General features: G+C 56.9%; 54 protein-coding genes (2 of these 54 only partly in view). 30 read left to right on the plus strand and 24 right to left on the minus strand.

Translation table 11 applies throughout. The features are described 5' to 3' along the window. The 7 genes from NK667_RS27275 to dnaA all read right to left on the minus strand — a co-directional run. Positions 1-439, minus strand: partial view of a hypothetical protein gene (locus NK667_RS27275; protein WP_054048125.1) — the 5' portion only. The gene continues 176 nt to the left of window position 1, outside the view; only the first 439 of its 615 coding nucleotides appear in the window; its start codon is at positions 437-439; the stop codon falls past the left edge of the window. Continuing rightward, positions 432-3,185, minus strand: a complete 2,754-nt coding sequence (locus NK667_RS27280; RefSeq protein WP_054048127.1) for a type VI secretion system Vgr family protein — start codon at positions 3,183-3,185, stop codon at positions 432-434. Before NK667_RS27280 ends, NK667_RS27275 begins: the two co-directional genes overlap by 8 nt. A gap of 108 nt (positions 3,186-3,293) precedes the next feature. Continuing rightward, positions 3,294-3,809 carry an Hcp family type VI secretion system effector gene (locus NK667_RS27285; protein ID WP_054048129.1) on the minus strand — a complete coding sequence of 172 codons (516 nt, stop codon included), beginning with the start codon at positions 3,807-3,809 and terminating at the stop codon, positions 3,294-3,296. A 624-nt stretch (positions 3,810-4,433) separates the two neighbouring features. After that, complete coding sequence (gene gyrB / locus NK667_RS27290) at positions 4,434-6,857, minus strand: DNA topoisomerase (ATP-hydrolyzing) subunit B (RefSeq protein WP_054048733.1); 2,424 nt, start codon at positions 6,855-6,857, stop codon at positions 4,434-4,436. Positions 6,858-6,862: 5 nt separating this feature from the next. Continuing rightward, positions 6,863-7,966: a DNA replication/repair protein RecF gene (recF, locus tag NK667_RS27295; protein ID WP_054048131.1), complete on the minus strand. Its 1,104-nt coding sequence runs from the start codon at positions 7,964-7,966 to the stop codon at positions 6,863-6,865. A 20-nt stretch (positions 7,967-7,986) separates the two neighbouring features. Beyond that, a complete protein-coding gene (dnaN, locus tag NK667_RS27300) occupies positions 7,987-9,090 on the minus strand; it encodes a DNA polymerase III subunit beta (protein ID WP_054048133.1) in 1,104 nt (367 codons plus the stop codon). A 39-nt stretch (positions 9,091-9,129) separates the two neighbouring features. After that, entirely contained in the window at positions 9,130-10,650 is a 1,521-nt protein-coding gene (gene dnaA / locus NK667_RS27305; RefSeq protein ID WP_054048135.1) for a chromosomal replication initiator protein DnaA, read from the minus strand. A 567-nt stretch (positions 10,651-11,217) separates the two neighbouring features. Between dnaA and rpmH the strand changes: the two genes are divergently transcribed. The 5 genes from rpmH (at position 11,218) to mnmE (ending at position 15,149) form a co-directional block, all read left to right on the plus strand. After that, complete coding sequence (rpmH, locus tag NK667_RS27310; protein WP_003213577.1) at positions 11,218-11,352, plus strand: 50S ribosomal protein L34; 135 nt, start codon at positions 11,218-11,220, stop codon at positions 11,350-11,352. Positions 11,353-11,368: 16 nt separating this feature from the next. Further along, positions 11,369-11,770 carry a ribonuclease P protein component gene (gene rnpA / locus NK667_RS27315; protein WP_054048735.1) on the plus strand — a complete coding sequence of 134 codons (402 nt, stop codon included), beginning with the start codon at positions 11,369-11,371 and terminating at the stop codon, positions 11,768-11,770. Beyond that, positions 11,763-12,008 (plus strand): membrane protein insertion efficiency factor YidD, encoded by a 246-nt coding sequence (yidD, locus tag NK667_RS27320; protein ID WP_080761984.1) that lies wholly within the window; start codon positions 11,763-11,765, stop codon positions 12,006-12,008. The genes rnpA and yidD overlap by 8 nt, the downstream gene beginning before the upstream one ends. 2 nt (positions 12,009-12,010) lie before the next feature. Continuing rightward, positions 12,011-13,699 (plus strand): membrane protein insertase YidC, encoded by a 1,689-nt coding sequence (gene yidC, locus NK667_RS27325; protein ID WP_054617149.1) that lies wholly within the window; start codon positions 12,011-12,013, stop codon positions 13,697-13,699. Between the two features lie 79 nt (positions 13,700-13,778). Further along, complete coding sequence (gene mnmE / locus NK667_RS27330; RefSeq protein ID WP_054617148.1) at positions 13,779-15,149, plus strand: tRNA uridine-5-carboxymethylaminomethyl(34) synthesis GTPase MnmE; 1,371 nt, start codon at positions 13,779-13,781, stop codon at positions 15,147-15,149. Between the two features lie 42 nt (positions 15,150-15,191). Here mnmE and NK667_RS27335 read toward each other — a convergent pair whose 3' ends face one another. From NK667_RS27335 to NK667_RS27345, 3 genes are all read right to left on the minus strand, one after another. Continuing rightward, positions 15,192-17,627, minus strand: a complete 2,436-nt coding sequence (locus NK667_RS27335; protein WP_054617147.1) for a TonB-dependent siderophore receptor — start codon at positions 17,625-17,627, stop codon at positions 15,192-15,194. Positions 17,628-17,736: 109 nt separating this feature from the next. Beyond that, positions 17,737-18,684, minus strand: coding sequence for a FecR domain-containing protein (locus tag NK667_RS27340; RefSeq protein WP_054617146.1), 948 nt, complete (start codon positions 18,682-18,684; stop codon positions 17,737-17,739). Then, a complete protein-coding gene (locus tag NK667_RS27345) occupies positions 18,684-19,190 on the minus strand; it encodes a sigma-70 family RNA polymerase sigma factor (RefSeq protein ID WP_054617145.1) in 507 nt (168 codons plus the stop codon). Before NK667_RS27345 ends, NK667_RS27340 begins: the two co-directional genes overlap by 1 nt. Positions 19,191-19,781: 591 nt before the next feature. On the opposite strand from NK667_RS27345, the gene mnmG reads away from it, so the two are divergent. The 14 genes from mnmG (at position 19,782) to glmU (ending at position 32,769) form a co-directional block, all read left to right on the plus strand. Beyond that, on the plus strand, positions 19,782-21,680 hold the full coding sequence (gene mnmG, locus NK667_RS27350; protein WP_054048147.1) for a tRNA uridine-5-carboxymethylaminomethyl(34) synthesis enzyme MnmG: 1,899 nt from the start codon (positions 19,782-19,784) through the stop codon (positions 21,678-21,680). Then, on the plus strand, positions 21,677-22,321 hold the full coding sequence (gene rsmG, locus NK667_RS27355; protein ID WP_054048149.1) for a 16S rRNA (guanine(527)-N(7))-methyltransferase RsmG: 645 nt from the start codon (positions 21,677-21,679) through the stop codon (positions 22,319-22,321). Before mnmG ends, rsmG begins: the two co-directional genes overlap by 4 nt. A gap of 18 nt (positions 22,322-22,339) precedes the next feature. After that, complete coding sequence (locus NK667_RS27360; RefSeq protein WP_054048151.1) at positions 22,340-23,137, plus strand: ParA family protein; 798 nt, start codon at positions 22,340-22,342, stop codon at positions 23,135-23,137. 9 nt (positions 23,138-23,146) lie between these two features. Beyond that, positions 23,147-24,019 carry a ParB/RepB/Spo0J family partition protein gene (locus tag NK667_RS27365; RefSeq protein WP_054048153.1) on the plus strand — a complete coding sequence of 291 codons (873 nt, stop codon included), beginning with the start codon at positions 23,147-23,149 and terminating at the stop codon, positions 24,017-24,019. 148 nt (positions 24,020-24,167) lie between these two features. Next, the gene (locus tag NK667_RS27370; RefSeq protein ID WP_054048155.1) at positions 24,168-24,575 is read left to right on the plus strand and encodes a F0F1 ATP synthase subunit I; all 408 of its coding nucleotides are present in this window, start codon (positions 24,168-24,170) and stop codon (positions 24,573-24,575) included. A gap of 16 nt (positions 24,576-24,591) precedes the next feature. After that, complete coding sequence (gene atpB / locus NK667_RS27375) at positions 24,592-25,461, plus strand: F0F1 ATP synthase subunit A (protein WP_054048157.1); 870 nt, start codon at positions 24,592-24,594, stop codon at positions 25,459-25,461. Positions 25,462-25,595: 134 nt separating this feature from the next. Next, positions 25,596-25,853: a F0F1 ATP synthase subunit C gene (gene atpE / locus NK667_RS27380; RefSeq protein WP_002555987.1), complete on the plus strand. Its 258-nt coding sequence runs from the start codon at positions 25,596-25,598 to the stop codon at positions 25,851-25,853. Positions 25,854-25,909: 56 nt separating this feature from the next. Then, positions 25,910-26,380 (plus strand): F0F1 ATP synthase subunit B, encoded by a 471-nt coding sequence (locus tag NK667_RS27385; RefSeq protein WP_007948090.1) that lies wholly within the window; start codon positions 25,910-25,912, stop codon positions 26,378-26,380. A 12-nt stretch (positions 26,381-26,392) separates the two neighbouring features. Further along, positions 26,393-26,929, plus strand: a complete 537-nt coding sequence (locus tag NK667_RS27390) for a F0F1 ATP synthase subunit delta (RefSeq protein WP_054048159.1) — start codon at positions 26,393-26,395, stop codon at positions 26,927-26,929. Positions 26,930-26,950: 21 nt separating this feature from the next. Beyond that, the gene (atpA, locus tag NK667_RS27395) at positions 26,951-28,495 is read left to right on the plus strand and encodes a F0F1 ATP synthase subunit alpha (protein WP_054048162.1); all 1,545 of its coding nucleotides are present in this window, start codon (positions 26,951-26,953) and stop codon (positions 28,493-28,495) included. 50 nt (positions 28,496-28,545) lie between these two features. Next, entirely contained in the window at positions 28,546-29,406 is an 861-nt protein-coding gene (gene atpG, locus NK667_RS27400; RefSeq protein ID WP_054048164.1) for a F0F1 ATP synthase subunit gamma, read from the plus strand. 27 nt (positions 29,407-29,433) lie between these two features. After that, complete coding sequence (gene atpD / locus NK667_RS27405; RefSeq protein ID WP_008155715.1) at positions 29,434-30,813, plus strand: F0F1 ATP synthase subunit beta; 1,380 nt, start codon at positions 29,434-29,436, stop codon at positions 30,811-30,813. Positions 30,814-30,858: 45 nt separating this feature from the next. Next, on the plus strand, positions 30,859-31,284 hold the full coding sequence (locus tag NK667_RS27410; RefSeq protein WP_054048166.1) for a F0F1 ATP synthase subunit epsilon: 426 nt from the start codon (positions 30,859-30,861) through the stop codon (positions 31,282-31,284). A gap of 117 nt (positions 31,285-31,401) precedes the next feature. Further along, entirely contained in the window at positions 31,402-32,769 is a 1,368-nt protein-coding gene (gene glmU, locus NK667_RS27415; protein WP_054617144.1) for a bifunctional UDP-N-acetylglucosamine diphosphorylase/glucosamine-1-phosphate N-acetyltransferase GlmU, read from the plus strand. A 132-nt stretch (positions 32,770-32,901) separates the two neighbouring features. Here glmU and NK667_RS27420 read toward each other — a convergent pair whose 3' ends face one another. Next, on the minus strand, positions 32,902-34,029 hold the full coding sequence (locus NK667_RS27420) for a phytoene/squalene synthase family protein (protein WP_054617143.1): 1,128 nt from the start codon (positions 34,027-34,029) through the stop codon (positions 32,902-32,904). A 263-nt stretch (positions 34,030-34,292) separates the two neighbouring features. Between NK667_RS27420 and NK667_RS27425 the strand changes: the two genes are divergently transcribed. After that, positions 34,293-35,069: a DeoR/GlpR family DNA-binding transcription regulator gene (locus NK667_RS27425; RefSeq protein WP_054617142.1), complete on the plus strand. Its 777-nt coding sequence runs from the start codon at positions 34,293-34,295 to the stop codon at positions 35,067-35,069. 1 nt (position 35,070) lies between these two features. Beyond that, positions 35,071-36,906: a glutamine--fructose-6-phosphate transaminase (isomerizing) gene (gene glmS, locus NK667_RS27430; RefSeq protein ID WP_054617141.1), complete on the plus strand. Its 1,836-nt coding sequence runs from the start codon at positions 35,071-35,073 to the stop codon at positions 36,904-36,906. 418 nt (positions 36,907-37,324) lie between these two features. On the opposite strand, the gene NK667_RS27435 is transcribed toward glmS, so the two are convergent. The 6 genes from NK667_RS27435 to arsQ form a co-directional block, all read right to left on the minus strand. Beyond that, complete coding sequence (locus NK667_RS27435) at positions 37,325-37,858, minus strand: arsinothricin resistance N-acetyltransferase ArsN1 family B (protein ID WP_054617140.1); 534 nt, start codon at positions 37,856-37,858, stop codon at positions 37,325-37,327. Positions 37,859-37,996: 138 nt separating this feature from the next. Beyond that, positions 37,997-38,707, minus strand: a complete 711-nt coding sequence (locus NK667_RS27440; protein ID WP_054617139.1) for an aquaporin — start codon at positions 38,705-38,707, stop codon at positions 37,997-37,999. A 68-nt stretch (positions 38,708-38,775) separates the two neighbouring features. After that, positions 38,776-39,825: an arsinothricin biosynthesis methyltransferase ArsM gene (gene arsM / locus NK667_RS27445; RefSeq protein WP_054617138.1), complete on the minus strand. Its 1,050-nt coding sequence runs from the start codon at positions 39,823-39,825 to the stop codon at positions 38,776-38,778. Between the two features lie 16 nt (positions 39,826-39,841). Further along, positions 39,842-40,723: a hypothetical protein gene (locus NK667_RS27450; RefSeq protein ID WP_054617137.1), complete on the minus strand. Its 882-nt coding sequence runs from the start codon at positions 40,721-40,723 to the stop codon at positions 39,842-39,844. 11 nt (positions 40,724-40,734) lie between these two features. Beyond that, the gene (arsL, locus tag NK667_RS27455; protein WP_054617136.1) at positions 40,735-42,009 is read right to left on the minus strand and encodes an arsinothricin biosynthesis radical SAM protein ArsL; all 1,275 of its coding nucleotides are present in this window, start codon (positions 42,007-42,009) and stop codon (positions 40,735-40,737) included. Between the two features lie 72 nt (positions 42,010-42,081). Continuing rightward, the gene (arsQ, locus tag NK667_RS27460) at positions 42,082-43,287 is read right to left on the minus strand and encodes an arsinothricin export permease ArsQ (RefSeq protein ID WP_054617135.1); all 1,206 of its coding nucleotides are present in this window, start codon (positions 43,285-43,287) and stop codon (positions 42,082-42,084) included. A 195-nt stretch (positions 43,288-43,482) separates the two neighbouring features. Between arsQ and NK667_RS27465 the strand changes: the two genes are divergently transcribed. The 8 genes from NK667_RS27465 to NK667_RS27500 all read left to right on the plus strand — a co-directional run bounded on the left by NK667_RS27465 (position 43,483) and on the right by NK667_RS27500 (position 49,091). Beyond that, complete coding sequence (locus tag NK667_RS27465; protein ID WP_054617134.1) at positions 43,483-43,980, plus strand: MarR family winged helix-turn-helix transcriptional regulator; 498 nt, start codon at positions 43,483-43,485, stop codon at positions 43,978-43,980. 192 nt (positions 43,981-44,172) lie between these two features. Beyond that, on the plus strand, positions 44,173-44,595 hold the full coding sequence (locus NK667_RS27470) for an arsenate reductase ArsC (RefSeq protein ID WP_054617133.1): 423 nt from the start codon (positions 44,173-44,175) through the stop codon (positions 44,593-44,595). Then, positions 44,592-44,948, plus strand: coding sequence for a metalloregulator ArsR/SmtB family transcription factor (locus NK667_RS27475; protein WP_054617132.1), 357 nt, complete (start codon positions 44,592-44,594; stop codon positions 44,946-44,948). Before NK667_RS27470 ends, NK667_RS27475 begins: the two co-directional genes overlap by 4 nt. Positions 44,949-44,975: 27 nt before the next feature. Then, positions 44,976-46,259 (plus strand): arsenic transporter, encoded by a 1,284-nt coding sequence (locus tag NK667_RS27480; protein ID WP_054617131.1) that lies wholly within the window; start codon positions 44,976-44,978, stop codon positions 46,257-46,259. A gap of 15 nt (positions 46,260-46,274) precedes the next feature. After that, the gene (locus NK667_RS27485) at positions 46,275-46,745 is read left to right on the plus strand and encodes an arsenate reductase ArsC (RefSeq protein ID WP_054617130.1); all 471 of its coding nucleotides are present in this window, start codon (positions 46,275-46,277) and stop codon (positions 46,743-46,745) included. Positions 46,746-46,774: 29 nt separating this feature from the next. Beyond that, positions 46,775-47,488, plus strand: a complete 714-nt coding sequence (gene arsH / locus NK667_RS27490) for an arsenical resistance protein ArsH (RefSeq protein ID WP_019817006.1) — start codon at positions 46,775-46,777, stop codon at positions 47,486-47,488. A gap of 10 nt (positions 47,489-47,498) precedes the next feature. Further along, positions 47,499-47,987, plus strand: coding sequence for a cyclin-dependent kinase inhibitor 3 family protein (locus NK667_RS27495; protein ID WP_054617129.1), 489 nt, complete (start codon positions 47,499-47,501; stop codon positions 47,985-47,987). A 30-nt stretch (positions 47,988-48,017) separates the two neighbouring features. After that, positions 48,018-49,091 (plus strand): ArsO family NAD(P)H-dependent flavin-containing monooxygenase, encoded by a 1,074-nt coding sequence (locus NK667_RS27500; RefSeq protein WP_054617128.1) that lies wholly within the window; start codon positions 48,018-48,020, stop codon positions 49,089-49,091. A 64-nt stretch (positions 49,092-49,155) separates the two neighbouring features. Here NK667_RS27500 and NK667_RS27505 read toward each other — a convergent pair whose 3' ends face one another. The 7 genes from NK667_RS27505 to NK667_RS27535 all read right to left on the minus strand — a co-directional run bounded on the left by NK667_RS27505 (position 49,156) and on the right by NK667_RS27535 (position 56,214). Next, positions 49,156-50,133, minus strand: a complete 978-nt coding sequence (locus NK667_RS27505; RefSeq protein WP_054617127.1) for a toll/interleukin-1 receptor domain-containing protein — start codon at positions 50,131-50,133, stop codon at positions 49,156-49,158. Positions 50,134-50,471: 338 nt separating this feature from the next. Then, entirely contained in the window at positions 50,472-51,404 is a 933-nt protein-coding gene (locus NK667_RS27510) for a phosphatidate cytidylyltransferase (protein WP_054617126.1), read from the minus strand. Position 51,405: 1 nt separating this feature from the next. After that, positions 51,406-52,026, minus strand: coding sequence for a lysophospholipid acyltransferase family protein (locus NK667_RS27515; RefSeq protein WP_054617125.1), 621 nt, complete (start codon positions 52,024-52,026; stop codon positions 51,406-51,408). Between the two features lie 11 nt (positions 52,027-52,037). After that, positions 52,038-52,493: a hypothetical protein gene (locus NK667_RS27520; RefSeq protein ID WP_054617124.1), complete on the minus strand. Its 456-nt coding sequence runs from the start codon at positions 52,491-52,493 to the stop codon at positions 52,038-52,040. Beyond that, the gene (locus NK667_RS27525) at positions 52,483-53,793 is read right to left on the minus strand and encodes a phosphatase PAP2/dual specificity phosphatase family protein (RefSeq protein ID WP_054617123.1); all 1,311 of its coding nucleotides are present in this window, start codon (positions 53,791-53,793) and stop codon (positions 52,483-52,485) included. Before NK667_RS27525 ends, NK667_RS27520 begins: the two co-directional genes overlap by 11 nt. After that, positions 53,790-55,547 (minus strand): bifunctional alpha/beta hydrolase/class I SAM-dependent methyltransferase, encoded by a 1,758-nt coding sequence (locus NK667_RS27530; protein ID WP_054617122.1) that lies wholly within the window; start codon positions 55,545-55,547, stop codon positions 53,790-53,792. Before NK667_RS27530 ends, NK667_RS27525 begins: the two co-directional genes overlap by 4 nt. 43 nt (positions 55,548-55,590) lie before the next feature. Beyond that, positions 55,591-56,214 (minus strand): CDP-alcohol phosphatidyltransferase family protein, encoded by a 624-nt coding sequence (locus NK667_RS27535; RefSeq protein WP_054048184.1) that lies wholly within the window; start codon positions 56,212-56,214, stop codon positions 55,591-55,593. 147 nt (positions 56,215-56,361) lie between these two features. On the opposite strand from NK667_RS27535, the gene NK667_RS27540 reads away from it, so the two are divergent. After that, positions 56,362-57,079, plus strand: partial view of a LysR family transcriptional regulator gene (locus NK667_RS27540; protein WP_054617121.1) — the 5' portion only. It continues 182 nt past the right edge of the window; only the first 718 of its 900 coding nucleotides appear in the window; its start codon is at positions 56,362-56,364; its stop codon lies beyond the right edge, outside the window.

A 57,079-nucleotide genomic window follows, 5' to 3' on the forward strand; every position in this document is an offset into this window, starting at 1 on the left:
GCTTCGAGACTTGCGCAACACCGAAGATGTTGTGCGAAGGGGAACCGTAGTGGAACCCGGATGAGTGTCGGGGGTTGGTCGACTTCTTGATATCGATGCCATCCCACCAGTAAGCGCCATTGGAGGGATCATTGCCGCGCTGGGCGAGAGCATCCTGCGCACTCTCCACTGCCGAGCGCATGTTCGGATCGGCATTGATGGCCGCTTCCGAAGCCGCCATCAGTTGGTTGTAACGGACATTGTTGCCCTGCATTGCAACGACGTAACTGTCCCCTGCCGCCTTGAGCAGGCTGGCGACGTCGGCCAGCCCCCACGCGCGCATACGGTTGGTCACCGTAAAGCATATGGCGCGGACTTCCTGCGGGTTATTGTCCGTCGAGGCTTCGCCGTATCCGATGGCCGCGAGCTTGCGCATCTGTGGCGTGATGAGATCAGGCATTTTGTTTCTCCTTTACCGGCCATGACTCCAGCTCCAGTTCCATGTCAGCAGGGAATTCCGGCGTGCGCTCACCGGAGCCCTCGGCCACGACTTCACCGGCGGACATCACCTTGAAGTGGTGCGGCGCGGGTCCACCTTTGTCATCCTTGAATTCAAAGAACTGCACAATTTCCTCCGCCTCATCATCGGCACTGGCGACACTGGCAGCAGTCCCCGCACCGCCTGCCGAGACACCCGCGGCTGCGGGGGAGGGCGGCTTGAGCATGGCCACATTGGCAATGCTCATCACATCTTTCTGCAACAACTGCGTGGCGCCCTGAGCATCAGTCACCCCTTCGACCACTTCGCCACTGGACAGGGTGATTTTGTACGGCATGTTGGGCATCGCCGACGTCCCGTCAATCTGCTTGAGCATAAAGCGTCGCTGGGTATCGCCGACTTTGAATTTGGGCAGTTCCGCTTCCAGGCTGGTGGCGCCGAGCAGGCTGTGTTTGGCCGCTTTGACAATCAGGTTGCCGGGCATGCCCAGTTCGATATTGCCGCCCTTGATAGTGATGTAGGCCCCGCCACACATCAGCGTGATGTGCTCTTTGGCCGACACCAGCACATGCTGGTTGCTCGCGCTGACCTCCACACTCTGATCCGCCTCCAGGCGGATGTTGTTTTTCTGCGCCTGCAACAGCATCGGGCCCTGGTGGGTGATCTGGCGCATTTCGCCGCTGTGGGCAAACATCCCCAGGTCGGTCCCGGCATTGAGCACAAACTTCTGCCCCGAGGTCTGTTGCTGATTCTGCTGGGCAACGGTGTCGATGTGCTCACCCGCCGCCACCGTGATGCTCTTGGGGGACGCCGCGGCGATACCGGCTTCACCGCTCACGGCAATTGCCGGATTACCTCCATTGCCCTTGCCCGATTCATCGTTCGCGCCGTTGCCCAGGTCGCGAACCGCATCGCTGAGCGTCTTCTGCGGCGCCTTGTCATGGCCTACACCCTGGTTGTCCTGGGCGTAATCGCCCAAATCCTTGGCTAGCTTCAACGCTGCTTCCAGGACCTGAACGACAGAGGCGCGATTGAGGTGACCGCCGCTGGCGTTCATTTGCTCCTCGGTACTCAGCAGCAGGCCTTTGGCTGCTCGCAACGCGCCGTGTTCATCAGTACGCAACTCGAAACCTTCGCCGCGCGGTTCACCGCCGCTCGGCCGTGGATGCGTCAGGTAACCCAGATGCAATGCGGTGCTGCCGTGATCACTCATCAACGCGGCACTGATCTGCTTGGTGGTGTCGTCAATGCGCAGTTCGTTGGCCCGAGTGCCCTTGTATTCCTTGCTTTTGATGGTACTGAGAATTTTGTGATTGGGCAGTTGGTAAGGCGGCATGTTCGTCGCCCGGTACGTGCGGCCGGTGATGATCGGCTGATCGCAATCGCCGTCGAGGTAATCGACGATGACCTCCTGACCAATGCGCGGGATCGCCATATGGCCCCAGTCGGCGCCCGCCCAATTCTGTGCCACGCGCACCCAGCAGGAACTGAATTCGTTGTTCTTGCCTTCCCTATCCCATGGGAACTGGACCTTTACCCTGCCAAATTCATCCGTGTAAATCTCTTCCCCGTCCGGCCCGGTCACCGTCGCGATCTGTGGTCCGTCAACAATCGGTTTAGGCCGTGGCGGGGTACGCCATTCGGTTTCTTCTGAAACAATCTCAGCGACAAAGTCATAACTCACGCCGACATCGGCACCGGCGGACTCCTCTTCCTGACTGGCGTGCTGGATGCCCTTGTGAGTGATCCGCAGCGGGCGCCACCAGCGATTGAAATCTTCCCGGGGGTGGCCGGTGAGCTGGAAAGAGAAGCCCGGGATCAGGCGCGGATCGTCGCCTTCGACTACGGCGATTCGCGCGTCGCCACGGTGCCCCAGCAAGCGATTCTGGGTGAAGGGTTTACCGGCAGAGGTGGCCTTGTAGCGGCCCGGATAGTCGTAGCGTTCGTAGTTCGGCGTCTGATGTTGCAAGTCATCGCCGGCGAAGTTCTGCTGCTGGTCGAAGGTCGGGCGTTTGAAGGTGTAATCGCGTTGCGTCTGCTCGGCCGTGCGGACGTTCTCGGTGTAACTGAACGCATAGAGCACAGGCTGCGTGGCATCCGCAGCCGGTTCAGTGGTGTAGAGCACCGGAGCGCCTTGAATACGCTCCTGCACATAGAGTTTGTCACCCTGGATCAGCGTGTGAGTGCTTTCGTTGCATTTGAAGAAGTAGAACAAGCCTTCTTCACTGGACAGCCGATCGAACAGGTACAAGTCAGTGTCGCCGACCTGCGTACAGTATTCGCGCGGCAAATGTTCGCTGTTGATGTGTTGCTGATAGTCGAGGATGCCGTGTTCGCTCAACACGGACTTGATGATGTCCGGCACGTTTTTCTGCTGAAAAATGCGCCAGTTGGAACTCAAGGCCAGTCGAGCGAGTTGCGGTTCGACCACCGCCCGATAACGTGTCCGGCGGAAGCCGGTTTTACGTTGAGTGAAACTGGACACCAGCCCGTGGACATGACGCACAGCCGTGCCGCCTTGCCAGATCGTGAGCAATGAGGGCTGATCGAGCACCTTGCCGAAATCAATGTTCGGGTTGCGGCTGGCCAACTCGATCGTGAGTCGAAAAGGCTCACAGACGGCCTCCTCCAGCGTGAACTCTACGACTTCGAACTCCATCTGCCCTGACAACACGGAAAACGTGAACTTCAAATCCCTTTGTCGCATTTAGCTGTTCCTTGGTCAGGTGAGAAAGAGAGTCCGCACATCAACTCTGCAAGGCATAAATCACATCGACCAGCAGAGCTGGCCGATGCTTGAAGCGGTCAGCCGCGATTAAGCGACTGGCTGACGCCAGTCATCGGAACCCGAAGTACCGGATACTTCGTGGGTCCAGGTGATTTTACGGTAGGTGAACTGCACTTCTTCCAGGTGGGTGAAGTGGGAGTTCGACGGGTCCTGGCAGTTGTGCATTTTGTTGTTGATGGCGACGATGATCGCGTCTTCCAGTTTGGTGGTGTAGTAGTGCTCTTGGGTCCCTTGAGCCGAAGTGCGGAACCACTGGATGACGATTTCGCTCATACGCTCGCCGGAGGTCAGAGCCGCTTGCAGCAGAGGCGAAGCCTTGTCGTAGACCTTGGTGATCACAACTGGCTTGTGAACGCGCTGACCGGTTGGCTGACCGGATTGCGGATCACGCGGGATGATCACGTCGTGGCTGAAAGCCTGAACCATGACTTGGTCTTCGTGACCTTCTTGATAAGTGTTGCCAACGGAGTCGGCAGTGAAGGCGCCGGCAGTGATCAGGCCTTGTTTTTCGCCGGTAACCGACATGTACGCTGGTGTTGCCATGGGATGCTCTCCTTGCGGATAAATTTAGGGTGCCCCGGAGGCGAAATCGCCCGATGGGTGCCTAACATTTATCAAGGCCCGTGCCAGAAAAGTCGAAGACCAATCAAACCGGGGGGATGGCTGAGGTTTTTCAATGCTCTGGTGAGTTTGGAGGTAAATCACCCCCTAAAGTGCGCAAGAAGTTGCGCAGTACTGCGCAACTTCTTGCGCACTCGGCTGGAGGCCACGGCGGGGTTGGCGTTTAGCGATATTTAAGGGCGTTTTCGAGAAAAAAGTGCGCAACTTCTTGCGCATAATGGCGATGAGACACTCATAGACGATAACGATGCAACCGGGCCCTATGGAGTGATGCGAGCTGCTTGTTGGCGCCGACGCCAAATTGACCCAGTTGCCGAGATTTCACTGAACCAGCCTGATTCCTTGCGAATTATAGTCCGAGCTGACTCCGTCTTTTTGCTGATTCCATTACGCCCTCCTGAAAATAGATCAGAAGGTGTAAAACTTATTCAGGACGGGACACATACCCCAAAAAAAGGCCAACCCGCACGGGTTGGCCTTTTTTCCTAGCGCAGCGAAAGCAGCATATTGTGAAATACAGCAGCTTCTCCGGGATCCGACACTGGATCAGAAGTCCAGGTTGGAAACCGCCAAGGCATTGCTTTCGATGAAGTCACGGCGGGGTTCGACCGCATCACCCATCAGGGTGTTGAAGATCTGATCCGCGCCAATAGCGTCTTCGATGGTCACTTTGAGCATCCGGCGCTGAGCTGGGTCCATGGTGGTTTCCCACAGCTGATCCGGGTTCATCTCGCCCAGACCTTTGTATCGCTGGATGGTGTGGCGCTTGGTGCTTTCCGCCATCAGCCATTCAAGGGCTTCCTTGAACTCGGTCACTGGCTTCTTGCGCTCGCCGCGCTGGATGTACGCGCCGTCGTCCAGCAAGGTGCTCAGTTGAGCGCCCAAGGAAACAACGGTTTTGTAATCGTTGCTGCCGAAGAAGTCGCGGTTGAAGGTGATGTAGTTCGACAGGCCGTGGGAGATCAGTTCGACCTCTGGCAGCCAGACGTTACGTTCACGGTCTTCACGCAGGCTGGCTTTGTAGACCAGGCCAGACTTCTCGACGGTGCGCAGGCGCACTTCGAACCGAGCCATCCAATCTTGCATCGCTGCGTGATCGGACAGTTGCTCCATGCTCACCGCTGGCAGGTAGATGAAGTGCTCGGTCAGTTCCTGTGGGTACAGGCGCGACAGACGCTTGAGGGTCTTCATCACCAGGCGGAAGTCATTCACCAGACGCTCAAGCGCTTCACCGGAGATGCCCGGGGCTTCTTCGTTCAGGTGCAGGCTCGCATCTTCCAGGGCCGACTGCGTCATGTACTCTTCCATGGCGTCGTCGTCTTTGATGTATTGCTCTTGCTTGCCTTTCTTGACCTTGTACAGCGGCGGCTGAGCGATGTAGATGTAGCCGCGCTCGATCAGCTCCGGCAACTGACGGAAGAAGAAGGTCAGCAGCAAGGTACGGATGTGCGAACCGTCGACGTCAGCATCGGTCATGATGATGATGTTGTGGTAACGCAGCTTGTCGATGTTGTACTCGTCGCGGCCGATGCCGCAGCCCAGCGCGGTGATTAAGGTGCCCACTTCTTGCGAAGAGATCATCTTGTCGAAACGCGCCTTCTCGACGTTCAGGATCTTGCCTTTCAACGGCAGGATGGCCTGGGTGCGACGGTTGCGACCCTGCTTGGCGGAACCGCCAGCAGAGTCACCTTCCACGAGGTACAGTTCGGAAAGAGCAGGGTCTTTTTCCTGGCAGTCAGCCAGTTTGCCCGGCAGGCCGGCGATATCCAGCGCGCCTTTACGACGGGTCATCTCACGAGCTTTGCGCGCCGCTTCACGCGCGCGAGCCGCGTCGATCATCTTGCCGACGACCAGTTTGGCTTCGTTCGGGTTTTCCAGCAGGAAGTCGGAGAAGTACTTGCCCATTTCCTGTTCGACGGCGGTCTTCACTTCGGAAGAAACCAGCTTGTCTTTAGTCTGGGAGCTGAACTTCGGATCCGGCACCTTCACCGAAATAATCGCGGTCAGGCCTTCACGGGCATCGTCACCGGTGGTGGCGACTTTGTGCTTCTTCGCCAGGCCTTCCGCTTCGATGTAGGTGTTCAGGTTACGCGTCAGCGCGGAACGGAAACCCACCAGGTGAGTACCGCCGTCGCGCTGAGGAATGTTGTTGGTGAAGCACAACAGGTTCTCGTTGAAGCTGTCGTTCCACTGCAAGGCGATTTCCACGCCGATGCCGTCTTCACGCTGGATGTTGAAGTGGAACACCTGGTTGACCGGAGTCTTGTTGGTGTTCAGGTATTCAACGAACGCACGCAGACCGCCTTCATACTTGAACAGCTCTTCCTTGCCGCTGCGCTCATCCTTGAGGACGATGCCAACACCGGAGTTGAGGAAGGACAGTTCACGAATCCGCTTGGCCAGGATGTCCCAGCTGAAGTGGATGTTCTTGAAGGTCAGATCGGACGGTTTGAAGTGAATCTGGGTACCGGTGGTTTCGCTCTCGCCAACGATTTTCATCGGCTCTTTCGGAACACCGTGGATGTAAGTCTGTTCCCAGATCTTGCCGCTGCGGCGCACCGTTAGAACAAGCTCTTCGGACAGGGCGTTCACTACCGACACACCTACGCCGTGCAGGCCGCCGGATACTTTGTAGGAGTTGTCATCGAACTTACCGCCGGCGTGCAGCACGGTCATGATGACCTCGGCTGCGGAAACGCCTTCTTCTTTGTGCACGTCCACCGGGATGCCACGACCGTTGTCACGCACGGTGATGGATTCGTCCGGATGGATGATGATGCTGATGTCGTCGCAGTGGCCAGCGAGCGCTTCATCGATGGAGTTGTCGACTACCTCGAAGACCATGTGGTGCAGACCGCTACCATCGTCGGTGTCACCAATGTACATACCGGGACGTTTACGGACGGCATCCAGGCCTTTCAGCACCTTAATGCTCGTTGAGTCGTAGGTATTCGTATTTTCTTCGCTCAATGCCTTCACTCCCGATGGTCGTGGGTCTGGGTGATACGGCCCTGTTCCACGTGGAACAAAGCGACTGGCGTTTCCGTCTGCCAGCCTTCCCTCAATAATTCGTGATCTACACAGGTAATAAACACCTGGCAGCGTAAGTCTTCCAGCAAGCGGCAAAGCGCACGGCGGTGTTGCTCGTCCAGTTCAGACGGCAAGTCATCCACCAGATAAATACACTGGCCGCGTCGGGCCTGGCTAACCAGGTGCCCCTGGGCAATCCGCAATGCACAGACCACCAACTTCTGCTGACCCCGGGACAAAATGTCCGCGGCGTTATGGGCGCCCAATCGAAGACGCAAATCAGCGCGTTGTGGCCCGGCCTGGGTATGACCCATTTGCTGATCCCGCTGTAGGGACCCGGCAAGCACGGCACTTAGTTCGCGCTCTTTGTCCCAACCTCGGTAATAGCTCAGCGTTAAGCCTTCGAGCTCAACCAGTTCGCTCAAGGTCTGTTCAAAGACTGGTTTCAAGGCTTTGATATAGGCGCGGCGGTATTCATCAATTTCTGCGCTGGCCTGGCACAGTTCCCTGTCCCAAACCGCTTGCGAAACGGCGTCAAGTGTACCATGCCGCAGCCAAGAGTTTCTCTGGCGCAGGGCCTTCTGCAAGCGCTGCCAAGTGGACATGAATCGCGGTTCCACGTGGAACACACCCCAGTCGAGAAACTGCCTCCGAATCTTCGGCGCACCTTCTAACAGCCGGAAGCTGTCGGGGTTGATCAACTGCAAAGGCAGGATTTCCGCCAGTTGCGCCGCGCTGCGGGCGTTCTGCCCGTCGATGCGGATCTGGAACTCACCCTGGCGGTCCCGAGATATCCCCAAGGCGCTGTGCCCGCCTTCGGCCAATTCCACCTGACCAAACACCGTGCACGCCAGTTGCTCGTACTGAATCACAGGTAAAAGACGGCTGCTACGAAACGAACGGGCAAGCCCCAGCAGATGAATGGCTTCCAGAACACTGGTTTTGCCGCTGCCATTGGCGCCGTAAAGAATGTTGATTCGGGGAGAGGGGGAGAAGGTCACCGGGTGCAGATTGCGCACCGCGGTGACCGAGACGCGACTTAAGGACATCTAGCTTCTGCTGAACATGATTACAGACGCATCGGCATGACAACGTAGGCCGAGTCGTCGTTGTCGGACTCTTGCACCAGCGCACTGCTGTTAGAGTCGGACAGGATCAGGCGAACCTGCTCGGTGGTCATCACGCCCAGCACGTCGAGCAGATAGCTCACGTTGAAGCCGATTTCCAGATTGCCGCCGTTGTATTCAACGCCCACTTCTTCTTCCGCTTCTTCCTGCTCCGGGTTGTTCGCCTGGATCTTCAGCTGACCGTTGGCCAGTTGCAGACGGATGCCACGGTACTTCTCGTTGGACAGAATCGCGGTACGGCTGAACGCTTCACGCAGCGCTTGACGGTCACCCAGCACAAGCTTGTCGCCACCTTTAGGCAGAACACGCTCGTAGTCCGGGAACTTGCCATCGACCAGTTTGGAGGTGAAGGTGAACTCGCCGGTAGTCGCACGGATGTGGTGCTGACCCAGGACAATGCTGACAAGGCCATCCGGCTCGGTCAGCAGACGCGCCAGCTCAAGGATACCCTTGCGTGGCACGATCACCTGGTGACGATCCGGCTGACCGATATCGGCCTTCATCGAGCACATGGCCAGACGGTGACCGTCGGTGGCTACGGCGCGGATGATGCCTTCGGAAACTTCCAGCAGCATGCCGTTGAGGTAGTAACGCACGTCCTGCTGGGCCATGGCGAAGCTGGTGCGTTCAATCAGACGACGCAGTTTGCTTTGCTCCAGGCTGCAGGTCAGCGAACCCGGGCCTTCTTCAACCGTCGGGAAATCGTTGGCCGGCAGGGTCGACAAGGTGAAGCGGCTACGGCCGGCCTTCACCACGAGCTTCTGCTCATCGACCTTGATGTCGATCAGCGCATCGTTCGGCAGGCTCTTGCAGATGTCCATCAGCTTGCGCGCAGGCACAGTGATAGAACCTGGATCAGCCGGCTCTTCGAGTTGCACACGACCAACCAGCTCGACTTCCAGGTCGGTACCGGTCAGCGACAGTTGCTGGCCTTCGACAACCAGCAGCACGTTGGAGAGCACCGGCAAGGTCTGTCGGCGCTCGACGACGCCTGCGACCAGTTGCAGGGGTTTCAACAGGGCTTCGCGTTGAATGGTGAAATGCATGGTCTAGTCCCTTGCCTTAATAAGCTGCGCTGGTGTTCATCAAGTGGTCAGTGTACGCAGCAGGTTCTTGTAGTCCTCGCGGATGTCCGCGTCGGATTCCTTAAGTTCGTTGATCTTGCGGCAGGCGTGCAAAACGGTCGTGTGGTCGCGGCCGCCAAACACATCGCCGATTTCCGGCAGGCTGTGGTTAGTCAACTCTTTGGAGAGGGCCATTGCAACCTGACGCGGACGTGCGACCGAGCGCGAACGACGCTTGGACAGCAGGTCGGAGATCTTGATCTTGTAGTACTCGGCGACGGTGCGCTGAATGTTATCCACAGAGACCAGTTTGTCTTGCAGCGCCAACAAGTCTTTCAGGGATTCGCGAATCAGCTCGATGGTGATGTCGCGGCCCATGAAGTGCGAGTGGGCGATCACGCGTTTGAGCGCGCCTTCCAGCTCACGGACGTTGGAGCGAATACGCTGGGCAATGAAGAACGCCGCGTCGTGGGGCAGATCGACTTTGGCCTGGTCGGCCTTTTTCATCAGGATCGCCACACGGGTTTCCAGCTCCGGCGGCTCGACGGCAACCGTCAGGCCCCAGCCGAAGCGGGATTTGAGGCGCTCTTCAAGGCCTTCGATTTCTTTCGGGTAGCGGTCACTGGTGAGAATGACCTGCTGGCCACCTTCAAGCAGGGCGTTGAAGGTGTGGAAAAACTCTTCCTGGGAACGTTCCTTGCGAGCGAAGAACTGAATGTCATCGATCAGCAGCGCATCCACCGAACGGTAGAAGCGCTTGAATTCGTTGATCGCGTTCAGTTGTAGTGCCTTGACCATGTCGGCCACGAAACGCTCGGAATGCAGGTACACGACCTTGGCATTCGGATTCTTCTTTAATAGGTGGTTACCCACAGCGTGCATCAAGTGGGTCTTACCCAAGCCAACGCCACCATAAAGGAAGAGCGGGTTGTAACCGTGCTTGGGATTGTCCGCCACTTGCCAGGCCGCAGCCCGGGCCAGCTGGTTGGACTTACCTTCGACGAAGTTCTCGAAGGTAAAGGTGCGGTTCAGGTAGCTGGTGTGCTTGAGCGCGCCTTCGACCTGCACGGTGCGCTGTTCGGCACGGACCGGAGCCTGTTGCGAACTGGCGCCAGCCATCGGGTCGAAGCTGTCGCGAGACGGCTCTTCGCTGACTTCGGCAACTTTTTGCGTTGCACGTTTGGTCTGGGTGGCGGCTGGCGCAGGGGCTGGAGCGCTGACAGGTGCCTGGGCAGTCTGAGCCTGGGAAGCTGCGGCGGCCAGTGGGGCATTGGGTGCCGCACGTGGTGCCGAACTGCGTTTGCTGCCTATTAATAAGGAAAGCACCGGCGCAATGCCGTTGCCATGCTCATCCAGCAGTTCGAGGACGCGGCCCAGGTACTTTTCGTTGACCCAGTCGAGAACAAAACGGTTCGGTGCGTAGACACGCAACTCGTCGCCTTCGGCTTCGACCTGTAGTGGACGGATCCAAGTGTTGAATTGTTGGGCAGGCAGCTCATCGCGCAAAAGCTCCACGCACTGCTGCCAAAGTTCCACTGACACGGATATCCCCTAAGTTGAAAGCCGGTGAGGCAAAAACAAGCGGCCATTGTAGCGGCCAGACGCCCACTTATCCACATGCAGGTTGCGCACAGGCCATGATTTATCAACGCGTTAACTGACAAAAAGACGACCGACGGTATGTGTATAAGCTCTGTGGATAACCGACCATGAGGGCACTGGACAAGTGGGGGGTAAACTCGGTGGATAACTGGCCTGTGGATAACTAGCCATTCCACGCACAGCTTATCCGACAGCGCAGCACAGGCTGACCACCGTTTTCCACCGTAGTTGTCATTCTCTGTACAGCACGACTTAGAAGGGCTTAAGGCAGTTATCCACAGAAGATCGTGTCCCTAGCTTTTATAAGCTTTACAGAAAAGCTTTAAATAATTCCCTTCTTTATTTCTATATCTAGCGAAGGGGGGTCGAACGAGAAAACCGCTGGAGATCTATTTATAAGGAAACGCTGGTTGGAAATTGACCTAGAGGCTTGCTTTCTCTAGAATCCCCGGTCTCTTAAAACGGGGGCCATTCCGGCCCGTTGTGGACGAACCAGGTAACACGACAATGAAACGTACTTTCCAACCAAGCACTATCAAACGCGCTCGTACCCACGGTTTCCGTGCTCGCATGGCTACCAAAAACGGTCGCGCCGTCCTGTCGCGTCGCCGCGCCAAAGGTCGTGCGCGTCTGGCAGTTTGATAATCCGGCACTGGAGGTGAGTCAGGACTTCAGTCGGGACAAGCGTTTGCTTACGCCCCGGCATTTCAAAGCAGTCTTTGACTCCCCTACCGGCAAGGTTCCGGGGAAAAACCTCCTGCTCCTTGCGCGCAACAACGATCTTGATCACCCCCGTCTCGGGTTGGTTATCGGGAAAAAGAGCGTAAAGCTCTCCGTCGAGCGCAATCGCCTCAAACGTCTGATGCGCGAATCGTTTCGCCTGAACCAGGATTCACTGGTCGGTTGGGACATTGTTATCGTCGCGCGCAAAGGTTTGGGCGACGTAGAAAACCCCGAATTGATTCAGCATTTCGGCAAACTCTGGAAGCGTCTGGCACGCAGCACGCCGGTACCAGCAGTCAAAACCGAAACTGTAGGGGTAGACAGTACCGATGCGTAAACTGGCACTCGTTCCGATCCAGTTTTATCGCTATGCCATTAGTCCTCTGATGGCCAGTCACTGTCGTTTCTACCCCAGTTGTTCCTGCTACGCGTATGAAGCCATAGAAAATCATGGCCTTCTGCGCGGTGGCTGGCTGGCCTTTCGTCGTTTAGGTCGCTGTCATCCGTGGAATCCCGGTGGTTATGACCCGGTTCCGCCTATCCCTACCTCCCGTTCTTCTTCGATGGCCGAGTAATCATGGATATCAAACGCACGATCCTGATCGTCGCCCTGGCAATCGTGTCCTACGTTATGGTTCTTAAATGGAACCAGGACTATGGCCAGGCTGCCCTGCCGACTCAGAATGTTGCTTCCAGTACTACCGCACCGGGCCTACCGGACACGGCGACTGGCAATAATGCTTCTGTCAGTGACGACATTCCACGCGCCGCAAGCGATACCAGTGCCACTGCACCTGCTGAAACGCCAGTAGCTGTAAGCAAAGACCTCATCCAGATCAAAACGGATGTGCTCAACCTGGCTATCGACCCACAAGGTGGTGATGTTGCCCAGTTGACGTTGCCGCTGTATCCACGTCGCCAGGACCATCCGGAAATTCCATTCCAGCTGTTCGATAACGGCAACGAGCGGACTTATCTGGCCCAGAGCGGTTTGATCGGCACCGACGGTCCGGACGCAAGTCCAACCGGTCGTCCGGTTTACGCCTCGGAGAAGAAGATCTACCAACTGGCTGACGGTCAGGACCAATTGGTCGTGGACCTGAAGTTCAGCAAGGACGGCGTCAACTACATCAAGCGTTTCACAGTGAAACGTGGCCTGTATGACGTAACCGTTTCCTACTTGATCGACAACGCAAGCGCCAAGCCTTGGTCGGGTGCGATGTTCGCCCAGCTGAAGCGTGACGCCAGCTCCGATCCTTCTTCCAGCACTGCCACCGGCACCGCGACTTACCTGGGCGCCGCCCTGTGGACAAGTAACGAGCCGTACAAGAAAGTGTCGATGAAGGACATGGACAAGGCTCAGCTGAAAGAAACCGTTAACGGTGGTTGGGTTGCCTGGTTGCAACACTACTTTGTGACCGCGTGGATTCCGGCGAAGGGCGAAAACAACGTCGTTCAGACCCGTAAAGACAGCAAAGGCAACTACATCATCGGTTACACCGCTCCGGCAGTGACCGTTGCACCGGGTGCCAAAGGTGAAGTCAGCGCTGTTCTGTACGCCGGCCCGAAAAGCCAGGCTGTGCTGAAAGAGTTGTCCCCGGGTCTGGAATTGACCGTCGACTACGGCATCCTGTGGTTCATTGCCCAGCCAATCTTCTGGTTGCTGCAACACATCCACGCGATTGTGGGTAACTGGGGCTGGTCGATCATCTTCCTGACCATGCTGATCAAAGGGCTTTTCTTCCCTCTGTCGGCTGCCAGCTACAAATCCATGGCGCGCATGCGTGCAGTGGCACCGAAACTGGCCGCGCTGAAAGAGCAACATGGCGACGACCGGCAGAAAATGTCCCAAGCCATGATGGAGCTGTACAAGAAAGAGAAGATCAATCCACTGGGCGGCTGCTTGCCAATCCTGGTGCAGATGCCGGTTTTCCTTTCGCTGTACTGGGTTCTGCTGGAAAGCGTTGAAATGCGCCAAGCGCCTTTCATGCTGTGGATTACTGACCTGTCGATCAAAGACCCGTTCTTCATTCTGCCGATCATCATGGGTGCAACCATGTTTATCCAGCAGCGGTTGAACCCAACGCCTCCGGATCCGATGCAGGCCAAGGTGATGAAGCTGATGCCAATCATCTTCACCTTCTTCTTCCTGTGGTTCCCGGCGGGTCTGGTGCTGTACTGGGTGGTCAACAACTGCCTGTCCATCAGCCAACAGTGGTACATCACACGTAAGATCGAAGCTGCTACCAAAAATGCCGCTGCGTAACTTACTCTGTGGATAACCACTCAAAACGCCCCCTAGTGGGGCGTTTTGCTATCTGTCTCTTTTGTCTGGATACCGGTTTATGAGCTTTCCTCGTGAAACCATCGCTGCCGTCGCCACCGCCCAAGGTCGCGGCGGTGTGGGCATCGTCCGTATTTCCGGGCCGCTGGCGAGTGTGGCGGCCAAAGCCATCAGCGGTCGTGAACTGAAACCGCGGTTTGCCCATTACGGTCCGTTCCTCAGTGAAATCCAAGAGGTGCTGGACGAAGGCATCGCGCTGTATTTCCCGGGGCCGAACTCGTTCACCGGCGAAGATGTGCTGGAACTCCAGGGCCACGGTGGCCCGATCGTGCTGGATATGTTGCTCAAGCGTTGCCTGGAACTGGGTTGCCGACTGGCCCGGCCGGGTGAATTCAGCGAACGCGCCTTCCTCAACGACAAACTCGACCTGGCCCAGGCCGAGGCGATTGCCGATTTGATCGAGGCAAGTTCTGCACAGGCTGCGCGTAATGCCCTGCGTTCTTTGCAGGGTGCGTTTTCCCAGCGTGTGCATAACCTCACCGAGCAATTGATCGGTTTGCGTATCTACGTCGAAGCCGCCATCGACTTCCCGGAAGAAGAAATCGACTTCCTCGCCGATGGCCACGTGCTGAGCATGCTCGATAAAGTCCGCGACGAGTTATCCACAGTCCTTCGCGAAGCCGGGCAGGGTGCCTTGTTGCGCGATGGGATGAATGTGGTGATCGCCGGGCGACCGAATGCCGGCAAATCCAGTTTGTTGAATGCGTTGGCCGGTCGTGAAGCAGCGATCGTTACCGAGATCGCCGGCACCACCCGGGACATTCTTCGCGAACATATCCACATCGATGGCATGCCGTTACACGTAGTCGATACCGCTGGCCTGCGCGATACCGATGACCAGGTTGAAAAAATTGGTGTCGAGCGCGCGTTGAAAGCCATCGGCGAAGCGGATCGGGTGTTATTGGTCGTGGACGCTACTGCACCGGAAGCGCTTGATCCATTTGCCTTGTGGCCAGAATTCCTGGAAACCCGGCCAGATCCGGCCAAAGTCACGCTGATCCGCAACAAGGCTGACCTGACGGGCGAAGCGATTGCCCTGGAAGTCAGCGACGATGGACATGTCACCATCAGTTTGAGTGCCAAGTCAGCGGGCGAGGGCCTGGAGTTGCTGCGCGAACACTTAAAGACCTGCATGGGCTACGAGCAGACCTCGGAAAGCAGTTTCAGTGCACGCCGGCGCCACCTGGAGGCGTTGCGACATGCCAGTGCATCCCTCGAACACGGCCGAGCGCAGCTGACGCTCGCAGGTGCCGGTGAGCTATTGGCTGAGGATTTAAGGCAGGCGCAGCATTCTTTGGGCGAAATCACCGGTGCTTTCAGCTCCGATGACTTGCTGGGACGAATCTTTTCGAGCTTCTGTATCGGCAAATAACAACGAGGGCTGTGGGTAACTTATCCACAGCCCTGTTTATTTTTACCAGTTGTAAGACACCGAACCGAGCAACGTGCGGGTTTCACCCCAGTAGCAACGACCTGCATCGTTACAACCAGACACGTATTCTTTGTCGAAGAGGTTCTTCGCATTGAGGTCGACGGTCCAGTTGCGGTCAATCTGGTAGCCGATTGCGGCATCTACCAAGGTGACGTCGCCGGCATCGAGCTTCCCGTAAAGGGTGGGCGATGTGTAGGCGAACGCACTGTCGAAATAACGCACGCCGCCACCGACATACAGGCCCTTGAGGCTGCTTTCCAGGAACCGGTATTTGGCCCAGACCGAGGCCTGGTTACGCGGCACGCCGGTCATTTGGTGATCCTTGACCAGGGATGTCGCCGAATCCTTGGTAATCCGCGCATCGGTGTAGGTGTAGGCAGCGGTCACATTCAGATTGGGTGTCAGATTGCTGTTGAGTTCCAGCTCCACGCCTTTGGAGCGGCTTTCGCCCACTTGGCGATAGCTGGCGGTGGTTGCGTCGAAGTAGGTGTCGTCCTTTTTGCGCAAGTCGTAGACCGATGCGGTGAACGCCGTGTCCCAACCTACCGGCTCGTATTTCAATCCCACTTCGTATTGGCTGCTGGTGATCGGATCCAGCGGCGCTCCGGAATTGGAAATCTGCTGCACCGGAACAAACGCGGTGGAGTAGCTGACATACGGCGTCAGGCCGTTGTCGAACTGGTACATCACGCCGCCCTGATACGTGAACTTCTTGTCCTCGGAGCTGATGTTGCTGCCCCTGGCCACTTTGTCGCGGAAGTCACTGTCGACCCAGTCCTGCCGACCACCCAACAGAAACAGCCAATGGTCGTACTTGCTCTGGATCTGGGCATAAGCGCCCTTCATCTGCTGTTCCAGCAAGGTGTTTTGCACCGCGATCGGCGTTGTCGGGTCACGCAGGTAAACCGGGTTGTAGATATCAATCGGTCCAACCACGCCGGCATCCCAGTCCTGATTGAAGGACGTTCGGTCGAAACTTCCACCGAACAACACGGTGTTTTCCAGACCGCCGACCTGGAATTTGCCTTCCAGTTGGTTATCCAGCGAGTAAACCATCGACTTGTTGAAGCGATCGTAAGCCGTCATGTTCAGGCGTGTGCCAAAACCGACGTTGTTCAGATTACCCGGCCAGGTTTCGTGGCGGGTGATGCGCGATTGCATGTACCGCGAGTTTTGCCGGAACTGCCAGTCGTCGTTGAAGCTGTGGGTAAATTCATAACCCGTGCTCCAGGTTTCCCGCTCGAACGTGTTCCAGTCCGGATCACCGAGCATGGTGTCCTTGGATAACTTGCCGTTGGGGTTCGTCAGTAACGTGCCTGCTGCGGGTAGGCCGAGTTCCATGTTGGTGTGGTCTTTCTGGTAGTTGGCCAGCAGGGTCAGCGTGTTGAAGTCGTCGAAATTCAGGGTCAGCGACGGCGCGATATACAGGCGATCGTCCGGCACGTGGTCGGTCTGGGTATCGGCGTTGCGCCCCAGCATGACGATCCGGCCCTGGATGTTGCCCTCGTCATTCAAAGGGCCGGAGACATCGACCCCCAGCTGACGCCGATTGTTGGAGCCATAACTCAGTTGCACTTCACCTTGGGGCGTTGCGGTAGGACGTTTGCTCACCAGATTGACCAGGCCGCCAGGCGCGTTTTCGCCATAGAGCAGCGAGGAGGGGCCGCGGAAAATCTCGACGCGTTCCAACCCATAAGGTTCGGTGCTGGTGTCATACCGATTGCCCTGAACACGCAAACCATCGCGCAACAAGCCGTAGCCGTAATCGGTCGCGTTGAAACCGCGAATGAAGAACAGGTCACCCGCCAGGCTATCGCCGGCAGCGAAGGGTGGCGCGAAGATCCCCGGCACATAACCCAGCACATCGGTGAGGGTTTGTGACTTTTGATCTTTCATGCGCTGAGCGGTCACGACCGATACTGAACGAGGCGTTTCCGACAGCGGCGTGCTGGTTTTCGTACCGACCCGACTGTTCGCTGCCTTGTAGCCAACGTCGGCGGCGTAATCCAGGTTCATCTCATTTTGTTGCGAGCCCGTGATATTGGTCGGCCCCAGGACCAGCGAACCCGTCGCCGGTAAGGGTTGCAGAATATAACTGCCCGGCGCCTGGGGCACCGCTTGCAACCCGGATGCCTGCAGCAGCATCTCGAACCCTTGTTCGATGGAATAGCTTCCGGCCAAGCCCTGGCTGCGCATTTGACCGGTTTGCTGTGGCGAGAACGACAGAATCACATTGGCTGCAGAGGCGAACTGGCTCAGCGCGTTATCCAACGGACCGGCAGCGATGGCATAACGCTGCACGGCGCTGGCGGCGACAGCACTGCTGGTGGTCAACATGCCACTCGCGGCCGTGGTCATCAACAAACTGTAGGCAATGCAATGGTGGGAAAAGCGCAGTCGGAACGTAGGAAGTCGCATGAATGGGTAAGCCCTGAAGGTGGCAAAGAGCCGCGTTTATCGCGATTACCTGTAGGGCCGTGTCAGGACTGAAAAAGATAACCCTGATCCAGATTTATTTTCCCAAGTGTCAGGCAGCCTGACTGATCGACACCCAGTAACGGGTGAAATATCGCACGCTGATCGGCAACGACGCTTGCAGGTTGGCGAGCACCGCGTCAGTCGAATCAAGGCGGAACGTGCCGGAAACCCGCAATCGTGCAGCCCGTTCATCACATTGCAGGATCCCGGAGCGATAGCGCCCCAGTTCACGGATGACATCGCCCAGTGGTGCATCGAGCACGATCAACTGCCCGTTGATCCAGGCCGCTTCCGACAACTGATACGGATGAATCCTACCGAGGCTGTCGCTGCTGAAGTCCACGCCTTCCCCCGCATTCAACACGCGCGGGCTGCCTGTCTGATCGGCGGGTTGAATGCTGACTCGATCTTCGAGCACGCCAACCCGGGTCGTTCCCGATAGCTGGTGCACTGAAAAACGTGTTCCCAGGGCTTGAACCCGGCCTTCGCAGGTTTCGACAAAGAACGGGCGCGTGTCTCCAAGCTTTCCGGTGCGGATCAGGATTTCCCCTGAGCGCAAACGGATCAACCGTTGCTGGCCATCGAACAAGACGTCGATGGCTGTGTTGGTGTTGAGATGAATCTGGCTACCGTCAGCGAGTTCGATTTTCCGCCGTTGGCCGACCTTGGTTGAATAATCGGCCCAGACATTGCCCAGGGCTGTGTGCCGTCGCACATTCCAGCCAACGTAGCCGGTGCCCGCGAGGATCAGCAAAAGCTTGAGTACTTGCCGGCGTTGCTGAGTAGAAGAGAGCGCGCGCCGCGTCAGGTCCCGGGGCATTGCGCCCAAGTGCCGTTGCAGTTGTTCCATCTGGTTCCAGGCAGCGAGGTGCGCGGGATTGCTATCGACCCAATGCTGCCAGGCTTGGCGTTGTGCCGGCGATGGCGGTTCGCTCTGGAACTGCACGTACCAACTGGCGGCCGCCTCGAAGACTTTACGATCAGGCGCGGCCGACATCAGAAGCCCGCCATGATCATGGAACATTCCGTGAGGGCACGGATCATGTGTTTCTTCACCGTTGTCAGCGAAACCTTCAACTCAAGTGCGATCTGTTGATAAGTCAGCCCGTCGATCTGCGACAGCATGAAAATCCGCTGGGCCCGGGCACCGAGACTGGCCAAGGCTTTATCCACAGCCACCAGGGTCTCGATGATCAGGGCTTTGTCTTCTTCGCTGATGGCCGTCGCTTCGGGTCGCGCTGCCAATGTTTCGAGGTAGGCCACTTCTATAGCGTGCCGCCGATAGCGATCGATCACCAGGCCCCGCGCTACGGTCGCCAGATAGTCCCGCGGCTCGCGAATCTGTGTGGCATTACGCGAACCAAGAATGCGCACGAACGTATCGTGCGCCACATCGGCGGCATCGCAAGCGTCATGCAGTTTTCCCTTGAGCCATCCATACAACCAGGAATGGTGCTGCTCATAGATGTGCTGAACGGCTGCCGTATGGGAGGGTAGGGACATAGGAGAAGGGGATGAGTTAATGATAATGGCTATTATTAGCTTCTGTTACGTCTTCTCACAATAGCCCTGCCTACCAAGTATCGGCTCCTCGATAGGTCTTTTTTGAATCTGCTACGCGATGGCTTCTGGCCTTTCGCGAAATCTGGCTGCCTTCAATTCGATGAAATGCGGGTTTTCTGTGGATTAAGCCCTGTGAATAAGTGCCACTAAGGGCAGTTGATAACAGCGCCTGAAAACTGAAGATAAACCCACCTGTGGATAACCACCCATTTCATCCACAGGCTTACACCGGTTATCCAAGGGTCTCGTTGGCATATGAACACAGGGTTTTGAATCTATGTACACATTGAATATAAAGGCCTGTAGAGATCTATCCACAGAAATGGTGCTCAGTAGAAATAAACATAAAAACAAAGATTTAATAAATTTCTCTCTTTTTAATTTCTATAACCTCGACTTCTCCACAGCTGGTTAAATTTTGTGCAAAGGGTTCTTTAGGAAGGGCGAAGTCCCTATACTTGCCGACCAGGTCCAAAAACCTGTGGTCAACCTATTCCGGATTACCTAACTGAAGCAGGCACGAGGTGCGTGGTGGATTTCCCTTCCCGTTTTGAAGTGATCGTCATCGGCGGCGGTCATGCCGGTACCGAGGCAGCACTGGCGTCAGCACGTATGGGGGCAAAAACCCTGTTGCTGACGCATAACGTGGAAACCCTCGGTGCCATGAGTTGCAACCCTGCCATTGGCGGGATCGGCAAAAGCCACCTGGTCAAGGAAATCGATGCCCTCGGCGGCGCGATGGCCATGGCCACCGATAAGGGTGGTATCCAGTTTCGCGTGTTGAACAGCCGCAAAGGCCCGGCCGTGCGAGCGACTCGCGCTCAAGCCGATCGGGTTCTGTACAAGGCCGCTGTCCGCGAAGCCCTGGAAAACCAGCCGAACCTGTGGATATTTCAACAAGCCGCTGATGACCTGATCGTCGAGCAGGAAACGGTGCGTGGTGTTGTCACCCAAATGGGTCTGCGTTTCTTCGCCGATTCCGTGGTGCTGACCACTGGCACCTTCCTAGGTGGACTTATCCACATCGGAATGCAGAATTATTCCGGCGGTCGCGCCGGTGATCCGCCATCGATTGCCCTGGCTCACCGTTTGCGTGAATTGCCACTGCGCGTTGGTCGCCTGAAAACCGGTACGCCGCCGCGTATCGACGGTCGTTCTGTGGATTTCTCGGTAATGACCGAGCAAGCAGGCGATACGCCGATCCCGGTGATGTCGTTCATGGGCTCGAAAGAGCAGCACCCGAAACAGGTCAGCTGCTGGATTACCCACACCAACGCCCGCACCCACGAAATCATTGCCGCGAACCTCGACCGTTCGCCGATGTATTCCGATGCAGGCTTGATCGAAGGCATCGGCCCGCGCTATTGCCCGTCGATCGAAGACAAGATTCACCGCTTTGCCGACAAGGAAAGCCATCAGGTCTTCATCGAACCGGAAGGTTTGACCACCCACGAGCTGTACCCGAACGGGATCTCCACATCCCTGCCGTTCGACGTGCAATTGCAGATCGTGCAATCGATTCGCGGCATGGAAAACGCGCACATCGTTCGCCCAGGCTACGCCATCGAATACGACTACTTCGACCCGCGTGACCTGAAGTACAGCCTGGAAACCAAAGTGATTGCCGGTCTGTTTTTCGCCGGGCAAATCAACGGCACTACCGGTTACGAAGAAGCCGGCGCCCAGGGTTTGCTGGCCGGGGCCAACGCCGCACTGCGTGCACAGGGCAAAGACGCCTGGTGTCCGCGTCGCGACGAGGCGTACATCGGCGTGTTGGTCGACGACCTGATTACCTTGGGTACCCAGGAACCGTACCGGATGTTCACGTCCCGGGCCGAATACCGGCTGATCCTGCGCGAAGACAACGCTGATCTGCGTCTGACCGAAAAAGGTCGCGAACTCGGTTTGGTCGATGACGCGCGCTGGGCGGCCTTCTGCAAAAAACGCGAAAGCATCGATCTGGAAGAGCAGCGCCTGAAAAGTACCTGGGTTCGCCCAGGCACCGAGCAGGGCGATGCGATCTCCGAAAAGTTCGGTACGCCGCTGACCCACGAATACAATTTGCTCAACCTCTTGAGCCGTCCGGAAATCGACTACGCTGGTCTGATCGCCGTGACGGGCGGTGGTGCAGAAGATCCACAGGTCGCCGAGCAGGTCGAAATCAAGACCAAATACGCCGGCTACATCGATCGCCAGCAGGATGAAATCGTTCGTCTGCGGGCCAGCGAAGATACAAAACTACCTGTGGATATCGATTACACGAACATCTCCGGACTCTCGAAAGAGATCCAGAGCAAGCTCGGTGCGACCCGTCCGGAAACCCTGGGCCAGGCGTCGCGCATCCCGGGCGTGACCCCGGCGGCGATTTCGCTGTTGATGATTCATTTGAAAAAACGCGGCGCGGGCCGTCAGTTGGAGCAAAGCGCTTGAGTTCGTTGGTCACCTCGCAACATGCAGAAGAGTTATCCACAGGTGCTCGCCAGCTCGGTGTCACACTGACAGAGACCCAGCACGCGTTGCTGCTGGGTTATCTGGCCCTGTTGATCAAATGGAACAAGGCCTACAACCTGACCGCCGTGCGCGATCCGGACGAAATGGTGTCCCGTCACCTGCTCGACAGTCTGAGCGTGATGTCATTTGTGGAAAACGGCCGCTGGCTGGACGTTGGCAGCGGCGGCGGCATGCCCGGTATCCCGTTGGCGATCCTGTTTCCGGACTCCCAAGTGACTTGCCTGGACAGCAACGGCAAGAAAACCCGCTTCCTGACCCAGGTCAAACTCGAACTCAAACTGGATAACCTGCAAGTTATCCACAGTCGCGTCGAAGCTTTCCAGCCAGAACTGCCGTTCAACGGGATCATCTCCCGGGCGTTCAGCAGCATGGAAAACTTCAGCAACTGGACTCGCCACCTTGGCGACCGCGATACACGTTGGCTGGCAATGAAGGGCGTTCATCCCGCCGATGAGCTGGTAGCATTGCCGGCAGACTTCCACCTCGATAGCGAACACGCCCTGGCCGTACCCGGTTGCCAAGGCCAACGCCATCTGCTGATACTGCGCCGCACGGCATGATTGGGAACACAAGCAAGAATGGCTAAGGTATTCGCGATAGCGAACCAAAAGGGTGGTGTGGGCAAGACCACCACCTGCATCAACCTCGCAGCTTCCCTGGTCGCTACCAAGCGTCGGGTGCTGTTGATCGATCTCGATCCACAGGGCAACGCCACCATGGGTAGCGGTGTGGATAAACATGGCCTGGAAAACTCGGTCTACGACCTGCTGATCGGCGAATGCGACCTGGCCCAGGCCATGCATTTCTCCGAGCATGGTGGTTACCAGTTGTTGCCGGCCAACCGTGATTTGACGGCCGCCGAAGTGGTGTTGCTGGAAATGCAGATGAAGGAAAGTCGTCTGCGCAGCGCGTTGGCGCCAATCCGTGAAAACTACGATTACATTTTGATCGACTGCCCGCCGTCGTTGTCGATGCTGACACTGAACGCGTTGGTGGCGGCCGATGGGGTGATTATCCCCATGCAGTGCGAGTACTTCGCGCTGGAAGGTTTGAGCGACCTTGTGGATAACATCAAGCGCATCGCCGAACTGCTGAACCCGAACCTGAAAGTCGAAGGCCTGTTGCGGACCATGTACGACCCGCGCCTGAGCCTGATGAACGATGTCTCGGCGCAGCTCAAGGAACACTTCGGCGAGCAGCTCTACGACACCGTGATTCCGCGCAACATCCGCTTGGCCGAAGCGCCAAGCTATGGCATGCCGGCGCTGGCGTACGACAAAGCATCGCGGGGCGCTATCGCTTATCTGGCATTGGCAGGCGAACTGGTTCGCCGTCAACGCAAAAACTCACGCACCGCCGCCGCTCAGGCAACTTAAGGAATCCCCATGGCCGTCAAGAAACGAGGTCTCGGACGTGGACTGGATGCACTGCTGAGTGGTCCGACTGTCAGCTCGCTCGAAGAGCAAGCGGTACAAGCCGATCAGCGTGAGCTGCAACACCTGCCCCTGGACCTGATCCAGCGCGGCAAGTATCAGCCGCGTCGGGACATGGATCCCCAGGCGCTCGAAGAACTGGCGATGTCGATCAAGGCCCAGGGCGTGATGCAGCCAATCGTGGTTCGCCCGATCGGCAGCGGTCGTTTCGAAATCATCGCCGGTGAACGCCGTTGGCGTGCCAGCCAGCAGGCTGGCCAGGAAACCATCCCGGCGATGGTTCGCGATGTGCCGGATGAAACTGCTATCGCGATGGCGCTGATCGAGAACATCCAGCGCGAAGACCTCAATCCGATCGAGGAAGCGGTAGCGCTGCAGCGTTTGCAGCAGGAATTCCAGCTGACTCAGCAACAAGTTGCAGAAGCAGTGGGCAAATCCCGGGTAACCGTGGCGAACCTGCTACGCTTGATCGCGTTGCCGGAAGTTATCAAAACCATGCTGTCCCACGGCGACCTGGAAATGGGTCATGCACGTGCTTTGCTGGGTTTGCCGGAAAATCAACAGGTTGAAGGGGCGCGACATGTTGTCGCACGTGGGCTGACCGTGCGCCAAACCGAGGCACTGGTTCGCCAGTGGCTGAGTGGTAAACCGGAGCCTGTGGAACCTGCAAAACCGGACCCGGATATTGCCCGTCTCGAGCAGCGCCTGGCCGAGCGCCTAGGCTCTGCGGTGCAGATTCGCCACGGAAAGAAGGGCAAAGGGCAGTTAGTGATTGGCTACAACTCTCTCGACGAGCTTCAAGGCGTGCTTGCTCACATCCGCTGAAACATTTCCTCATGTAGCGCGCAGTCGGAAATCACTACCTGACAGTTGAATAGGGGCTGAACCGCCCCTATACTCTGCGCGCATTTTGTCGGCACAAATTATGCCAAGTTATTGAATTCTGGCAGCCGACCATTGGGGAGTAAAAGTGATGGAAACACGCACGCCAAACCGCTTGCCGTTCCATCGCCTGGCAGTTTTTCCGGTGTTAATGGCTCAATTTATCGTTTTGCTCATTGCCGCTTTGGCGCTGTGGCAATGGTATGGAGTCGTTGCCGGGTACTCAGGACTCTGCGGAGGCCTGATAGCCTTGTTACCCAATGTTTATTTCGCTCACAGGGCATTTCGGTTTTCCGGCGCCCGAGCAGCTCAAGCCATCGTCCGGTCTTTTTATGCTGGCGAGGCGGGCAAATTAATTCTGACGGCAGTGCTCTTTGCATTGACGTTTGCAGGTGTGAAGCCATTGGCGCCGCTAGCTGTATTCGGCGTCTTCGTGTTGACCCAACTGGTCAGCTGGTTCGCGCCCCTGCTGATGAGAACAAGACTTTCGAGACCTTAGGGCGTTTGAGGCAACCATGGCAGAGACAACCGCTTCGGGCTATATCCAGCACCACTTGCAGAACCTGACTTTCGGTCAGCATCCTACCGGCGGCTGGGGCTTTGCCCACACCGCAGCAGAGGCCAAAGAAATGGGCTTCTGGGCTTTCCACGTCGATACCCTCGGCTGGTCGGTCGCGTTGGGTCTGATCTTCGTTCTGATTTTCCGCATGGCGGCAAAGAAGGCGACTTCCGGTCAACCAGGTGCTTTGCAGAACTTCGTTGAAGTATTGGTCGAATTCGTCGATGGCAGCGTGAAAGACAGCTTCCATGGTCGTAGCCCGGTGATTGCACCGCTGGCACTGACTATCTTCGTCTGGGTCTTCCTGATGAACGCCGTCGACCTGATTCCGGTCGACTGGATTCCTCACCTGGCCATCCTGATCACTGGCGATTCGCACATTCCATTCCGTGCCGTATCGACCACTGACCCGAACGCTACCCTGGGCATGGCCCTGTCAGTGTTCGCGTTGATCATTTTCTACAGCATCAAGGTCAAGGGCATCGGCGGCTTCATCGGCGAACTGACCCTGCACCCGTTCGGCAGCAAGAACATCTTCGTTCAAGCCCTGCTGATCCCGGTGAACTTCCTGCTGGAGTTCGTGACACTGATCGCCAAGCCAATTTCCCTGGCACTGCGTCTGTTCGGCAACATGTATGCCGGCGAGCTGGTCTTCATTCTGATCGCTGTGATGTTCGGCAGTGGTCTGCTCTGGCTTAGCGGCCTGGGCGTAGTTCTGCAGTGGGCGTGGGCTGTGTTCCACATCCTGATCATCACCCTGCAGGCGTTTATCTTCATGATGCTGACCATCGTTTACTTGTCGATGGCGCACGAAGAGAACCATTAAGACCAGTCTCGACTAGTCTGATGTCCCACTCGGTCAAACGAGTGGGTGCCCGAACAGGGCTTATGAAACGATTTGTTTTACCGCTTTAAAATCTAAAAAACCTAAACCATACGACGTAAAAGTCGGGAGGAAAGATGGAAACTGTAGTTGGTCTAACCGCTATCGCTGTTGCACTGTTGATCGGCCTGGGCGCACTGGGTACCGCAATTGGTTTCGGCCTGTTGGGCGGCAAGTTCCTGGAAGGCGCAGCGCGTCAACCAGAAATGGTTCCAATGCTGCAAGTCAAAATGTTCATCGTTGCCGGTCTGCTCGACGCCGTAACCATGATCGGTGTTGGTATCGCTCTGTTCTTCACCTTCGCGAACCCATTCGTTGGTCAACTCGCTGGCTAATTACTCGAACCTTCGAGTAATTGGTGTGATGTGCAACGAACGAGCGAGGTGTTGGCGTGAACATTAATGCAACCCTGATTGGCCAGTCCGTTGCGTTCTTCATTTTTGTACTGTTTTGCATGAAGTTCGTGTGGCCTCCGGTCATCGCGGCTTTGCACGAACGTCAGAAGAAGATCGCGGATGGACTGGACGCTGCCGCCCGAGCAGCTCGCGACCTGGAGCTGGCCCAAGATAAAGCGGGTCAGCAACTGCGCGAAGCTAAGGCTCAAGCAGCTGAAATCATTGAGCAAGCCAAGAAACGCGGTAACCAGATTGTTGAAGAGGCTGTTGAAAAAGCCCGTATCGACGCTGACCGTGTGAAGGTTCAGGCTCAGGCCGAGATCGAGCAGGAACTGAACAGTGTCAAAGACGCGCTGCGTGCCCAACTGGGTAGCCTGGCAGTCTCTGGCGCCGAGAAGATCCTGGGTTCCACAATCGATCAAAACGCGCACGCGGAGCTGGTAAACAAACTGGCTGCTGAAATTTAAGCGAGGGCGATCATGGCAGAATTGACCACGTTGGCCCGACCTTACGCTAAGGCAGCCTTCGAGCACGCCCAGGCCCACCAGCAACTGGCCTCTTGGTCAGCCATGCTCGGCCTGGCTGCAGCAGTGTCGCAAGACGACACCATGCAGCGCGTGCTCAAGGCCCCGCGACTGACGAGCGCAGACAAGGCCGCCACGTTTATTGACGTGTGCGGCGACAAGTTTGATGCCAAGGCACAGAACTTCATCAACGTCGTTTCCGAAAACGACCGTCTCCCGCTTTTGCCGGAGATATCCGCTCTGTTTGACCTGTACAAGGCCGAACAAGAGAAATCGGTAGACGTTGAAGTGACCAGTGCTTTTGCATTGAACCAAGAACAGCAAGACAAACTCGCCAAGGTTCTCAGTGCACGACTCAACCGGGAAGTGCGCCTGCAAGTCGAGGAAGACAAATCCCTGATCGGGGGCATTGTCATCCGCGCCGGCGACCTGGTTATCGATGGCTCGGTTCGCGGCAAACTCGCGAGCCTTGCCGAAGCATTGAAATCTTGAGTTTGAAGGGGCAGCAGAGCAATGCAGCAACTCAATCCTTCCGAAATAAGTGAAATTATCAAGGGCCGCATCGACAAACTCGATGTGACCTCCCAAGCCCGTAACGAAGGCACAGTCGTCAGCGTATCTGACGGTATCGTGCGGATTCACGGTCTGGCCGACGTAATGTACGGCGAGATGATCGAGTTTCCGGGCGGCGTCTTCGGTATGGCCCTCAACCTTGAGCAAGACTCTGTAGGCGCCGTTGTATTGGGCTCCTATCAGTCTCTGGCTGAAGGCATGAGCGCCAAGTGCACTGGCCGCATCCTCGAAGTTCCGGTTGGTAAGGAACTTCTGGGTCGCGTAGTCGACGCACTGGGTAACCCAGTTGACGGCAAAGGTCCGCTGAACAACACCGAGACCGATGCGGTCGAGAAAGTTGCTCCAGGCGTGATCTGGCGTAAGTCGGTAGACCAGCCTGTACAGACTGGCTACAAGGCTGTCGATGCCATGATTCCTGTCGGCCGTGGCCAGCGTGAGCTGATCATCGGTGACCGTCAGATCGGTAAAACCGCTCTGGCGATCGACGCGATCATCAACCAGAAAGACAGCGGCATTTTCTGCGTCTACGTAGCGATCGGTCAGAAACAATCGACCATCGCCAACGTTGTTCGCAAGCTGGAAGAAAACGGCGCGCTGGCTAACACCATCGTAGTCGCAGCGAGCGCTTCGGAATCTGCAGCACTGCAATTCCTGGCACCGTACTCCGGTTGCACCATGGGTGAATTCTTCCGCGACCGCGGTGAAGACGCGCTGATCGTTTATGACGATCTGTCCAAGCAAGCAGTGGCTTACCGCCAGATTTCCCTGCTGCTGCGCCGTCCACCAGGCCGTGAAGCTTACCCAGGCGACGTGTTCTATCTCCACTCCCGTCTGCTGGAGCGCGCATCCCGCGTTTCGGAAGAATACGTAGAGAAGTTCACCAACGGCGCAGTGACCGGCAAAACCGGTTCCCTGACCGCACTGCCGATCATCGAAACCCAGGCTGGCGACGTTTCAGCGTTCGTTCCGACCAACGTGATTTCCATCACTGACGGTCAGATCTTCCTGGAATCGGCCATGTTCAACTCCGGGATCCGTCCTGCTGTGAACGCCGGTGTTTCGGTATCCCGTGTGGGTGGTGCCGCTCAGACCAAGATCATCAAGAAGCTCTCCGGTGGTATCCGTACCGCTCTGGCTCAGTACCGTGAACTGGCGGCATTCGCCCAGTTCGCTTCTGACCTGGACGAAGCGACCCGTAAGCAACTTGAGCATGGTCAGCGCGTTACCGAGCTGATGAAGCAGAAGCAATACGCACCAATGTCGATTGCTGACATGGCGCTGTCGCTGTATGCCGCTGAGCGTGGGTTCCTGACTGACATTGAAATCGCCAAGATCGGCAGCTTCGAACAAGCGCTGATTGCTTTCTTCAACCGCGATCACGCCGATTTGATGGCGAAGATCAACGTGAAGGGTGACTTCAATGACGAAATCGACGCTGGCATGAAAGCCGGTATCGAGAAGTTCAAGGCCACCCAAACCTGGTAAGCCGCAGCGGGAGCCGCAAGGCTCCCGCTTGCTAACCTGATAGGTGTTACATGGCAGGCGCAAAAGAGATTCGCAGTAAGATTGCGAGCATCAAAAGCACGCAAAAGATTACCAGCGCCATGGAAAAAGTGGCGGTCAGTAAAATGCGCAAGGCACAAATGCGCATGGCTGCTAGCCGTCCTTACGCGGAGCGCATCCGCCAGGTTATTGGTCATTTGGCCAACGCTAACCCGGAATATCGCCACCCGTTCATGATCGACCGTGAAATCAAGCGTGTTGGTTATGTTGTGGTGAGCAGTGACCGTGGTCTGTGTGGTGGCTTGAACACCAACCTGTTCAAGGCCCTGGTCAAGGACATGGCGAAAAACCGTGAAAACGGCGTCGAGATCGATCTGTGTGTTGTTGGTAGCAAGGGTGCGGCTTTCTTCCGCAACTTCGGCGGTAACGTCGTAGCAGCTATCAGCCACCTGGGTGAAGAGCCATCGATCAATGATCTGATTGGCAGCGTCAAGGTGATGCTGGATGCCTACCTGGATGGCCGTATCGACCGTCTGAGCGTTGTGTCCAACAAGTTCATCAACACCATGACGCAGCAGCCTACCGTGGAGCAGTTGATTCCATTGGTGGCAACCCCGGATCAAGAACTCAAGCACCACTGGGACTATCTCTACGAACCGGACGCCAAAGAGCTGCTTGACGGCTTGATGGTTCGCTACGTGGAGTCGCAGGTCTACCAGGCGGTGGTCGAGAACAACGCGGCTGAACAAGCTGCGCGGATGATCGCGATGAAGAACGCTACCGACAACGCCGGTGATTTGATCAGCGATTTGCAGCTGATCTACAACAAGGCGCGTCAGGCTGCGATCACCCAAGAGATCTCGGAAATCGTCGGCGGCGCTGCCGCGGTTTAACGGTTCAAATATTCAGAGGATCCAGCTATGAGTAGCGGACGTATCGTTCAAATCATCGGCGCCGTTATCGACGTGGAATTTCCACGCGACAGCGTACCGAGCATCTACAACGCGCTGAAAGTTGTAAGCGCGGCTGAAACCACGCTTGAAGTTCAGCAGCAGCTGGGCGACGGCGTGGTTCGTACCATTGCGATGGGTTCCACCGAGGGCTTGAAGCGCGGTCTGGAAGTCACCGACTCTGGCGCTGCCATTTCCGTACCGGTCGGTAAAGCGACCCTGGGCCGGATCATGGACGTCCTCGGTAACCCGATCGACGAAGCTGGCCCGATCGACACCGAAGAGCGCTGGGGCATTCACCGTCCTGCGCCAACCTTCGCTGAACAAGCGGGCGGCAACGACCTGCTGGAAACCGGCATCAAGGTTATCGACCTGGTTTGCCCGTTCGCCAAGGGTGGTAAAGTTGGTCTGTTCGGTGGTGCCGGTGTAGGCAAAACCGTAAACATGATGGAACTGATCCGTAACATCGCCATCGAGCACAGCGGTTATTCCGTGTTCGCCGGTGTGGGCGAGCGTACTCGTGAGGGTAACGACTTCTACCACGAGATGAAGGATTCCAACGTTCTGGACAAAGTGGCACTGGTTTACGGTCAGATGAACGAGCCGCCGGGTAACCGTCTGCGCGTAGCACTGACCGGCCTGACCATGGCCGAGAAGTTCCGTGACGAAGGTAACGACGTTCTGCTGTTCGTCGACAACATCTATCGTTACACCCTGGCCGGTACTGAAGTATCCGCACTGCTGGGCCGTATGCCTTCCGCAGTAGGTTACCAGCCGACCCTGGCCGAAGAGATGGGTACTCTGCAAGAGCGTATCACTTCGACCAAAAACGGTTCGATCACCTCGATCCAAGCGGTATACGTACCTGCGGATGACTTGACTGACCCGTCGCCAGCGACCACTTTCGCCCACTTGGACGCCACCGTCGTTCTGTCCCGTGACATCGCTTCCCTGGGTATCTACCCAGCGGTCGATCCACTCGACTCGACTTCGCGCCAGCTGGATCCGAACGTGATCGGCCAGGACCACTACGACACCGCTCGTGGCGTTCAGTATGTTCTGCAGCGTTACAAAGAACTGAAGGACATCATTGCGATCCTGGGTATGGACGAGCTGTCGGAAGCCGACAAGCAGTTGGTAAACCGTGCTCGTAAGATCCAGCGCTTCTTGTCGCAACCGTTCTTCGTGGCTGAAGTCTTCACCGGTGCTTCGGGTAAATACGTTTCCCTGAAAGACACCATTGCTGGCTTCAAAGGCATCCTCAACGGTGACTACGACCACCTGCCAGAACAAGCGTTCTACATGGTCGGCGGCATCGAAGAAGCGATCGAGAAAGCCAAGAAACTGTAATCCCGGCGCCCGGCAACGGGCGCTAATTTAGGTTGAGGCAATCAGATGGCTATGACAGTCCATTGCGATATCGTCAGCGCGGAAGGGGAAATCTTTTCCGGCCTGGTCGAGATGGTGATTGCGCACGGTGCACTGGGTGATCTTGGTATCGCCCTGGGTCACGCGCCGCTGATCACTAATCTGAAACCAGGTCCGATCCGCCTGATCAAGCAGGGCGGGGAAACCGAGGTGTTTTACATCTCGGGTGGTTTCCTCGAGGTTCAGCCGAACATGGTCAAGGTTCTTGCCGACACTGTGCAACGTGCTGCCGACCTGGATGAAGCCTCCGCTCAGGAAGCCGTTAAGGCTGCCGAGAAGGCCTTGCATGAACGTGGCGCAGAATTCGATTACGGTTCTGCTGCCGCACGTCTGGCCGAGGCGACAGCTCAGCTGCGCACCGTCCAGCAGATCCGCAAGAAGTACGGCGGTTAATTCGTCATCGACTTGTTGTGCGATTGATTAAAAAGGGTAGCCTCGGCTACCCTTTTTTCTTTTCCGACTTTCATAAACTGGTCGCAGTTGCTGACCACCCAGGATTGGTAGCCAGTCATGTCTCTAGAAATCGTTATCCTCGCTGCCGGCCAAGGCACTCGCATGCGTTCGGCGCTGCCCAAGGTTCTGCACCCGATTGCCGGCAACTCGATGCTGGGCCATGTTATCCACAGCGCCCGGCAACTTGATCCACAGCGCATTCACGTGGTGATTGGCCATGGCGCCGATGCCGTGCGGGATCAGCTGGCGGCGGATGACCTGAATTTCGTGTTGCAGGACAAGCAACTGGGTACCGGTCATGCGGTGGCCCAAGCCGTCCCCTTCATCACCGCCGATACTGTGCTGATTCTCTACGGCGACGTGCCGCTGATCGAAGTCGAAACCCTGCAACGCCTGCTCAAGCAGGTTGCGCCACAACAACTCGGCCTGCTGACCGTCGAGTTGGAAGACCCGACCGGTTACGGCCGTATCGTGCGTGATGCCGACGGCAAGGTCACGGCTATCGTCGAGCAGAAAGATGCCAGCGAAGCCGAGCGAGCGATCACCGAAGGCAATACCGGCATTCTGGCCGTGCCGTTCGAACGTCTGGGCGACTGGATGAGCCGGCTCTCCAATAACAATGCCCAAGGCGAGTACTACCTGACCGACGTGATTGCCATGGCGGTCAGTGATGGTCTGGTGGTGGCCACGGAACAGCCCGTTGATGCCATGGAAGTGCAGGGTGCCAACGACCGTAAGCAACTTGCGGAACTCGAGCGTCACTACCAGCTGCGCGCCGGTCGCCGGTTGATGGCCCAAGGCGTGACCCTGCGCGATCCGGCACGCTTCGATGTGCGCGGTGAAGTCACCGTTGGCCGCGATGTGCTGATCGACATCAACGTGATCCTTGAAGGCAAAGTGGTGATCGAAGACGACGTGGTCATCGGCCCGAATTGTGTGATCAAGGACAGCACCCTGCGCAAAGGCGTGGTGATCAAGGCCAACAGTCACATCGAAGGTGCGATCCTCGGTGAAGGCAGCGATGCCGGTCCGTTCGCGCGTTTGCGTCCAGGCACCGTGCTTGAAGCGCGTGCGCATGTGGGTAACTTCGTCGAACTGAAAAACGCGCACATGGGCGAGGGCGCCAAGGCGGGTCACCTGACTTACCTGGGCGATGCCGAAATCGGCGCGCGCACTAACATTGGTGCCGGCACCATCACCTGCAATTACGACGGCGCGAACAAGTGGAAAACCGTGCTGGGCGAAGATGTGTTCATCGGCTCCAACAACTCGTTGGTGGCGCCTGTGGATATCTCGGCGGGTGCTACCACGGCGGCGGGTTCGACCATCACGCAGAATGTGGATAATGCGCAACTAGCCGTAGGCCGCGCGCGGCAGAAGAACATCGACGGCTGGAAGCGGCCGGTGAAGATCAACAAGAGCTGAGTTATCCACAGTTCATAAAGATCAAAAGATCGCAGACTGCGGCAGCTCCTACCGGGTGAACACACATCACCGTAGGAACTGGCGCAGGCTGCGATCTTTTTATGGGTTATCCACAGCTATCTACTTAAATGGCTATTGCCACTCGGCTCCCAATGGAGTCAATGGCAGTGTGCTCGAGGCTAATTTGTACAGCATGCGCAGGCCGAGATCCGACCGCTGGGACAGTCGCGTCAGGCGCATGACCCACGCCACTTGAGCGTGCGACACCTTGACTGTTCTGGCGGGGTTTCTATGAACCTTACGCAACGTCAACAACGCCAGACCAATCGTCCACAGATTAAATCGCCGAATGCCCTCATGGCTGGCCGGGATGAGCAGGGCGTATTGCAGCGCCTGCTGCAAATGGGAGTGGGCGGTGCCAATCAGTTCCGCCAGCGCCCGTGTGTAGTTCGGGTCATCTTGCCCCGCCTTTAGCTGCGCGAGCTGGACACCATGCTTGGCAAGCAGGTCCCGAGGCAGCCAGCAAGCACCCCGCAGACGGTCGTCCCATTGATCCTTGAGGATATTGGTCAATTGCAGACCCGTACCAAACGAAACAGCCAACCGATGCAGGTTTTCTCGTTGGGGTAACAGGCTGGGTTCAACATCGATGAAAAACTCGGTCAGCAGCTTTCCCACGACGCCGGCGACGCAATAGCAATAACGATCCAGCTCTCGCTGTGTGGCTAAACCCTGCAAGCCGGCATTCTCCTGAAACTCGCTCATGCCTTGGGTCATCACGCTCAGGCACTGCAGGATGACCTCTCGCTGAGAGGGTTTGAGGGTGCGTGTTACGGCCAACACCTGTGGCAGGTGCCGGACCAGATCATGTTCCGCCTGAAGGGTCTGATCCGTCAGGCACAGGCTCAACTCGTCACTGAAAGCCTGAGGATCTGCGCGGCCGGATACGGCATCCAGATAGAGATTTTCGTAATAGCGTTTTTGTCCGGCGGTGAGCCCTGGTTCGTCTTCGATGGTATCGGCGATGCGACACAGCAAGTAGGCGTTGGTGACTGCCGGGTAAAGTTCGGCGGGCAACTGGGTAATGGTCAAGGCGAACGTGCGAGATACTTGCGCGAGGATTTCATCCTGATAGCGGACAGGATCGATGGGGAGACTGGTGCGGGTTCGATTAACCAGCCCTTCACTCTGGATTGGCAGCTTGTGGCCGGTGCCTGGTTGCTGATTATTGTGATTCACCAGTATCAGTGATTCGTCCATGGCTTAAATCTACCTCAAGCGCTGAAATCGGGGCATGGCTCAGTTTGCAGTAACGTGCCAGCGCCCACATCGGAAAATACAACCCGTACCCCCGGGAAGTCGTTTTTATACGCGCATTGCGCTTAAAACTGTCCCCTTGCAGCAGTGACTGGCAGCCTTCTGCTTATTGCCGGTCCCGCAGATAACGCTCGAGCCCCTTGACGAAGTTTCGACAATAGGTTTTGATTGCTTACGTTATCTTTCGAATCGAAACTTACCAGCCCATGTCGAAGCGCAATACACCACAACGTCGCCACAACATCCTCGTCTTGCTCAATGAGCAGGGTGAAGTGAGCGTGGATGAGTTGGCCAAACGTTTCGAAACCTCGGAAGTGACGATTCGCAAGGATCTGGCGGCCCTTGAGAGCAATGGTCTGTTGCTGCGCAGGTACGGTGGCGCGATCACCATGCCACAGGAACTGGTGGCGGATCTCGGCCAACCGGTTTCCAAGTACAAGCAAGCCATCGCTCGCGCCGCCGTCACGCGGATTCGTGAGCATGCGCGCATCATCATCGACAGCGGCAGTACCACGGCGGCGATGATCCCGGAACTCGGTCAGCAACCCGGCCTGGTGGTCATGACCAATTCGCTGCACGTGGCCAACGCCTTGAGCGAATTGGAGCACGAACCCGTGCTGTTGATGACTGGCGGCACCTGGGACCCCCATTCCGAATCCTTTCAAGGGCAGGTCGCCGAGCAGGTACTACGCTCTTACGACTTCGACCAGTTGTTCATCGGTGCCGATGGCATCGATCTGGTCCGTGGCACCACCACCTTCAACGAATTGCTGGGCTTGAGCCGTGTGATGGCTGAAGTCGCCCGGGAAGTGGTGGTGATGGTGGAGGCCGACAAGATCGGCCGCAAGATCCCCAACCTGGAACTGCCCTGGAGCAGTGTCCATACCCTTATTACCGATGATCGCCTGCCGCTGGAGGCACGGGATCAGATTCAGGCTCGCGGTATCAACTTGATCATCGCGGCTGTCAGTCAGGAGAAATAGCATGTGTGGAATTGTCGGCGCAGTCGCAGAACGTAACATCACCGCCATCCTGCTCGAAGGTCTGAAGCGCCTGGAATACCGTGGCTACGATAGCGCCGGTGTGGCGGTCTTCACTAACGACGGGATCCTCGATCGCGTCCGTCGTCCGGGCAAGGTCAGCGAGCTGGATCTAGCCCTGGCGGAGGCGCCGCTGATCGGTCGCCTGGGCATCGCGCATACCCGTTGGGCAACCCATGGCGCCCCTTGCGAACGCAACGCCCACCCGCATTTCTCCGGGCAGAACCTGGCCGTTGTGCACAACGGCATCATCGAGAACCACGAAGCCCTGCGCGAACAGTTGAAGGCTCAGGGTTATGTGTTCACCTCGGATACCGATACCGAAGTCATTGCCCACCTGCTGGCGCATAAACTCAAGGATCTGCATGACCTGACCGTGGCCCTCAAGGCGACCGTCAAAGAATTGCACGGTGCTTACGGCCTGGCGGTGATCAGTGCCGATCAGCCCGATCGTCTGGTCGCCGCGCGCAGTGGCAGCCCGCTGGTGATTGGCCTGGGCCTGGGGGAAAACTTCCTCGCTTCCGACCAACTGGCCCTGCGTCAGGTTACCGACCGCTTCATGTACCTGGAAGAAGGCGATATCGCCGAAATCCGCCGCGACAGCGTGCAAATCTGGGACATCGACGGTAAAGCCGTCGAGCGTGAAGCCGTGCAGTACGGCGACAATGCCGAATCCGCTGAAAAGGGCGAATACCGCCACTTCATGCTCAAGGAAATCCACGAGCAGCCTACGGTCGTACAACGTACGCTGGAAGGGCGCTTGAGCCAGCAACAAGTGTTGGTGCAGGCCTTCGGTCCGGAAGCGCCCGAGTTGTTCGCCAAGGTTCGCAACGTGCAGATCGTGGCCTGCGGCACCAGCTACCACGCCGGTATGGTTGCCCGTTACTGGCTCGAAGAGCTGGCCGGAATCCCGTGCCAGGTCGAAGTTGCCAGCGAATTCCGCTATCGCAAAGTCGTCGTTCAGCCTGACACCCTGTTCGTGACCATCTCCCAGTCCGGCGAAACCGCCGATACCCTGGCCGCCCTGCGCAACGCCAAGGAACTCGGTTTCCTCGCCAGCCTGGCGATCTGCAACGTCGGCATCAGCTCGCTGGTGCGTGAGTCCGACCTGACCCTGCTGACCCAGGCCGGTCGTGAAATCGGCGTGGCCTCGACCAAAGCCTTCACCACTCAGTTGGTCGGCCTGTTGCTGCTGACCCTATCCCTCGGTCAAGTGCGCAATACATTGGCTCCAGGCGTCGAAGCCACGCTGGTGGAAGAACTGCGCCGCCTGCCAACCCGTCTGGGCGAAGCGCTGGCGATGGACAGCACCGTGGAAAAAATCGCCGAGCTGTTCGCCGACAAGAACCACACCTTGTTCCTCGGTCGCGGCGCGCAATACCCGGTAGCAATGGAAGGGGCCCTGAAGCTCAAGGAAATCTCCTACATCCACGCCGAAGCCTACCCGGCCGGTGAACTGAAGCACGGTCCGTTGGCGCTTGTGGATAACGACATGCCAGTGGTCACCGTGGCGCCGAACAACGAACTGCTGGAGAAGTTGAAATCCAACCTCCAGGAAGTCCGCGCCCGTGGCGGTGAGCTGATCGTCTTTGCCGACCAGAAAGCCGGCATGACCAATGGCGAAGGCACCCACGTCGTGCAAATGCCGAGCATCCACGACATCCTGTCGCCGATCCTCTACACCATCCCGCTGCAGTTGCTGTCGTACTACGTGGCGGTGTTGAAAGGTACGGACGTTGACCAGCCGCGTAACCTGGCGAAGTCGGTGACTGTGGAATAAGTTATCCACAGGTGACGTAACTTATTGTCTGCAATAAATAAAGCTGGTCACGGTTGTAGTCGCTTCCCTAAGTCGGGGAAGAACCGCAATCGTGAATGAGGTTCACAATCTTTTTGTGAGGTTGTGATTCTTAATGTTTGAAAGCTGGTTCTCTACAAACGACTTTCGCAAGGCAAAACTAAGAACTTACTGATTCTTAGAGGCTACGCGCTTTTCTCACCTGTTCCTGTGACCTGAGGATCGACCTGAATTCAAAGATGATCGAGCTATCAAAGCCTTTCCATTTAGAGGTGATGAGCTTGAGCGAGTTCTCATGTTGTTGATATCTAGCTATCCGCTAACCTGCGAAAGCATTGGGTACTCTATGAGTAATCGCTTGCTGTTGAAATCAACGGCGGAGCTTTCTCTATTCTCCCTTTTAGTCACTGAACGGGATGATTTCTATTGGCGGCGTCGCCGCACAAAGTGGTTTGCGCCAATAACCCACGCTATGCCATTGGCCGTGTTTGAACCCAACCTCAGGGTACGTACCGATGTGGGTGAAGCCGAGCGCTTCATGGATACCGATGCTTCCCGCATTGGGTAAGGCGATGCCGGCATAAGCTGCATGAAACCCCTGTTTCTCAAGGAGCGGTAGAAGCCGCTGATAAAGCGCACGACCAATTCCTTTTCTGTGTACGGCTGGGTCGATATAGACGGTGACATCCACCGACCAACGATAGGCTTCCCTGGCTCGATGCTGGCTGGCATAAGCGTATCCAACGACCTTGCCGTCCATCTCTGCTACCAGATAGGGATACGTTGGCAGTGTTGCGGCTATTCGTGCTGCCATCTCATCGACAGTCGGTGGCGTCAGCTCAAACGAGATGACCGTGTCCAAAACCATCGGCGCATAGATAGCCTGGATGTCAGAGGCATCAGCGGGTGTAGCAACCCTCACTTTATAATTCATGTCTTTCCTTGCTGCCCCTTAAAGAACCGCGTTTGAAGGGCTGAACCACCTAGGCCCAGCCATTCAGAATGTCGCGATAGAACCGTGAACTTTGCCTCAAACGGGCTCACCGCATCCACGAACCGCAGAGAGCACCGTTCACTGAATTGGTAGCTTCTGCTCGTGGAGTCCAGGCTGCGGGATATCCACTACGACCTCTTTACCACCGAGAACCTTCGCCAGGAACAACGCCGTCAGCCCACCGAAAAACTGCGCAATGATGAATGGCGGTACGTCTGATATCCGTATCCCCGAGAACGTATCGGTGAACCCGCGAGCAATCGTCACCGCCGGATTCGCAAAGCTCGTAGAGGACGTGAACCAGTAGGCTGCGACAATATACGCGGCAACCACCTGAGGCACTTTTGCTTTGTGATATTTATCGCACAACAGAATTGTCAGCACCAATCCCGACGTTGCCAGGTACTCACTGAACCATTGTGATGGCCCTGTGCGAACATGATGGGAGAACTCGACTACAGGCAGCTCGAACATGAAATGCGCAGCGAATACCCCGAAGATTGCACCCGTTGTTTGAGCCGCCACGTAGGGGCCCAGTTGCTTACTGCTCAGTCCTCCGCGCAAATAATCGACTACAGAGACCACCGGGTTGAAGTGCGCACCGGAAAAAGTGGAGAAGCACACGATCAGTACATACAAGCTCGCGCCAGTTGCCAGCGCATTGGCAAGAAGCGCTAGCGCATCGTTACCGTTCGCCAGGCGCTGACCCATGATTCCAGAACCAACTACGGTGCACAGCAGAACTGCTGTACCGAGAAACTCAGCCAAGATCTTCCGTGAAGTACTCATTGGATAGGCCTATGAGGAGAGATTTGAGGGGTAGCGGCTACTGAGCTGGCTCGTAGCCGCAGACGCTGTTACGAGCAGCAGGACTTGGGCTTGACGGGCTGACTCCCTTCCACGACATACAGCGCATCGTCTGCGGAAAGGTAGGCATCTTCTGAGGCCAACTCCGTGGGCACACCGCGCTTGTAAACCCTGCCGCTATCGCCAGTGAGTTCAAGCCCAGGCCCTCGGTAGATCACCGTCACAGACTTCCCGCTCTGAACTTCAGGCTTGGTACCAGTAACAGTGACGGAGTAGAACCGGACAGAGCCTATTCGCTTGGTTGAGGCGTCGTTCCTCGCCTCAATCTTTATTCCCGTCAGACCGACCTCTTGAAGCTGCTTGTAGAACTCCTGTTCTTGAAGCACGCCCGAGTAGCAGGCCGACCACAGCTTGGTGTCTCGTTTCAATTCGTCAGGAATGGCGATATCTGAGACGTTGTCAGAAATTGCAAAGCGCCCGCCTGGTTTCAGTACCCGATATATTTCGGCGAAAACATTCTGCTTTTCGTTCTCACCAACCAGATTGATCACGCAGTTCGAAATCACCAGATCGACAGACTGATTGCCGATAAGAGGCTTGGACTGGGAGCTATCGCTGATGAACTGCTCGAAGTTTTTCCACGATGCCCAATCAGCACAAGGCTCCGTATGCAGGCGTTCCTCGGCCAGCTCCTGATCGACTTTCAGGTTGCTCGCGGATGCCTTATAGAAACGCAATGGTGCGCTATCCGTTGCCTTCTGAAAGGCATTCGCTTCACCACGAGCGATCTGCAACATGCTTGGGTTGATATCGATACCCAAGACAGCACCCTTACTGCCGGCGATTTGGGCAGCTACGTAGCAGTTCAGACCAGACCCTGATCCTAAGTCCAGGACGGCATCACCTTCGCGTACATACTTGGTCGGGTTACCGCATCCGAAGTTGGCTTCGATGATTCGCTTTGGAATGTTCTTCAGGTACTGAGCGCCATAAGCGTCGCTGCAGCAGCTCTCAGTGAGTTGCGATTCAAGGACGACGTTGCCGTTGCTCAACGCTTCGGTGTAGTCCGCGATGATTGTGTTTTCAATTGCAGAAGTCATTACTCACATCTCCCGTTTAGCAGCACGAACTACCATCAGCGCAGCACGATTCCTCGGCAGAGCCTGCGATGGGCACAAGCCCTTTGGTGACCTTGGGATCTCGAACTGAAGGCGTGTTGCAGTCGAAGAAACCGCTCTTGTCCAAGGCCGGCTCGACATAGCAGCGCACTGGTATGAATTGGCCTTGGTAAGGCGCTGACATCAAGAGATTGAAGGTCTTCTCGCACACCGCTGTACGGACGCCGCGTTGGTAGGTATGGCCGTCGTCGTCGACCGTATGCTTCCAAGGCCCCTTGTAGATAACGGCATGCCCTTGGTCGAGGCACACGCCGGCCTTACCCTTGTATGCGCTCACGGTGAACAGGCGGAACTCAATGCCGTCCTGAATGGACACAGGCACCTCGGATGCGAGCTCATAGGTGATGCCATGGAAGCCCGCCTCGCAGAGTTGCTCGGCAATAGCCGGCTCAGTTAGCGCGTTCTTGCACTCCAAACCTTCCACAGTAAAGGCCCGGATAGAAACGGCTTCCTCATCAGACAGAATCGCCGGAAATACCAGTCGACCATGACGTTGCAGTCGCTCATAGAGCGATTGCGCGATTCGGCCAAACTCGGGCTCAGCATTGAACCCTTCCCAGTAAATGTTCGCGAACACGGCCGCAGTGGGATTGGCTTCGCCCGCACTCGGACTGAACGCTACACCCTGAGCCTGCCCATACTGGGCTGTGAGTTCGTCATTGCGGCTCGCGGAGCAAATGAAAAGAGTGTCTTTTCCATCCTTCAGCGACCTGTTCAACGCATCGCTATGAGCGCGCCAAGCAATATGGCCCGGGACCTGAAGACCATCAGTTTGGTTGGCTAGCCTGAGAGCCGCCTGCAACAAAGTAAGTGACGACATCTGTTATCTCCTTAGCATTTCAGGCAGCAACGTTTGAACACACCTTCTTCTGGCGGTGTGACCGAGTCCATGAAGAGCTTGTCCAGGCGGGAATCCGAATGCTGCCAGTCGAAATGAAACTCGTGCTCCTCCAACTGCAATTCCTTCACCGTGTCGTTGTTGAGCAACGGTGAGCCCTTGTAGAGATGCAGCCGAGTCTCAAACTGGATGGGGTCGACGATGTTCTCCAGTTCGTTGCGAGCAATGAAGTCGTGCAGCTCGGCCATATCCTCAAGGCTCACCCAGGGGTTGAACGTGATGAAGGTCGGGTTGACCTTGACGGCGGTCTCCTTCAGGAACGCCAACGCCTCCTCAATCATGGGCACGTTCATTTCCTTGAAGACCTGGTCGAGAACTTCCTGCTTGGGGAACTCCAGCGCGGTGGTGATGAAAGCAAGCCCGAGCTGCCCCATTTCCTTGATGGCGTCTTTGTTTTCGAGAATATGATCCACGCGAGTGGTGAAGTCGTACGTGAGGTCGGGGAACTGTGAATGCAGAGTCCGGATGATTTTCAAACCGTGCTTCTTGGCATTGAAAAAATCGGCATCCGTGAATGTGAGGTGAGTCATTCCCTGCGCGACGAGGTTCGCCACGTCGCGCTCAACGAGATCGTCGGAGACCAAAAGCACCTTGCCGTCATAGGCTGCATACACCGAACAGTAGGAACACTTATGGTGACATCCGCGCGACCCTTCGACCCCACCCACAACTTTCTTTTCGCCGAGCAACTTCTCCAGCTGAGGTTGGGGATATTTGTGTAGAGGCGGTGCCAAGTCCCTGCGCGGCAGGCGGAACCCGTCACGGATCAACTGAGGTACTACGATTTCACTGGAAAGGCCGCGAGTACGATCGATCACTCCGCGCAGATCTTGTCCCTGCTCGCCACTCAGGTGTTTAGCCAAGCTGACAATGGGTTTTTCCCACTCGCCTGCGATCGCGTAGTCACCGTACTTAGAGGCCAGGCTTTTTGCATTGATGGTCGCGTATTGACCGAAGAAGCAAATTTTCTGGGAGGGCTTTGCTTCTTTAAGCTGCTTGGCCAGCTGCGTTCCCGCAGTTAGAGAGTCAAAAAGCGGTACGCAGATGAAGACCAAATCTGCGTCGCTGAATCTCTCCAGGGAAAGCCCTTCGACGTAGATATCGATCAACTGCGCTTCGATATCTGCATCGAGTAGAGCTGTGGTTGCAGATATCGCGTTGAGCGGTTGATACCCCCCTTCGAATGTACTGGCGACCAGGTACTTCATTCTCTTTCTCCTTGAGCTCAGGCACGACGATTCGGTGACTGGAGTCACTGTTGGTTTTGTAGGAATTCGAAGTTAAAGCGATATCAGCAGAAGAACTGCCAGACCTATCAATGCTTGTAGAACTGAGCCGGCAGTTACCAAGCGCATATACCTGGCAGTGCTGTAGTCGGGAAAAGCGTCCGATTTGACCAGCCAGTAATAACTGTCGTTAGGGAGAATGGCGACGAAGGATCCCAGACACACGGCGAATGTGACGCTCATCAAGTCCACCCCGCTGGACGCCAGGATCGGCGAGAGAACGGGAGGGATGGCAGCGAAGGTCGCAAGCGAAGAGCCATTCAGTGTTTTGAATACCGCTGCCAGCAGGAATACCCCAACCAAAATATGCGCGGTGCTGCCCGACGCGCTGAATGCCTGCTGAATCAGATCTTTCGGAAGCACCATACCGAGGGCTTGGCCCAACGCAGACGCACAACCTATGGTGAACAATAACGAGCTGGTTCTACGCATTGCTTTGGACAGCAGATCTTGAACCTCGCCAGGTTTGCAGCTAACTGCGATCAACAGCGATGTGGCGATCAGCGCACCGGCGGGAGTAGTGAAGAACTCGATTACGGAGTGCTGGTTTTTGGGAATGACGTAGCCGGTGATCAGGAGCACGAAAAATACAGCCAGAGGGAGAATGACTCTGATAACCGAGTCCTGAGGCGCGGCTGAGTCAGTAAAATCGCTTGGGGATGAAAAGTCTGAGCGTGTCGTCCAGTAAGTCCAGATCGTCCCGGCCACCCAGGTAACGACCGTAAGCAGCAGCCCTAAATACAGAAATTTCGGATCATGAGTATTGGCCCCCAACCCGATCCCAATGATCAGCGGGCCTGCGGGCATCAGAAGCTTGAACCCCGAGTAGCATCCGATCGCAATGTACTTTCTGTGCTGTCCTGCGATGGGAGCAAGAGAGGCGTAGGCGGTATCGGGACATACCATGCCGGCACCGAGCAAAGGTGACAGTGATATACCGAACTTTCCGAAGGAAGCGCTTCCCTGCGTCGAGATCCAGCCAGCAATGAAAAACGCGCTCAGGATGACGATGGCGAAATAGCCGAGGTTGTTTCCGAATCCTTTGCTCAGCGATTGGAACACGTCACCGCTGCTAGTCCCGGCAAGAATGGGGATCAGAATTGCAGTCAGCAGCATTGCAACAGGGAGAGGAATGGAAAAGCTGCTCCATAGGTTCCGTAACCGGGAGCCTGTTTTCGTCCTAAGCGCTTCTACCAACATCCATGTACCTCCAAGCGTTTCCAGAACTGCCTCTCAGAGACCTACAAGCCTCATCTCCAATTCACAATCGCAAAATACGTTGCGAGCCGCAACTAATATCTTGGAACAATTTCGCTGGCCCTTATGCCCAAAAAAAGTGTCGCTACGACTGCTAAGGTGGTATTAGCGTTTTCCCGGAATTGCGAGCCGAGTGCTATGCCAACGAATGATCAGATCGACCAGGATGCCGAACAGCTCTATGAAGCGCTGAGTCATTTGGTTCGCGTGTACCAGTTTCGTGACAGAGATCGCAGCTGCTGCGAGGGCTTATCCGTCACTCAATGCTACGCACTTGAGCATGTGATTAAGGCAGGGCCGGTTCGCGTTCAATCGTTGGCCAGCGAGCTTTTTCTCGATAAGAGCAACGCCAGTCGGCTGGTCGATTCGCTTGCCAAACAAGGGCTGGTTCGCCGTGTGCCCGACGCAACTGACGGCCGCGCCCTGGCGATCACGGTGACGCCAGAAGGCACGGCCATTTATGAAAGTATTCGGTCGGATCTGGTGGGTGAAGCTCGCAACTTGGCCTGCGATTTGTCGAAAGAAGCACGTGACGGGGCGATCGAAATGCTTCGTCGCTTCGCTAAAGCCACCGAAAAACGCTGCGGTCTGAAAGACCTTAGCCGTGACGAGTATTTGCCAAGCAAATGCTGCTGACGTTGCGGTAAGCAGCTGCCGCCTCCCCTGATTTTCAACGACTCTCGCCCGGTTCCGTTTCCGGGTGAAATAACCAATCTGCGGTTCTCGTGAAAATCGCAGAAGGGTAGTGCGCGCGTCTCCTGATACATTCGCTTTACCGTATATTCGAATTATCGTATGTTCGATTTCCCATATGCGTGAGGTGTGTTCATGAGCGCCCCCATCAAAGTGCTTTTTATCTGCGTTGCTAACTCCGCTCGATCTCAGCTGGCTGAAGCACTGCTTAGACACAGCGACGCGCGTTTCGAAGCGTTCAGTGCAGGTACCGAACCCACTGACGTTGATCCTCGAACCATTGGCGAACTGGCTCACGTCGGAATTAACGCCCAAGGCCTACATAGCAAGTCCGTCGAAGAGTTTCGTGACGAGCATTTCGACTACGTGATCACCCTCTGCGACAAATCTGCGCGTGAATGTCTGGCGATGCCCAAGGCAGGTGAAGTGCTTGCCTGGGACTTTGAGGATCCAGTGAGCAGCTCCCACCCGGACGCCTTCAAACACGCCCTTCACGATATCCACGAACGCATCAAATTATTTGTATTGGTGAAAACCAAACACTTGGAGGCCTCATGAACGAGCCAATCACTCCTACCGTTTTGTTCAAAAGCCTGGCAGATGACACTCGAACCAAAATAACGCTACTCATCGCCCGCGAGGGAGAACTCTGTGTATGCGAACTGACGGCCGCTCTTGAGCAAAGCCAACCAAAAATATCTCGACATCTCGCACTGCTGAGATCCTCCGGGTTACTGGCGGATCGGCGCCAGGGCCAATGGGTTTACTACCGACTCCATCCCGAACTGCCGACCTGGGTCACCGAAGTGCTTAAGGGTGTCGTTGATGCCAACCAGCAGTGGCTGGACACAGAAACCAAACGGCTCTGTGAAATGAACGATCGCCCAGTCAGTCAGACCGTGTGCGGCTGATCCAACCTTTCGAAACGAGCCGCTCGCATGCTAATCGCTCTACTTATTTTCATCGTCACCATCGTTCTGGTCATCTGGCAGCCCAAAGGGCTGGGTGTTGGCTGGAGTGCCTCATTGGGTGCCGTGCTTGCGTTGTTGAGCGGGGTGGTCAGTCTCGGCGACATCCCGGTAGTATGGAATATCGTGTGGAACGCCACGGCGACGTTCATCGCCGTGATCATCATCAGTCTGCTGCTCGACGAGGCTGGTTTCTTCGAGTGGGCAGCCCTGCATGTCGCTCGCTGGGGAGGTGGCAGCAGCCGCAAGTTGTTTGCCTTCATCATCTTGCTGGGAGCAGCTGTGTCAGCACTGTTCGCCAATGACGGCGCGGCGCTGATCCTTACTCCTATCGTGATCGCCATGTTGCTGGCCCTGCGCTTTTCACCCGCAGCGACTCTGGCGTTTGTGATGGCCGCAGGATTCATTGCTGATACAGCGAGTTTGCCGTTGGTGGTTTCCAACCTGGTGAATATCGTTTCGGCCGATTACTTCAACATTGGCTTCAGCGAGTACGCGGCGATCATGGTGCCGGTCAACTTGGTCAGCATCGCTGCAACGCTGGGAATGCTCCTGTGGTTTTTCCGAAAAGACTTACCCAAGACTTATGACCTGACACAGCTCCATGCCCCAGAGGATGCGATACGCGATCGCGCAACCTTCGTGGCAGGATGGTGGGTGCTGCTCGCGTTACTGGTCGGCTTTTTCATTGTCGAGCCACTGGGTATCCCCATCAGTGCCATCGCCGCCGCCTGCGCATTGGTGCTCTATGTCATCGCAGCCAAAGGTCACGCCATCAACACCAGCAAGGTGCTCAAGGGCGCGCCATGGCAAGTCGTGATCTTCTCGCTGGGCATGTACCTGGTGGTGTATGGCTTGAAGAACGCCGGACTGACTGACCACATTGCTCAATTGCTCAACGTATTCGCTGGATATGGCATTTGGGGGGCATCGCTGGGTACAGGACTCCTGACCGCCGTGCTTTCTTCGATCATGAACAACATGCCAACAGTGCTCATCGGCGCGCTCTCGATCCATGCAACGGAAGCGACTGGCGTAGTTCATCAAGCCATGGTCTACGCGAATATCATTGGCTGCGATCTTGGTCCGAAAATCACTCCAATCGGCAGCCTAGCCACACTGCTCTGGCTACACGTGCTGGCTAAAAAGGACATCACCATCAGTTGGGGTTACTACTTCAAGACCGGTGTGGTGCTCACGCTTCCAATCCTCATTGCCACCCTGAGCGCCTTGGCTTTGCGCCTCAGCTTTTGATTCCAGGAGATCACGATGAAAGTCCTATTCATGTGCACCCACAACAGCTGCCGGAGCATTTTGTCCGAAGCGGTGTTCAATCACCTTGCTCCTGAAGGAATGGAAGCTGTCAGTTCCGGAAGCTTCCCAAGTGGCCGGGTAAACACGCGAGCGATTCAAACGCTCAAAGCAGCTGGTATCCCTACTGAAGGCCTTAGCAGTAAAGCATCCGATGCCTTTGAAGGGTCGCCACCAGACATCGTGATCACGGTCTGCGATCGGGCTGCCGGCGAAGCCTGCCCGATTTTCTTTGGCCCAGCGCTCAAGGCTCACTGGGGGCTGGCAGATCCCTCCGAAGCTACGGGATCTGAAGCGCATATCGAGGCGGCATTCCAGCAAACGCTGAGCAAAATCCAGGAGCGGGTCAACGCTTTCATTTCGTTGCCTATCGCTACGTTGAGCAAAGAAGACCTTAAAACTGAGCTAGCCCGCATCGGCACATTGTAGGCCAAGCGTCGCAGGGGCCAGGAGTCACTATGAAGGACCATTTTCCAAACATCGAAGCAGATCTCATCGACGTCCCAAGCATGGAACGACTCACTCCTCGTGAGCCGTCCACGCATAAACCGCGCATCCTTCTGATCTACGGGTCGACCCGCGAGCGTTCGTTCAGCCGGTTGGTTACCCAAGAAGCCGCGCGGTTGCTGGAGCACTTCGGTGCGGAAACACGAATCTTCAACCCGTCAGGATTACCACTGCCTGATGATGCTCCGGATACCCACCCCAAAGTCGCGGAACTCCGCGAGCTAATGCAGTGGTCGGAAGGGCAGGTGTGGTGTTCTCCGGAGCGTCATGGATCGATGAGCGCCGTTTTTAAAGCTCAGATCGACTGGGTGCCTTTGGCGATGGGCGCAGTACGTCCAACCCAAGGTAAAACTCTCGCAGTAATGCAGGTTTGCGGCGGCTCTCAGTCTTTCAACGTGGTGAATCAGTTGCGAGTTCTGGGTCGCTGGATGCGCATGGTGACAATCCCCAATCAGTCTTCAGTGCCCAAGGCGTTCACCGAGTTCGACGAAAATGGGCGTATGAAGCCTTCGTCTTACTACGATCGCCTGGTCGACGTGATGGAGGAGCTGATGAAGTTCACCCTGCTATTGCGTGACCGTCAGGACTACTTGGTAGACCGTTACTCGGAACGCAAAGAGTCGGCTGAAGAGCTGTCGAAACGAGTGAATCAGCGCTCCATCTAAGGATCTCATTATGTCTCACCCTTTCTCGATCCTAGCAATGCCAGACGGTGCGGGCTCTCTCATCTTTACCCCGTGTCCGGGCACTCAGGATGAGTCGCTCCAGCAAGCGCTCGGCACTCTGAAAAACGCAGGCGCCAGTGCCATCGTCAGTCTGATGTCCGACGCCGAACTCACTCACAACGGTGTTGGTGAGTTAGGTCAGCAAGTCCAAGCGGCAGGGCTCGCTTGGTACCAGCTACCGATTGAGGACGATGAGGCTCCTGACGCTGAATTTGAGACCCGGTGGCAGAAGGCTCTCCCAGCGTTGTCGAAGCTTCTGGACGCAAACCAGGCCATTGCGATTCATTGCAAAGGTGGGTCGGGACGCACTGGGTTGGTCGCCGCAAAACTCATGATCGACAGAGGGATGCCGCGTACCCGTGCTGTTGAGTTGGTACAGCAACTGCGGCCGCGAGCAATCCAAAAACCTTCGCACGTCTCTTACATCGAGCGACTTTGAAAGCTTTGTCTTAGCCGGAGGGAGTAGTTAATGGGCACTCAAAACACACTGCTGGATGTGGTGGTCATTGGAGCAGGTCAGGCTGCGCTGACAACGGCTTACTTCCTCAAACGCACTGGCTTGTCGTTCGTTCTGTTAGATGCAGAACAAGGCCCGGGTGGTGCGTGGCGTCATGGATGGGATTCATTGCAGCTGTTCTCACCGTCTGCCTGGAGTTCCATCGCAGGGTGGCCGATGCCACCGGTAACTGATGGCAATCCCGGTCGAGATCATGTTGTTGATTACTTGGCACAGTACGAAAGCAGGTACGGGTTTCCTATCGTACGTCCCGTAGAGGTCACGGACGTTGAGCCTCGGATTTTCGGTCTGCGGGTCCACTCAGAAAGTGAGTATTGGGATGCCAAAGTCGTAATCAGCGCGACCGGGACTTGGAGCAATCCCCTCATTCCCCATTACCCGAAAAGCGAGCTTTATCAAGGTCAGCAGATTCACTCAGCGCACTACCGTTGTGCAGAGTCGTTCCAAGGTAAACGGGTACTAGTTATCGGCGGTGGTAACTCAGGTGCCCAGATCTATGCCGAGGTATCCAAGGTGGCTGATGCCACTTGGGTGACCCTGGATGATCCAAAGTTTTTGCCAGATGACGTAGATGGTCGTGTGCTTTTTGAACGTGCCACTGAGCGCCTGAAAGCCCATCAGCAGGGGCGAGATTTGCCCGAACCAACCGGCGGCTTGGGTGACATCGTCATGGTGCCGTCGGTGAAAGAAGCGCGTGAACGTGGTGTTTTGAACGCTGTACGACCATTTGAGTTTTTTATGCCAGACGGCGTTGTCTGGAAAAATGGAGATGAGACCGCGGTTGACGCCATTATCTGGTGCACCGGTTTCGCTCCCTCCTTGAACCACCTGCGCGGGCTCGGCGTGGTCAACTCACAGGGGCGGGTCGACGTTCACGACAACCGCTCTTCAATCGAACCTCGGCTTTGGCTAGTTGGTTATGGCGACTGGACTGGCTTGGCTTCCGCGACGTTGATCGGGGTGACACGCACCGCTCGTAATGTCGTGAAGGAGGTAAATCACTATCTCAATCAAGAACTCGTCTGAAGCGTGCCGCTAGGCCTTGAGGCCCTTTCCACGTATTGAGTCCAACGCGACGGCGTGAGCGGGGTCATGCAGGGGAAAGGGCTTCGGCTGCGTCCAGCAGTCGCTCAAGAATATGAAATCCTTCTTCGCTGTTGATCAGGTAGGTCGTCAGATCCTCAGCACTGAACGTGAAGATCTCATTAATTTTAAAGGTATTGAACAGTTTGGATGCCAGCAGTATGCCTGCCGCATTCAATAACCCCTGTTCGTCCTCACTGGTCAGCTGCGGAAAAAATGTCGATACCGCCGCTGTACTCAATGGGCGTATCTCCAGAGAGATAGCGCAATATTCCCAATGCCAGATTCCTTTGGTGGGGCAAAAGATCGGGCCGTCATCATTGAGCATGTAATTCCAACGATCGCTTTCCCACATCCACTTAGGAGGCTTTAGCAGGTAGGGTGCAGCTTCCTCAGAATAGACAGTGACTTCATGATTTTGAGGGTTGCCCCATAACGTTATTGGGTTCTTCCTGAGATAAGTATTGGCACGCTCTCGTAGTTTGAATGCGCCCAGCTTCTCATTGATACCGGATTGCACCACCGCCTGGCTGCAACCTTCCGCCAGATCCGCTACCGTCATTCCGATATCTATGTTCCGCTGCATTAACGGCTGAAGATTTAGGTAAATGCGATTGATCAAGGGATCCGGTAGGTGATCAGTGCATCCAGACTCAAGGATTAGCGGTATAACCCTGACACCAGGCTGACCGATAATTTCGGCCAGCATCTGTAGCTCACGAGTCAGTCCGGAGCCTTCTTTTTTCGCCGATTGCAAATAGTCCTGATCACAAAGACACAAAACCGTCAGTGGTCGCTTGGCCAACTGTTTGGAAATGACAACGTCTGGTAGCTCGCCGTAATCTATGTTGTCTCGATCCCAGAAGACGTCATGGTTCCAATCCAAATAGGAAACTATGTGTCGACGTACCCATTCCTTGTTCTCGAAGCTTTCGCCCCATGCGTATGAGATGAAGATAGAGCCACGGTTATCTGATTCCGTCATATCTGCTCGCTTTCAGTCGCGGTCATGAGCATTCGTTTGCCCTCTTAGTAATGCTTACAGCTAAAGCATCATAACCGGCAGGCCTTCAAATTTAGGGCCCCTTTGAGACTTTCGGATCCTGGTTATCGCCTGTGACAACCTTTATTTATTGCAGTAGGCTCCATTTGTTGTGGATATCGATTTTTGTGACAGCCTTTATTTTTCGATGCGCTTCTTCGAACATCCTTGGAGGCCGCGAAATCGGTGAGGATCTGTGACAATCTTTATTTCTTGTTCACAGAAACAAAAAGACCGCAGCCCCGGCTGCGGTCTTTTTTTTGTCCGGGAATTGAGTTATTTCAAGTCCACCAATACCGCACCAAATGAAAGAAAATCGGCGCCGCAAAGCACACTGAATCCAGCCGATCCAGCATGCCGCCATGCCCTTCGATCATGTGCCCCCAATCCTTCACGCCGCGATCACGCTTGATCGCCGACATCACGATGCCGCCGGCAAACCCCAGCAGGTTGATCAGCAGCGCGATCAAGAACGACTGCCACGGGTTGAACGGCGTGGTCCACCACAAGGCTGCGCCGATCAGCGAGGACAGCAGCACGCCGCCGACGAAGCCTTCGACGGTTTTTGATGGCGACAGGTTGGGGGCGATTTTGTGTTTGCCGAACAGCTTGCCGCACACGTACTGCAACACGTCCGACAGCTGGACCACGATCACCAGGTAGGCGATCAGCAATAGGTTGCGACCTTCATAGCCGCCGATGTCGAGGGTTAGCAGGGCGGGTACGAACGACACGCAGAACACTGCGATCATCAAGCCCCACTGGACTTTCGAGGCGCGTTCGAGGAAGTGCGTGCTGTCGCCACCGAGGGAGGCAAGGATCGGCAGCAGCAAGAACACGTACACCGGGATAAAAATCGAAAACAGCCCGTACCAGTCGAAATAGATCAGCAGGTATTGCAGCGGTAGCGCCAGGTAAAACGCCGCCACCAACGCGGGATAGTCGCTGCGCCGGGTCGGCGTGAGGGTGAGGAATTCGCGCAGGGCGTAAAACGACACTGCGTAAAACAGCAGGATCACCGCGCCGGTGCCCAGCCAGAAGGCAATGCCGATCACCAGCACCATCACCCACCAGGCGTTGATCCGGGCGTTGAGGTTGTCGACCACCGCATTCGGCGTGCCACGGGTGCGCAGTTTGAGAATCAGGCCAATCAGCGAGGCCAGCACCAGAATCATGCCGATCCCGCCGAACAGCATCAGGGTTTGTCGATCCATGTCAGGAATGCTCCGGGGCGAGGGCCAGCAGGGCGTCGCGGCTGCGGGTCAGGAAGTGCTCTTTGCTCTCGTCTTCTTCCAATTGCAGCGGAGCACCGAAACTGGTGGTGCACAGCAGCGGCAATGGCAGCACCCGGCCTTTGGGCATGACTCGATTGAGGTTGGCGATCCACACCGGAATCACCTGGGCCTGTGGGTAACTTTTTGCCAAGTGGTACAGGCCGCTTTTGAATGGCAGCAAGCCGTCCTCCAGATTGCGCGTGCCTTCGGGAAAAATGATCAGCGAATCGCCGTTTTCCAGGGCATCGAGCATCGGCTGCAACGGGTTATCCACAGGGTCCTTGCGTTCGCGGTCGATCAACACGCCGTTAAACACCCGGCTGATGATGTAGCGGCGCACAGCGCTTTTATTCCAGTAATCGCTGCCGGCCACCGGTCGCGTCAGTTTGCGCAGGGCTGGAGGGAGCGAAGCCCACAGCAGCACGAAATCGCCGTGGCTGCTGTGGTTGGCGAAGTAGATCCGTTGCACCGGCTCCGGCGCGCAGCCCATCCACAGGCTGCGGGCGCCGGTGACGGTGCGGGCCATGGAGGTGATGAGGGTGGCGACCACAGGTTCGAACATGAATGATTTCCTTATCCGGCGAAGGACAGCCAAGGGCTGGCGAGGATGACCGCCAATGCGGGCAGCACTTGCGCGAGCAGTAGGACCGCTTGGTTACGCAGCAGTTTCAAAGCCCCGCGCTGACGTTCGGACCAAGGCCGGCCGGCGCGGCTGGCCGGTTGCAGACTGAGGTTTTGCAGGGCCTGCTCGAGGGCTTGAGTGCGGTCCTGCGGTGCGTCAGCGTCGCGGGCGATCAGAGCAAACAGGTCAGCATCGAAGGCGACCCGAAACGCCCAGTATTTTTGCAACAGACCCACGACGATCAGCCAGGCACTGAGGCTCACGCCCAGCGTCACCGGGGTGATCAGCAGCAGTTGCAGCAACCCGAACAACACCCCCAGCACGGTCAGCCATGTGGATAACTGATCGAGGGTGCGGCCCCGGCGCAGCAGGCTGGCGACCACCTGCAATTCCATATCAACCGGCATAGGCGTTCTCCAATGCTTGGCGATGGGCCGGGTGCAACACCACGTGCGGACGTGCGGCGCGGATCATCGCGACGGCGGCATCGACGTTGGTCGCTCGACCGCTGTGCAACAACCACGCGGCGACCGCCGTGGCGCTGCGCGAATAACCCAACGCGCAGCAGACTAGCAGCGGGCCTTGCTGGCGCAGTTGCTCAATGGCTTGGGCGGCGGCGAGGCATTGCTCGGCATTCGGTGCCGTCAGGTCGAGGACCGGGATGCTTTGATAAGCGCGGCCTCGGGGATTGAGCGGCAGCTCGGCGCAGAGATCGACCACGGCTTTGAACGGCGCCAACTGATCAGCGTCGGGAAGCCTGCCGAGCCAAACGTTATCCACAACCTCATTGGGTTGTGGATGTTTGCGGGTCCACAGCCGTGAATTGATCCACGCCGCCGCGACATAAGGTGCGAACAACCAACGGGAGGCCGGGCTCAGGCGACCGTCGGCGCGTTTCTGAAAGCCGGCAGCGTCGAACAGTGCGTAATTCAGCGCCACCAACAGCAACGCGACGGCGGGCCAGATCAGCCACAACCATCCACCGCCGAGGCCAAAGGCTGGAATCGCGAATATCGCGGCACCCACCCCATAACGCAGGGCCAATCGCCAGCGCTTCGAATCCTTGGCCAGCCGCAGGCTGCTCAAGGGACTTGGCCGATCCAGCGGCCAAAACCACACGCACAGCCAGCCGGCGAGGGCGCCTGTGGGTAAGTCGATAAAGTGATGTTGATAAGTGGTCAGCACCGAAATCCCGATCAGCGCGAACCAGCCGTGCACCAGCCAGCGCCACACGCCTTGCGAGTGTCGTTGGTACATGACCCACAGAATCACCAGCAGCGCGATGTGCAGCGACGGCGCCTGATTGAACGGTTTGTCGAACCCCGCCAGCACTGCGAACAGCCAGCCGAATACGCCATCCAGTTCCGGCCGTTCGAAGGTGAAGCGCAGCGGCCACAGCAGGAAGCAACTGACCGAAATCACCTGAGCGCTGAGCAGGCGCAAGGCGTGGCGCTTGAGTTCGTGGCGGCTGTCGGGCAGCAGTAATGAAAAACCGTACAGCAGATCAATCGTCCAGTAGGGCACGATGGTCCACGCCCAAAAAGGCATGGCGCTTTCCCAGTCGAAAACGAAAGTGCCGACGTCGCTGCGCTGGTTCGTCACCCAGGTGGCAAAGCCGTAGCTGGCGAAAAACAGCGGCGCCAGCAACAACAGCCAAAGTATGGCTGGTTTGAGCAAACCCGGTTCTCGGGGGGCCGCCGCCATCATTGCACCCGTTGCGCGAGAGACACGGTAAAGATCCCCCATTCATCCACACGCTGGGTGATTTTGCGGAAACCCGCGGCTTCCACCAGTTGATCCATTTCCGCCTGGCTGCGCCGACGCATGACCCACGCCTGTCCCTGACGGTGACTGGTGAGGGCGCGGGCGATCAATTCCAGCTGCGGGTGCCACGGTTGACCGGTGTAAACCAGATAACCGCCAGGCTCCACGGCTTCGGCCAGACCGGCCAGGGAGCCGCCGACCATCGTGTTGTCGGCAAACAGTTCATACAACCCCGAAACCACCGCCAGTGTTGGCTTGGGTTCCAGCGCAGCCAAATCGGCGCGGTCGAACGCATCGCCTTTGACGAATTGCGCAATGTCGGCCAAGCCTTTATCGCGGATCAGCGCACCGCCGTCCCGCACGTTGATGTCGCTGTAATCGCGCAGCAGGATCGATTCCGGCGACGGACTGACGCCTTGCAAGGCTTCAAGAATGTAGCGGCCATGGCCGGCGGCGATATCGACGATACGCACCGGGCGGCCTTCGTCGCGCAGTTTGCCCATGGTCAGGCGCAGCAGTTCTTCGACGTTGAGTTTGCGCTGGCGAATGCCGCGCCAGCCGATGGAGTTCAGGTAGTTCTGATCAATCATCCGCCCGAGCCCGCCCTTGCCGGTGGGCTGGTTGCGGTACACGTAATCGAGGGTGCTGCCGGAGTCGAAACCGGTGTCGAAGCCCAATTTCACGCCATCGGACAATTTGCTGCCCAGACGCATGCTGGCACGGGTCATGCGCCAGTACAGATCACGCAACGAGTTGTGCGGCAGCGGGGCGGCGAGGGATTCGGATTCGGCGCAGGTCAGGCCGATTTTGTCGGCGTCGAGCAAGGACGCGCGGTCCAGCGGGTAGTCGAAGTTTTGCAGGATAAAACGCTTGGCGCTGGCCACCGCCACGGCGCGATTACGCTCACCGAGGGTGTCGTGGAAGAAGCCCGGAAGGATGTGTTTTTCCTTTTTCAGGCTGCCCAGGCGTTCGAAAAACTGTTCCTGGGGTTTGCGGTGGACCACAAAGTCCGAGCCGGAAATCAGCAACTGGGTCGGCACCTGAATCGCCTGGGCATCAGCCACCACGCGGTCGGCGGCTTCGTACAAGCCGAGCAGTACATTGACCGAAATCGCCTTGGTGATCAGCGGATCGCTGTCGTAGGACGACACGCGTTCCGGGTCGTGGCTGAGAAACTTCGCCTTGACGTAGCTGTTGACGAAAAAGTTGCCGCGAAACTTGCGCATCAGCGCCAGGCCCGGGCGAGCGAACGGCACGTAGAGCTTGACCTTGAACGCTGGCGAGGCGAGCACCAGTGCACGGATGCGCGGCGCGTAGTCGTGGACCCAGGTTGAGACGATCACCGCGCCGACGCTCTGGGCGATCACCGCCATGTTTTCTTCGTCGATCTCGTAAGTCGCGCTCAGGTGATCGCAAAAGGTCTGCACGTCACGCACGCTGGTGGCGAAACTCGGGCTGTCGCCGCGCGCGCCGGGCGATTGGCCATGGCCACGGGCGTCCCAGGCAAAGAAGTCGAAGCCGGGCAGGTCCAGTTCATCCACCAGGTGGGCGATGCGCCCGGAATGTTCATGGCCGCGATGAAACAGCAGCACTGCCTTGCGCGGTTCGCCCGGCGTGGCGGCGGTGGCCGGCCAGTGACGATAGAACAGCTCGACGCCGTCGTGGGTGGTGAAGGTCTGCTGCTGGGTTTCGCGCATTGCATGCTCCATATGCTAGAGGGTCCATCTGCTGGGGACGGCGTTACGCCGAGGGAACGTTTTCCTGCACTTCTTTAAGGCCCTGACGGACCCGGTTGACCAAGGTGTAAGCCAGCAGGACGGCGACCACCCCAAACACAACGTTAATCCACAACGCGCTGATCCAGCCAATAGCGATGCCGGTGGCCAGGACGCCCAGGACAAATGCCCGATCACTTTTGCCCATCGGGCCGTCATAGCGCCGCGATGCGCCGACCATTGGCCCGAGCACGCCACTGTACTCGCTGAACAATGCCAGCAGCGTGACCGACAGCACAATCAATACGCTCACGTCGGCAATCAGCGCAAACGGCAGGATCAGCGCGCAGTCGGCGACGATATCGCACAGCTCATTCAGGTAAGCGCCGAGACGCGACTGTTGGCCGAATTCCCGGGCCAGCATGCCGTCGATGGCATTCAGCGCCATGCGCAGGATCATCCACACTGGAATCAGCACGAACACCCACAGGTGCTGGGCGAAACAGGCAATCGCGACGCCCACCACCACCGAAATCACCCCGGCCAGCACGGTGATTTGATTGGCGGTGGTGCCGTTATCGAACAAGCGTTGCACCAGCGGTCGCAACAGATTCTGGAACGCCGGTTTGAGTTGGTAAATGGAGGGCATCGGGGGATGGTCTCGGCAATTGAAAGCGTGAACGTTCAGGGTTATACGTCACAATAATCAGAATGCCACTAAAACCCGTCTTTCAGCGAATCCAGGGCCTGTCGGAAATCCTCGGTCCCGCGTTTTTCAGTGCTCAGGAGTCAACCGATGGACCGATTCCAGGAAATGCAGGTATTCGCCGCCGTCGCCCAGGCGCAAGGCTTTTCGGCGGCGGCGCGGCGTTTGGGGATGTCGGCGGCCAGCGTCACCCGCGCGGTGGCTGCGTTGGAGAAACGCATCGGCACGCTGCTGCTGACACGTACCACTCGCAGCGTGCATTTGAGCGAAGCGGGCCAGCGTTACCTGGAGGATTGTCGGAGAATTCTCGCCGAGGTGCAGGAAGCCGAGGATTCGGCGGCGGGCAGTCATACCCAGCCTCGTGGGCAACTGACGGTCACCGCGCCGGTGTTGTTCGGCGAGATGTTCGTGACGCCGCTGATGGTGGGTTATCTCGATCAATTTCCTGAAGTCACCATCAACGGCGTGTTGGTCGATCGTGTGGTGAGCATGGTCGAGGAGGGCATTGATGTGGCGGTGCGCATTGGTGAACTGCCGGACAGTAATCAGCACGCGATTCGGGTCGGCGAGGTGCGGCGGGTGATTTGTGCGTCGCCGGCCTACCTGAACGCCCATGGCCGGCCTCGGCATCCAGAAGAATTGTCCGGGGCGCCGGTGGTTGCCACCTCGTCCATCGGGCAACTGCGGAGCTGGCCGTTCCTCGATAAAGGCCAGCCGCTCAGCGTTCGCCCGGAACCACGGCTGGTGGTCACGGCCAATCAGGCGGCCATTACGGCGTCGAGCCTCGGCCTGGGGTTTACCCGCGTCC

It is taken from the genome of Pseudomonas nunensis (assembly GCF_024296925.1).
GTDB classification, from domain to species: domain Bacteria; phylum Pseudomonadota; class Gammaproteobacteria; order Pseudomonadales; family Pseudomonadaceae; genus Aquipseudomonas; species Aquipseudomonas nunensis.

Excerpts from the sequence above, each read along its gene's own strand:
- NK667_RS27280 (WP_054048127.1), bottom strand. The coding sequence starts at position 3,185 with ATGCGACAAAGGGATTTGAAGTTCACGTTTTCCGTGTTGTCAGGGCAG.
- NK667_RS27285 (WP_054048129.1), bottom strand. The coding sequence starts at position 3,809 with ATGGCAACACCAGCGTACATGTCGGTTACCGGCGAAAAACAAGGCCTG.
- recF (WP_054048131.1), bottom strand. The coding sequence starts at position 7,966 with ATGTCCTTAAGTCGCGTCTCGGTCACCGCGGTGCGCAATCTGCACCCG.
- dnaN (WP_054048133.1), bottom strand. The coding sequence starts at position 9,090 with ATGCATTTCACCATTCAACGCGAAGCCCTGTTGAAACCCCTGCAACTG.
- rpmH (WP_003213577.1), top strand. The coding sequence starts at position 11,218 with ATGAAACGTACTTTCCAACCAAGCACTATCAAACGCGCTCGTACCCAC.
- yidD (WP_080761984.1), top strand. The coding sequence starts at position 11,763 with ATGCGTAAACTGGCACTCGTTCCGATCCAGTTTTATCGCTATGCCATT.
- yidC (WP_054617149.1), top strand. The coding sequence starts at position 12,011 with ATGGATATCAAACGCACGATCCTGATCGTCGCCCTGGCAATCGTGTCC.
- mnmE (WP_054617148.1), top strand. The coding sequence starts at position 13,779 with ATGAGCTTTCCTCGTGAAACCATCGCTGCCGTCGCCACCGCCCAAGGT.
- NK667_RS27335 (WP_054617147.1), bottom strand. The coding sequence starts at position 17,627 with ATGCGACTTCCTACGTTCCGACTGCGCTTTTCCCACCATTGCATTGCC.
- NK667_RS27340 (WP_054617146.1), bottom strand. The coding sequence starts at position 18,684 with ATGTCGGCCGCGCCTGATCGTAAAGTCTTCGAGGCGGCCGCCAGTTGG.
- NK667_RS27345 (WP_054617145.1), bottom strand. The coding sequence starts at position 19,190 with ATGTCCCTACCCTCCCATACGGCAGCCGTTCAGCACATCTATGAGCAG.
- NK667_RS27360 (WP_054048151.1), top strand. The coding sequence starts at position 22,340 with ATGGCTAAGGTATTCGCGATAGCGAACCAAAAGGGTGGTGTGGGCAAG.
- NK667_RS27365 (WP_054048153.1), top strand. The coding sequence starts at position 23,147 with ATGGCCGTCAAGAAACGAGGTCTCGGACGTGGACTGGATGCACTGCTG.
- NK667_RS27370 (WP_054048155.1), top strand. The coding sequence starts at position 24,168 with ATGGAAACACGCACGCCAAACCGCTTGCCGTTCCATCGCCTGGCAGTT.
- atpB (WP_054048157.1), top strand. The coding sequence starts at position 24,592 with ATGGCAGAGACAACCGCTTCGGGCTATATCCAGCACCACTTGCAGAAC.
- atpE (WP_002555987.1), top strand. The coding sequence starts at position 25,596 with ATGGAAACTGTAGTTGGTCTAACCGCTATCGCTGTTGCACTGTTGATC.
- NK667_RS27390 (WP_054048159.1), top strand. The coding sequence starts at position 26,393 with ATGGCAGAATTGACCACGTTGGCCCGACCTTACGCTAAGGCAGCCTTC.
- atpA (WP_054048162.1), top strand. The coding sequence starts at position 26,951 with ATGCAGCAACTCAATCCTTCCGAAATAAGTGAAATTATCAAGGGCCGC.
- atpG (WP_054048164.1), top strand. The coding sequence starts at position 28,546 with ATGGCAGGCGCAAAAGAGATTCGCAGTAAGATTGCGAGCATCAAAAGC.
- atpD (WP_008155715.1), top strand. The coding sequence starts at position 29,434 with ATGAGTAGCGGACGTATCGTTCAAATCATCGGCGCCGTTATCGACGTG.
- NK667_RS27410 (WP_054048166.1), top strand. The coding sequence starts at position 30,859 with ATGGCTATGACAGTCCATTGCGATATCGTCAGCGCGGAAGGGGAAATC.
- glmU (WP_054617144.1), top strand. The coding sequence starts at position 31,402 with ATGTCTCTAGAAATCGTTATCCTCGCTGCCGGCCAAGGCACTCGCATG.
- NK667_RS27420 (WP_054617143.1), bottom strand. The coding sequence starts at position 34,029 with ATGGACGAATCACTGATACTGGTGAATCACAATAATCAGCAACCAGGC.
- NK667_RS27425 (WP_054617142.1), top strand. The coding sequence starts at position 34,293 with ATGTCGAAGCGCAATACACCACAACGTCGCCACAACATCCTCGTCTTG.
- glmS (WP_054617141.1), top strand. The coding sequence starts at position 35,071 with ATGTGTGGAATTGTCGGCGCAGTCGCAGAACGTAACATCACCGCCATC.
- NK667_RS27435 (WP_054617140.1), bottom strand. The coding sequence starts at position 37,858 with ATGAATTATAAAGTGAGGGTTGCTACACCCGCTGATGCCTCTGACATC.
- NK667_RS27440 (WP_054617139.1), bottom strand. The coding sequence starts at position 38,707 with ATGAGTACTTCACGGAAGATCTTGGCTGAGTTTCTCGGTACAGCAGTT.
- arsM (WP_054617138.1), bottom strand. The coding sequence starts at position 39,825 with ATGACTTCTGCAATTGAAAACACAATCATCGCGGACTACACCGAAGCG.
- NK667_RS27450 (WP_054617137.1), bottom strand. The coding sequence starts at position 40,723 with ATGTCGTCACTTACTTTGTTGCAGGCGGCTCTCAGGCTAGCCAACCAA.
- arsL (WP_054617136.1), bottom strand. The coding sequence starts at position 42,009 with ATGAAGTACCTGGTCGCCAGTACATTCGAAGGGGGGTATCAACCGCTC.
- arsQ (WP_054617135.1), bottom strand. The coding sequence starts at position 43,287 with ATGTTGGTAGAAGCGCTTAGGACGAAAACAGGCTCCCGGTTACGGAAC.
- NK667_RS27465 (WP_054617134.1), top strand. The coding sequence starts at position 43,483 with ATGCCAACGAATGATCAGATCGACCAGGATGCCGAACAGCTCTATGAA.
- NK667_RS27470 (WP_054617133.1), top strand. The coding sequence starts at position 44,173 with ATGAGCGCCCCCATCAAAGTGCTTTTTATCTGCGTTGCTAACTCCGCT.
- NK667_RS27475 (WP_054617132.1), top strand. The coding sequence starts at position 44,592 with ATGAACGAGCCAATCACTCCTACCGTTTTGTTCAAAAGCCTGGCAGAT.
- NK667_RS27480 (WP_054617131.1), top strand. The coding sequence starts at position 44,976 with ATGCTAATCGCTCTACTTATTTTCATCGTCACCATCGTTCTGGTCATC.
- NK667_RS27485 (WP_054617130.1), top strand. The coding sequence starts at position 46,275 with ATGAAAGTCCTATTCATGTGCACCCACAACAGCTGCCGGAGCATTTTG.
- arsH (WP_019817006.1), top strand. The coding sequence starts at position 46,775 with ATGAAGGACCATTTTCCAAACATCGAAGCAGATCTCATCGACGTCCCA.
- NK667_RS27495 (WP_054617129.1), top strand. The coding sequence starts at position 47,499 with ATGTCTCACCCTTTCTCGATCCTAGCAATGCCAGACGGTGCGGGCTCT.
- NK667_RS27500 (WP_054617128.1), top strand. The coding sequence starts at position 48,018 with ATGGGCACTCAAAACACACTGCTGGATGTGGTGGTCATTGGAGCAGGT.
- NK667_RS27505 (WP_054617127.1), bottom strand. The coding sequence starts at position 50,133 with ATGACGGAATCAGATAACCGTGGCTCTATCTTCATCTCATACGCATGG.
- NK667_RS27510 (WP_054617126.1), bottom strand. The coding sequence starts at position 51,404 with ATGGATCGACAAACCCTGATGCTGTTCGGCGGGATCGGCATGATTCTG.
- NK667_RS27515 (WP_054617125.1), bottom strand. The coding sequence starts at position 52,026 with ATGTTCGAACCTGTGGTCGCCACCCTCATCACCTCCATGGCCCGCACC.
- NK667_RS27520 (WP_054617124.1), bottom strand. The coding sequence starts at position 52,493 with ATGCCGGTTGATATGGAATTGCAGGTGGTCGCCAGCCTGCTGCGCCGG.
- NK667_RS27525 (WP_054617123.1), bottom strand. The coding sequence starts at position 53,793 with ATGATGGCGGCGGCCCCCCGAGAACCGGGTTTGCTCAAACCAGCCATA.
- NK667_RS27530 (WP_054617122.1), bottom strand. The coding sequence starts at position 55,547 with ATGCGCGAAACCCAGCAGCAGACCTTCACCACCCACGACGGCGTCGAG.
- NK667_RS27535 (WP_054048184.1), bottom strand. The coding sequence starts at position 56,214 with ATGCCCTCCATTTACCAACTCAAACCGGCGTTCCAGAATCTGTTGCGA.